Genomic DNA, 54,238 nt, shown 5'->3' with positions numbered 1-54,238 from the left:
GCGCGCGCGCGACAGGCTGACGAGCTTGCCCGTCACTTCGGCCCGATCATCTGCTCGGGGCGCACGACGCGGTCGAACGTCTCCTCGTCCACGAATCCGAGGCGCACGGCCTCTTCGCGAAGCGTGGTGCCGTTCCTGTGCGCGGTCTTGGCGACCTTGGTTGCGTTGTCGTAGCCGATCGTCGGCGCCAGCGCGGTGACGAGCATCAGGCTTTCGCGCATCAGCTTCTCGATCCGCTCCACGTTGGCCTCGGTGCCCGCCAGCATCCGCTCGGTGAAGCTGTCGGCGGCGTTGCCCAGAAGGGTCATGGATTGCAGCAGGTTGTAGGCCATCATCGGATTGTAGACGTTGAGCTCGAAATGGCCCTGGCTGCCTGCGAAGGCGATGGCCGCGTCGTTGCCGAGGATATGGGCGCAGACCTGCGTCATCGCCTCGGCCTGCGTCGGGTTGACCTTGCCCGGCATGATCGAGGATCCGGGCTCGTTCTCCGGCAGGATCAGCTCGCCCAGTCCCGAGCGCGGCCCCGAGCCGAGAAAGCGCATGTCGTTGGCGATCTTGTAGCACGCCATGGCGGCAGTCTTGATCGCGCCCGACATGAAGACCATCGCGTCATGCGCGGCCAGCGCCTCGAACTTGTTGGGCGCGGTCACGAAGGGCAGGCCGGTGATCCCGGCAATGTGGGCGGCAACCGTGGTGTCCCAGCCCTTGTCGGTGTTCAGACCCGTGCCCACCGCCGTGCCGCCCTGTGCAAGCTCGTAGATGCCCGGAAGCGCCATCTTGATCCGCGCAATCCCGTTGCGGACCTGCATCGCGTAGCCCGAGAATTCCTGGCCCAGCGTCAGCGGCGTTGCGTCCTGGGTATGGGTCCGGCCGATCTTGATGATATCGCGGAACGCTTCTGCCTTCGTCTCGAGCCCCTCGGCCAGCTTCTCGAGCCCCGGGATCAGAACCTCGTGCGCCGTGACGGCCGAGGCGATGTGCATGGCGGTGGGAAAGGTGTCGTTCGACGACTGTCCCATGTTGCAGTGATCGTTGGGATGGACCGGGTCCTTCGACCCGATCTCGCCGCCGAGGATCTCGATGGCACGGTTCGCGATCACCTCGTTGGCGTTCATGTTCGACTGCGTGCCGGAACCGGTCTGCCAGACCACGAGGGGGAAGTTGTCGTCGAGCTTGCCGTCGATGACCTCCTGTGCGGCCTCGATCATGGCGTCGGCCAGCCGCGCGTCCAGCTTGCCCGACGCCTTGTTGGCCTCGGCGCAGGCGCGCTTGATGACGCCGAGCGCACGGACCACGGCCACGGGCTGCTTTTCCCAGCCGATGGGGAAGTTCATGATCGAGCGCTGCGTCTGCGCGCCCCAGTACTTGTCTGCAGGCACCTCGAGGGGGCCGAAACTGTCGGATTCGGTTCTGGTCGCGGTCATCTCTCGTCACTCCGGTATGCGCTTGCATACCGTTTAGCCATCGGGGTCGGCGCGCGCAATGCGCGGCAGTGCCTCATGCCTGCGCGGCGGGCCGGTGGAAGCGGTAGACGCGCGCGGGCGGCAGGTTCCACCATATGCGCCCGCTCACCCGCCAGTCGAGGTCCAGGTCCTCGCGGACGGGCCGGGCGACCGGGGGCTTGGGGCCGTAGGTGAACTGGACGAAGGTGCCGCCGGGACGCAGGCGCGCGAATCCGCCGCCGAGGATGGCGCGCTGCAGCTCGGGCGGCATCGACAGAAGCGGCAGGCCCGACACGACAGCCTGCGCGCGCGCGACAGGAAGGGAGCCCACGTCGCCCGCGCTCATGCAATGCACGTTGAGGCCGGGAAACCGGGCGCGGAGACGGTCGCAGAAATCCGGGTTCATCTCGATGGAATGAAGTTGTGCGGGCCGGACGCCGCGATCGAGGATCGCCTGCGTGATGTTGCCCGTGCCCGCGCCAAGCTCGATCACCGGGCCTGCCGTGGGGTCGATCCCGGCGGTCATCTCGGCGCAGAGAAACCGCGAGGAGGGCGCAAGGGCCACGACCTGGTGCGGCCTGCGCAGAAGCTGCCCAAGAAACAGCGATAGGTCCGATCTGGGCATCCGAAACGCCTGGCCGTTCTAGGGGAACATGGCCCGGACCGCGGCCATGACGGCACCCCGTGCGCAGGCCGCCGGCCAGCCGCGCTGCGACGGGGATCGGGCCGCTGGCATGGGGTCAGTGATTCCGGCGGAACGTGTCGAGGCTGACGACCTCGGCATCCTTGCCGCGACGCTCTCCATCGTCGGGCTCGTCGCCGCCGGTCGTGGGATCGTCGCCGGGACCATCTGGCGCCGGCGCCGTCTCGAAACGGAGGCCGAATTCCACCGAGGGATCGACGAAGGTGAGGATGGCGTCGAACGGCACGCGCAGGCGCTCGGGGCTGTCGCCGAAGTTGAGCGTGATCGCGAAGCCGTCGTCGTCGACCTCCAGCGCGTCATACCAGTGCTGGATGACGATCGTCATCTCCTCGGGATAGCGGTCCTGCAGCCACGAGGCGATCTCGACCCCCTCGTGGCGGGTGTCGAAGGTGATGAAGAAATGATGTTCGCCGGGCAGGCCGCCTTCGGCCACGTCGGTCAGAACCGTCTGGATCAGGCCCCGCATGGCGTGGTGCATGAGGCGGCCGTAGGCGATGGTGTCGGGGCGGTCGGACATGGGGGGGCAATACACCGGCGGTTGTTGCGCGATCACCATAGAAGATTCGCTACGATATGAAAGGTTGCGTGTCTTCGATCGGCGGCGAAGGTGCCACGCCGTTCAGAAGTTCGCGATCAGGAGCCACGAGGCCAGCGCCGCTTCGGATCCGAAAAAGGTCCAGGCCTGGCGCGACCCGGCGTTGTCGCGGAAGATCGACGTGACCCGGCCCACCGCGGCGCCGGCGTAGGCGATGCCCATGACGACCCAGCCCATAGGCTCGTTCAGGACCATCGCACCAAGGCCGAGGGCCACAAAGAGACAGCCGGAGACGGCCGAGATCTCGGTGTAGGCCATGTGCGAGGGTCCAGCGACCATGTCGAGCTGCTGCATCGTCCAGCGCGGCGCGAGCCAGCCCAGGAGGCCGAGGCCGATCGTCAGCAGCGCCACGGCCATGTTGATCAGGTCGACGAGCGTCATCGCGCCAAGCATGAAGGTCTCCACCGAATGGTTTACCCTTAAACGAGCGGGATCATCCGTTGGATCACTAGCACCTGTAAAAATATTCACGCGGACGTGATTGCGCGGGCGTGGGATTGAAATTGCGGCTGCCCGCGCCGCGCGGCTGTGCTGCGCGGGGGCGTGGTCGCGACGGGGAAGGGAAGTGCAGGCTTCTGTTGCCAGGTGCCTGCGAACCCCGCCTTACGTTGCTAGACGCAAGGGCTTAAGTTCGGCGACTTTGACAGCTTACGCTGCCGCAGCCATTGCCGGAGCACGGTTGTCATTTGCAACTGTACGTTTCGGACCGATAACGGTGGTACCTCACCGGGACAAAGCAAACCCCTTTAGACGTTCGTCGATCCTGTTTCGGCCCCATGTTCCGCAAATGACGGAGGTGTGGTGGAGCCGCCGGGTACCGCCCCCGGGTCCGATCCGCTTATTACGAGCGCGTTTATGTCCATAGTCCCGTTGCCGGAACACCGCATAGATACGCGTCCGGCGGGCCGTTTTCAAGGTCGCAGAGGCGGCGGCGCTACTCTTCGCGCTCGGTCGTGAAGGTCAGGGGAAAGCCCGCGTTTTCGCCCATGGCGTTGGCCCGCGCGGTCTTGGTCTCGGCGATCTCCAGGGTGAAGACCGCGACCACGCAGGCGCCCCGTTGATGCGCCGTCAGCATCACCGTGAACGCTTCGTCGCGGTCCATGCGGAAGACGGCCTTCAGCACCTTCACCACGAATTCGCGCGGGGTGAAGTCGTCGTTGAGCAAGATGACCTTGTAGAGCTTCGGCCGCTCCGTCTGGGGCCTCGCCCTCGGCCGCAGGGCCGTCGATGTGCCTGACATGGGCGCCTCGCACGATGCCGGTTCGGCGCAAGCATACCACATGGCGGCGGCGCGTGCAGGGCCGTGCGCGGCGGCGCGACGGCAAAAGGGGCGCCGTCTCGGGCGCCCCTTGTCGATCGTCGGTGGCGACGGGGATCAGAAGCCGGCCTTGATCCGCTCGAAGGCTTCGGCCTGCCGCTCGCGCTGCTCGTTGGAGATGGGCAGCTGCGCCAGCACCGGCACCGTGACCTCGCCGAGGCCCGCGGCCTCGAGCGCCTCGGGGCCCTGCGCCTGAAGCGCGGCGTCGTTGGCCGAGCCGAAACCGTTTTCAAGAAGCGGGCCGGCGGAGGCTTCGGACAGGAGCGCGTTGACGTAGTCGTAGGCAAGATCCTCCGAGCCTTCGCCCTCGGCCATGTTGACGTAGCCGCAAAGCCAGACCGAGGTGCCTTCCTCAGTGTTGCGCGCGAAGCCCGTGGGGAAGCCCTCGTCGGCGAGCGACACCGGCACTTCGTTCCAGGCCCAGGCGGCCAGAACCTGCCCCGAGGCCATGAGCTGCTGGATCTCGGCGGGATCGACCCAGTAGTTCACGAGGTTCGGGTGGATGCCGCGCAGCCACTCGGTCGCCGCCTCGAACTGGGCGTCGGTCACGTCGGACCAGTCGCTCACGCCGGTGGCGAGGTAGGCGAGCGCGTAGGCGTCATCGACGTTGTCGGGGATCGAGAGGCGGCCCGCATAGTCGGGATCGTTGAAGATCTCGAGCGACGCGACGTCCTCGGCGGGAACCTCGTCGCTGTTGTAGACCACGGCGGTGGAGCCGTAATCCGTCGGCAGGAAGTAAAGGTCTTCCGCGCCGGCGGCGACATCCTCGCCCACGAGGTCGCTGTTCAGGGTGGCGAAGGCGTCGATGCGCGAGGGGTCCCAGGGCTCGATGATGCCCGAGGCCTCCCAGCGCGGCACGGATCCGGCGCAGATATGCGTCACGTCGGACCGGAAGCCCGCGAGCAGCCGCTGGAATGCCTCGTCCTCGTCCCCGAAGAACACGAATTCCGGCGCCGTGCCGTGGGTGTCGATGTAGGGCTGGTGGAACTCGGGCGTCTCGAAGCCCGAATAGTCGAACACGAGGAGATCCTGCGCGTAGGCGGGCAGTCCGAGGGTGAGCGACAGCGCCGTGCCAAGCGCGATACGATGGGTCATGATGGCAGAAATCCCTGTTGGTTCCGTGTGAATTGCCGGTTCCGACGTTAGAAAACGGCCCCCTTTCCCGCAAGGGCAAACCGGGGCTTTCCCGCAAGCTGACACGGGGCGTGCGCAAAATGCGCCCAGAAAGTCGTCATTGGCCCGCCTCGGGCGACTTTGCGCGGCATTTTGGGCTGCGGCGCGCGCCCGGGGATGCTAGGCACCCTTCGAGATGGGGCGCGCGGGCAGGGCTTGTGGATGCGGAGCCGCCATCGGCCGAAAGAGGAGGACTGCGAGATGACGTTTCGGGCATTGCTGGTCGAGGAGAACGCCGAGGGCGCGAAAAGCGCTTCGGTCCGGACGCTGGAGGACGACCGTCTGCCCGCGGGGGATGTCACCGTCGCGGTCGAGTATTCGACGCTCAACTACAAGGACGGGCTTTGCCTCGGTTCTGGCGGCGGTCTTGTGCGCAGCTACCCGCATGTGCCTGGCATCGACTTCGCGGGGACGGTGGAGGCCAGCGAGGACGAACGCTACGCGCCCGGAGACAAGGTGGTCCTGACCGGCTGGCGCGTGGGCGAGGCGCACTGGGGCGGCTACGCCGAAAAGGCGCGGGTGAAGGCCGACTGGCTGGTGCCGCTGCCCCAGGGGCTGACGACGCGCCAGGCCATGGCCGTGGGCACGGCGGGGCTGACCGCGATGCTGGCGATCATGGCGCTTGAAGATCACGGCCTGCGGCCCGGCGGGGGAGAGGTTCTCGTGACAGGTGCGGCCGGCGGCGTGGGATCGGTCGCGACGGCGGCGCTCGCGAAGCTTGGCCATGACGTCGCCGCCGTGACCGGGCGGCCCGAACAGGAGGCCTACCTGAGGGATCTCGGCGCGGGGCGCATCGTGCCGCGCGCCGAACTGGCCGAGACGGTCAAGCGCCCGCTCGAGGCCGAGACATGGGCTGGGTGCGTCGACGCCGTTGGCGGCACGATGCTCGCGCGCGTGCTTGGCCAGATGAAATACGGCGCGAGCGTCGCCGCCGTGGGCCTCGCGGGCGGTGCGGCGCTCCCCGCGACCGTCATCCCTTTCCTTCTGAGGGGCGTGAACCTTCTGGGCATCGACAGCGTGATGCAGCCCTACGAGAATCGCGTGCGCGCCTGGGACCGGGTGGCGCGCGACGTGCCGCTCGACAAGCTGGACGCGATGGTGCAGCCCGCCACGCTCGAGGATCTGCCGAGGCTGGGCGCGGAGATCCTGAAGGGCGGCGTGCGCGGGCGCGTCGTGGTGGACGTGCAAGGCTGAGGCCCGCCCGGCCCGCGACCGGGCCCGACTTGACCCCGGCTCTGGCGGGGTTAATTCGCGCCGGGCGGCACGACGCGAGCGAAGAAGAACACGGGGCGCATGGACGACACTCCCATCCTCTACTGGGCAAGGCGGGATTTCCGGCTGGCCGACAACCCCGCGCTGTGCGCGGCGGCGGCCTCGGGGCGGCCGGTCATCCCGGTCTTCATCGTGGACGAGGTGGTCGAGGGGCACGGGGCCGCACCGAAATGGCGGCTCGGCCTCGGCGCGGAGACGTTCGGCGACGCGCTCGAGGGCGCGGGGTCGCGGCTGATCGTGCGGAGGGGACGCGCGCTCGACGTGCTGCGTGCCTTGATCGACGAGACTGGTGCGCGCGAGGTGCATTGGAACCGCCTCTACGATCCTGACGCGCGGGCGCGTGACGAGGGCGTGAAGTCCGCGCTGAAGGCCGACGGCGTGGAGGTCCAGAGCCACGCGGGACACATCCTGTTCGAGCCGTGGACGGTCGAGACGGGGACCGGCGGCTTCTACAAGGTCTACACACCGTTCTGGAAGGCCGTGCGCGGGCGCGATCCCGGCGCGCCGCTGCCTGTGCCCGACCTCGTCGCGCCCGCGTCCTGGCCGGACGGCGACGATCTCGCGCGGCACGGCCTCGGGGCCGCGATGGGCCGGGGCGCCGAGGTCGTGCGGCCGCACCTCGCGGTGGGCGAGCGGGCCGCGCAGGGCCGGCTCGGCGCGTTCATCGGGGGCGGCATCGACGACTACGCCGACGCACGCGACAACCTCGCCCGTGACGGCACATCCCACCTGTCGGAGAACCTGACCGTCGGCGAGATTTCGGCGCGCACCTGCTGGTGGGCGGGGCAGCGCGCAATGGCGGAGGGCAAGGCGGGGGCCGAGACCTTCCTCAAGGAGATCGTCTGGCGCGACTTCGCCTATCACCTCGTCTACCACACGCCCCATATCGTGGAGCGCAACTGGCGCGAGGAGTGGGAGGCGTTCGCGTGGAACGAGGACGCCGCGCGCGACGACGTCGTGGCGTGGCTGCGCGGGCGAACGGGCATGGCGATCGTCGACGCCGCGATGCGCGAGCTTTACGTGACGGGCCGGATGCACAACCGCGCGCGGATGCTGGTGGCGTCCTACCTCACGAAGCATCTGCTCACGCATTGGAAGATCGGCCTCGACTGGTTCGAGGAGCACCTCGTGGACTGGGACCCGGCCTCCAACGCGATGGGCTGGCAGTGGTCGGCGGGGTCCGGGCCGGATGCGACGCCCTATTTCAGGGTCTTCAACCCCGAAACGCAGGCCGAGAAGTTCGATCCGAACGGGCGCTACAGGCGGCGGTGGGTGGCCGAACTGTCCTCGGCGCCGCCCGAGACGGCCCTGAGCTACTTCGAGGCGGTGCCGGAGAGCTGGGGGCTTTCGCCGGACGACCGCTACCCGGAGCGTCCCGTGGTGGACGCGGGCGAGGGGCGCAAGCGGGCGCTGGAGGCCTACGAGAACAGGGGCTTCTGAGGGGCTGGCGATTGATGCCGGCACAGGGGTCCGCTAACGGGGACCGTCGGCGGGGTTCGACACGGGGACTTGCACATGGCCACCGCATCGGGATCAGATGCGGCGGTGTTGGGGAAAAAAAGAAGATGATAAAGACCACGACCCAGGGTGAAACGGGGCTGCCGCGCTATTTCCAGGCGGTGTTCGACCAGGCGCAGAAGATGGAACATGGGCGCCTCGACATGGTGCTGCCGGATGGCCGCGTGTTCCGCACCGAGGGTCCCAAGCCCGGCCCCGTGGCCGAGTTGCACATCCACAACACCGACATCTTCGCGCGCCTCATCCGCGAGGGCGACCTGGGATTTTGCGAGGCCTATCTCGACAACTGGTGGTCCACTCCCGACCTTCAGGCCTTCATGGACCTGATCCATGCCGACAACGAGGAGGTCTACGACGGCTTTCTCGGGATGGGGCTGATCCGCGCCTACGAGAAGTTCCGCTTCTGGCTCCAGTCGAACTCCAAGGCGCAGGCGCGCAGGAACATCTCCTACCACTACGACCTCGGCAACGAGTTCTACCGGCTCTGGCTGGACGACACGATGACCTATTCCTCGGCCAAGTTCGAGACCGGGCAGGAAAGCCTCGAGGCCGCGCAGATCGCGAAATACGCCTCGATGGTCGACCAGATGGACGCCCGCCCGGGCGATCATGTCCTGGAGATCGGCTGCGGCTGGGGCGGCTTTGCGGAGTATGCCGCGAAGGAGCGGGGCCTGCGCGTCACCGGCCTGACGATCTCCAAGGAGCAGCACGACTACGCGGTCGAGCGCATCGCGAAGGCGGGGCTTTCGGACCGGGTGGAGATCAAGCTGCAGGATTACCGCGACGAGCGCGGCATCTACGACGGCATCGCCTCGATCGAGATGTTCGAGGCCGTGGGCGAACGCTACTGGCCTGTCTATTTCGATACCGTGCGCGACCGGCTGAAGCCCGGCCGGCAGGCGACGCTTCAGATCATCACGGTGCAGGACCGGCGGTGGGACGTCTATCGGCGCGGCGTCGATTTCATCCAGAAATACGTCTTCCCCGGCGGGATGCTTCCGGCGCCGAGGATCCTGCGCGAGCAGGTGCGGCGCGCGGGCCTCGAGGTCGCCCATTCGATCGAGTTCGGCGAAAGCTACAGCCAGACGCTGCGCCGCTGGCACGACACGTTCAACGCCCGCTGGGACGAGGTCGCGGCCCTCGGATTCGACGATCGCTTCCGGCGGATGTGGAACTTCTACCTGTGTTCCTGCGCCGCCACGTTCCACTTCAGGAACACCGACGTGACGCAGATCACGATCCGGCGGCCGGCCTGAGGATTGATGCCCGCATGCGGCAAAATCCGCCGTCTCTGCGCGGTTTGGCCACAAATGGGCCCCAATCGGATGCTTCGGTGAGGACCATGCTGTTTCCGCCTCACACCCAGTCCGGCTCCTCGAAGATGGAGATGCCCACCGCGGCCAAGCTCTTCGCGGCGATCCTCTTTTTCGGGGTGGGATGGCAGGCCGCGACCTACACGCTCCTGACCTTTCCGCCCGAGATGCCGGCCGGTTATTTCCCGCTGACCATCGGCCTGATCGGCGCGTGGCAGGGGTGGATGGTGGCAGGAGGCCGGGCAGGGCGCGGCATCGGGCAGGCCTTCGCGAACGGTATCCGCACCTCGGTGCAGATCGCCTTCTTCGGCATCTTGCTGTTCTCGCTGAGGACGATGTTCATGCGATCGGCGAACCTGCGCTACGACTCGCCCGGCGAAGCGACCATCGCGACGCTGGAACTCGCGATCGAGTATTTCGTGCAGTCGGCGACGATCCCGGTCTGGACCACGCTGATCGTCGGCGGCGCGCTCTGCGGTCTGGTGGTCGAGGCGATCGGGCGCATCTGGCGCTGAGGATGGCCCCCACGCGGATCTTCCTGTTCGGGACCCTTCGGCACGCCCCGCTGCTTCGGCTGGTGGCGGGCCGTGATCTGCCGCTTGTTCCCGCCACGCTTCCCGGCGCGCGCTGCGAGCGTGCTCTCGGAGGGGACTGGCCCGTGCTGGTCGAGGATCCTGCCGCGCGGGCGGAGGGCGTGCTGGTCGAAGCCGACGCCGAGGCGCTGCGGCGTCTCGACTGGTACGAGGCGGTCTTCGGCTATGACCGCGCCCCCGTCGAGGTCGAGACCGAGGGCGGCCGTCTCGCGGCGCAGGTCTGGCGGCCGCGCCACGACGATCCGGGAAGCGGCGAGCACTGGAGCCTCACGGCCTGGGCCGAGGCCTGGGCGCCCCTGACCTGCGAGGCCGCGCCCGACATCCTGCGCCGGATCGGCCGGCAGGAGCCCGACGAGGTCGGCCGCATCGCGGGCATCGTCCGGGCGCGCGCCGATGCCGTCCTGCGCGCCTGCCAATGGCGCCGGCCGGGACGCGTCGGCGGTCGCTTCGGCCACGCAGACGCCGAGATCCTCGCGCGGCGCCACCCCTACGACGGCTTCTACGCGACCGAGGAGATCACCGCGCGCCACCGCCGCTTCGACGGCGCCGAGGAGCGCGAGGTCGTTCGCGCCATCTTCCGGGTGGGCGACGCCTCCACGGTGCTGCCCTACGATCCCGTCCGCGACCGCATCCTGCTTGTCGAGCAGATCCGCTTCGGGGCGCTGGTGCAGGGCGACCCGTCGCCATGGCTCCTGGAGCCGGTCGCGGGCCTGATCGACGCGGGCGAGACCCCCGAGGAGGCCGCGCGCCGGGAGGCGGCCGAGGAGGCGGGGCTGGCGCTCCAGGGGCTGCATTTCGTGGCCCGTTACTATCCCTCGCCGGGCGGGCTGGCGCATGTCCTGTTCTCCTATGTCGGAATTGCCGATCTGCCCGACGGAAGCGCTGGCCTCGGCGGCCACGAGGACGAGGGCGAGGACATCCAGGGCCATCTCGTCACCTTCGACGGGGCGATGGCGCTGATGGAGACGGGCGACCTCGTCAACGCCCCGGCCATCATCTCGCTGCAATGGCTCGCCGCGAACCGTGCGCGGCTGCGCGCCGAAGCGGGGATCGCGTCCGGCGCGGGTTGAGTTCGGGCGCGCCGAAGCCTATCCAGTTGGCGCCCAGACACCCCCGCGAAAGACCCGTCCAATGCAGATCCACAAAGACCTCGCCGCCGCCGTCGGGAACACGCCCCTCATCCGTCTGAGGAAGGCCAGCGAAATGACCGGCTGCGAGATCCTGGGCAAGGCGGAGTTCATGAACCCCGGCCAGTCCGTCAAGGACCGCGCCGCCCTCTACATCATCCGCGACGCCATCGCCCGCGGACTGCTTTCGCCCGGCGGCACGATCGTCGAGGGGACGGCCGGCAACACGGGCATCGGCCTTGCGCTGGTCGGAGCGTCGATGGGCTTCAGGACCGTCATCGTCATCCCCGAGACGCAGAGCCAGGAAAAGAAGGACATGCTGCGCCTCGCAGGCGCCGAACTGGTCGAGGTGCCCGCCGCGCCCTACCGCAACCCCAACAACTTCGTGCGCTATTCCGGCCGCCTCGCCGAGGCGCTGGCCGCCACCGAGCCCAATGGAGCGATCTGGGCCAACCAGTTCGACAACACCGCCAACCGGCAGGCCCACGTCGAGACGACGGGCCCCGAGATCTGGGAGCAGACCGGCGGCCGCGTCGACGGCTTCATCTGCGCCGTGGGTTCGGGCGGAACGCTTGCGGGCGTGGCGGAAGCGCTTCAGGCGCGCGGCGTGAAGATGGGCCTCGCCGACCCCGACGGGGCAGCGCTCTACAGCTACTACACCACGGGCGAGCTGAAGGCCGAGGGCTCCTCGATCACGGAAGGTATCGGGCAGGGCCGGATCACCGCCAACCTGGAGGGCTTCACCCCGGATTTCTCCTGCAACATCCATGACGCCGAGGCGCTGCCCTACGTCTTCGACCTCCTCTCGGAAGAAGGGCTCTGCCTCGGGGGATCGTCGGGGATCAACGTGGCCGGTGCGGTGCGCATGGCTCAGGAAATGGGGCCGGGCCACACGATCGTGACGATCCTCTGCGACTACGGCACGCGCTACCAGTCGCGCCTGTTCAACCCGGCGTTCCTGAAGGAGAAGGGCCTGCCGGTTCCCGCGTGGCTCGAGGGCCCCGGACGCGACATCCCCGACGTCCGCGAGGAATGATGCGGCGTCTCGCCACCCTTCTGCTGGTCCTGGCGCTATGCCTTTCGGCGGCGCTGCCCGCCGTGGCGCAGGAGGCCGAGACCGCCACCGCCCAGGAGAGCGCATCGCTCGACTACGCAAGCTGGGAAACGGAGGCGACGCGTGTCGAGAACCTGATCGCGGCGGGCACCGCCTCCACCGCCTTCTTCGAGAACATGCGACGCACGCTCGTGGAGTGGCGCACGCGCTTTCAGGGCGCACAGAGCGCCAATGCCACGAGGATCGCCACGATCCGGGCCCAGATCGACGCGCTGGGGCCGCCGCCGGGCGAAGGCGCGGCCGAGCCCGACGCCATCGCCGATCGCCGCGCGGGCCTCAACGAGCAGCTCTCGCGGCTGCAGGAGCCGCAGTTGAGCGCGGCCGCGGCCCTGACGCGCGCCGAGGGCCTCATCACCGAGATCGACGCGGTCCTGCGCGAACGCGAGCAGCAGCGCCTCCTGCAACTCGATCCCAGCCCCGCGAACCCGATCAACTGGACCACGGCGGCGTCGGACATCCTGGACGTGGTCGCATCGATCCGCACGCAGATCGCCGGGCGCCTGAGCGATACCGTGCGACGGAGCGAACTGGTCGACAACGCGCCGGGCATCGTGTTCCTGCTGCTCGTCGGGCTGCTCGCCATCTTGCGCGGGCGGCGCTGGACGACGCTGCTGACCGAGCGTCTGCAGGCGCGGGCGGTGACGCGCGGGCGCGTGGCCGTCGCCTTTCTCGTCTCGCTCCTGCAGATCACGGTCCCCTTCGTGGGCGTCCTCCTCATTCTGTCGGCATTCGTCGCGACCGGCATGGTCTCGTCCCAGGCGATGACGCTGCTCGAGGCCTTCGCGGCGGCCGCCGGGACGGTCTACATCTCGCTCTGGCTGGGCGGGCGGCTGTTCCGCTCGGACTCCGATGGGGCCTTCTCGCACCTGCGCTCGCAGCCCGGCAAGGCGGCTGCCGCGCGCTGGATTGTCGTCGCGATCGGCGTGACGGTCGGCTTCGCCATCGTGCTCGGGGCAGTCTCGGCCTTCGACGAGGTGTCGCCCGCGGCCCAAGGCGTCATCCAGACACCGGCGTTCCTGATCCTGGGCTACCTCTACATCGCCTCGGCCCGGCTTCTGCGCGCGGCCATCCCGTCGCTCGAGGTGCAGGAGGACGGCCTGGGATTCGCGCAGCGCGCGCTCGCCATCACGGCGACCGGGCTTGTCGCTCTTGGCGTCGTCGGGCCGCTTCTGGCGCTTGTGGGCTACGTCAATGCGACCGAGGCCATCATGGTGCCCGCCGCCCAGAGCCTCGGCCTCGTGGGGATCGTGATGGCGCTGCAGCCGGTCGTGCGCGACCTCTACGCGCTCGCCTTCCGCAAGACCCCGGGCGAGGCCTCGGCCGCGCTGATCCCGGTGCTGGTGAACTTCGTCCTCGTTTTCGCCATGCTGCCGTTCCTCGCGCTGACATGGGGGGTGCGGTCCGACCAGCTTCTCGACGTCTTGATCCGGTTCCGCGAGGGCGTCCAGCTTGGCGACGTGCGCATCACGCCCGGCAGCATCTTCGCGGTCGTCCTCGTCTTCGCGATGGGGCTGGTGGCGACGCGACTGCTGCAGGGCGCGCTGAAGTCCACCGTGCTGCCGCGCACTCAGATGGACGCGGGCGCGCGCACGGCGATCACCTCGGGCATCGGCTATGTCGGGATCGGGCTGGCGGCGGTCGTCGCGATCACCGCGGGCGGCATCGATCTCACCGCGCTCGGCGTGGTCATCGGCGCGCTTTCCGTCGGGATCGGCTTCGGCCTGCAGAACGTGGTGAACAACTTCGTCTCGGGCATCATCCTGCTGATCGAGCGTCCCATCTCGGAGGGCGACTGGATCGAGGTCAACGGCACCATGGGCATCGTCAAGGACATCTCCGTCCGCTCGACCCGGATCGAGACCTTCGACAAGACCGACGTGATCGTGCCCAACGCCGATTTCATCTCGGGCACGGTCGTGAACTGGACCCGCAGCAACACGATCGGCCGCGCCATCGTGAAGGTGGGCGTGGCCTACGGCACCGATACCCGCCGGGTGGAGCGCATCCTTCTCGAGATCGCGCGCGAGCATCCCGTCGTCGCGGCCTATCCCGAGCCGGGCGTCGATTTCCTGGGTTTCGGGGCCGACAGCCTCGACTTCCGCATCCGCGCCATCCTGCGCGACGTGAACCAGCTTCTGGACGTGCAGACCGAGATGCATCACCGGATCGCGGAACGCTTCGCCGAGGAGGGCATCGAGATCCCCTTCGCACAGCGCGACATCTGGCTCCGCAATCCCGAGGTCCTCGTGCGCGACGTGCCGGGACCACGCGGCGCCGAGCCCGCCGCGAGGGCGGTTTCCATCCCCGACAAGACCGGAGGCACCGCAGCGTGACCGAACCCCTCTACGCCACCGATCCCTACCGCAAGTCGGCGCCAGGCGTCGTGACCGCCCTGACCGACGAGGGCGGGATCGTCCTCGACCGGACGATCTTCTACCCCCGCGGCGGCGGACAGCCCGGCGATTCCGGAACCCTCGTCTGGTCGGGCGGCCGCATCGAGATCGCCACCGCCGTGAAGGGCGAGGGCAGCGCCATCGTTCTGGTCCCGGCCGAGCCCGGCGGCCTGCCGCCCGTGGGAACGCAGCTTGACCAGCGCCTCGACTGGGAGCGGCGCTTTGGCCACATGCGCATCCACACCGGGCTGCACCTGCTGTCGGTCGTCATCCCGCTTGCCGTCACCGGCGGCGCGATCAACTCCGAGAAGGGCAGGCTGGACTTCGACATGCCCGAGGCGCCGCATGGCCGCGAGATCCTCGAGGGGCAGCTGAACGCGCTGATCACGCGCGATCTGCCGGTGAGCGAGACCTGGATCAGCGAGGAGCATCTCGACGCCAACCCCGCGCTCGTCAAGACGCTGTCGGTGGCGCCGCCCCGCGGGGCCGGGCGCGTCCGGCTCGTGCGCATCGGGGAGGAGAGCGACACCGTCGACCTGCAGCCCTGCGGCGGCACCCATGTCGCGCGCACGGGCGAGATCGGCAAGCTGCGGATCGCCAGGATCGAGAAGAAGGGCCGCCAGAACCGCCGCGTCACCGTGGAGCTCTGCTGAACTCCTCCCACGCCGCGGCGGCACGGTCTCCGTCGCGTTCGCACGATCGCAGACTTGCCCCTTGCGCCCGCAGCCCCGGCTGCGCTATCGGGTCGTGCGCCGGAGAGGTGGCCGAGTGGTCGAAGGCGCACGCCTGGAACGCGTGTAGGCGGGAAACCGTCTCCAGGGTTCGAATCCCTGTCTCTCCGCCACTTGCCCCCGCGAAAGCGTTCTCCCGATCCGGCTGCGGCTGGATTTTTCCGTTGTTTTAGGGTCAGGATGCATTGATTGTCAGCGCTCTGCGTGGTTCACGGCCTGAAAAAACGGAGCGGTGACATGAGCGACCTGTACTGGCTGACCGACGCGCAGATTGCCAAACTTTCCCCTTTCTTCCCGAAGTCCCACGGCAAGCCTCGGGTCGACGACAGACGGGTCTTGAGCGGGATTATGTTCATCAATCGCAACGGCTTGCGCTGGCGGGATGCCCCTGCCGCCTATGGTCCCCACAAGACGCTCTACAGCCGGTGGAAGCGTTGGAGCGAGAAAGGCATCTTCGCACGGATGATGGCCGGGCTGGCTGCCGAGCACGGCGAGGAGAAGACCGTAATGATCGACGCGACGTATCTGAAAGCTCACCGCACAGCGACCAGCATGGCCGCGAAAAAAGGGGGCGTGGACGCCTGATCGGTCGCACCAAGGGCGGCATGAACACGAAGTTGCATGCCATCTGTGACAGCCAAGGCAGACCCCTCAACCTGTTCGTCACTGCAGGGCCGGTCAGCGATTACATCGGCGCGCGGGCGCTGCTCAGCAGCCTGCCAAAGGTCGACTCGCTGTTCGGTGACCGTGGCTATGACGCCGACTGGTTCCGAGAGGCGTTGAAAGACAAAGGGATACGCGCCTGCATCCCTGGCAGAAAGCAGCGTAAGAAGGCTGTCAAATACGACAAGCGCCGATACAAACGACGTAACCGCATCGAGATCATGTTCGGCAGGCTCAAGGACTGGCGGCGCGTGGCGACCAGATACGACCGCTGTCCAAAGGTCTTCCTCTCGGCCATCGCCCTCGCTGCGACCGTCATCTACTGGTTATGAGTCCTGACCCTAGCTGGGACAAATTCGAATTCGTCTGACAGCACCGTCAGGAGGACGCGGGGACGGATCTGCGGATCGGCAGCCAGACCCAGAAGCTGAGGAGGATGGCCGTCGCGGAGATCAGGGTCATCACCGTGCCGGGGAAGAAGTTCACGTAGCCCGGCAGATCGACGAACAGGAAATAGCCGACATCCGCCAGCCCCCCGACCATGGCCGTGACCCAGATCGCCGTCATGGTGCCGCGCCAGATGAAGATGGCGCCGACGATCGTAGCCAACCCGATCCACAGCAAGTTGAAGCCGTGCTGGTTCAGCACGCCGCCCACCGCCGGGTGATAGTCGGCCACGAGGAGTGCGGGGTCGACCGCGTCGGCGATGGCGGCAAAGCCCTCGGACGGGGCCTGGATGATCGTCATGACGCCGGCAAGCGTGTGGACAAGGCCCCAGATCACCCACAGGACAGCGGCGATCTTGAGTGCGGTAGTCTGTGTCTTGGTCATACGGAGATTCCTTCAGTTTCGATGCTCGGGAAGGGTGTGTGGTCCGTTACAGTTCGGTCACGCCGCCATCGACGAGGTATTCGGAGCCAGTCACGAAGCTCGCCTCGCCCGACAGCAGGAATGCCGCGACCGCCGCGGCTTCGTCCGCCGTGCCCCTGCGGCCGAGTGGCACCTTGGCCGCGATCTTCTCGCGAAAGCCCGCCTGTGCTTCGGCATCCATCCCGGTGCGCTCGGCGAAGTTCGTCTCGATCGGACCTGGGCTCAGCCCGGTTACGGTTATCCGGCGTGGCGCCAGTTCACGCGCCAGCACCCTGATCAGCGACCGCGTCGCCCCTTTAGCGGCGGCGTAGATCGCGGTGCCGGGTGCGCCCATCCGGTTGGCGGTCGAGGTGGTGATGACGACCGATGCCCCGTCGCGAAGGGTGGGAGCCAGCGCCTGGGCCTGTAGCAGCGGCGCCTTGACGAGGATCGCGAACTGGCGGTCGAATTCTTCGGATGTGATCTGCCCAAGCGGAGCAAAGGTTGCCTGGCCAGCGTTCAGGAACAGGCCGTCGATGCGCCTGTCGCTAATGGCGCTTGCAAGATCGGTCGCGGCGGGCCCGGGATCGCACAAATCGTTGAGGATGAATTCCGTGCCGGGCAACTCGGGCTCTGCGCGGCTGCGCGATGCCTCGCGGGAATGGGTCACGATGACGGTGGCGCCCTCGTCCAGCAGACGCCGGGCCGTCGCCAGACCGATGCCGGAGGTGCCGCCGGTGACGACGACGGTCTTGCCGTTGAACCTTTGGCGCTCAGTTCCGCTCATGCTGCTGCCGTCTTCGCGGGTGCTACGAGTTGGCCGAGCAGGGTGTCCAGCGCCCTTGTATCCTCGGGCCGCAGCAGCTGCTTGCCCTCGGCGTCCCAGGCCTCCGGCCACCTCCCGAGGCCGAGGCTGCCGCGCAGGTCGGCGCCGAAATGCGGTGCGAGCATCTCTTGGCTTGCCAGCACGTTGGCGCCCGCGCGAGGGCCAGGGGAGGCCGCCAGCATCGCCACCGGCTTGCCCTGCCAGACCTTCGCCTCGATCCGGCTCATCCAGTCGAAGACGTTCTTCCAGGCGGCGGTGACGAACCCGTTGTGCTCGGCGAAGGACACCAGGATCGCATCCGCGGCGCCGATCCGGTCGAAGAAGTCCTGCGCCGGAGCCGGGATACCGTCGGCCTTTTCCCGATCGATGGAATAGATCGGCATCTCGTAGTCGTTCAGGTCGAGCGTCTCGATCCGGACGTCGGGGACGATTTTCGCGAGCCGCATCGTGGCATGGCCGATCAGGGCGCGGTTGATGGAGTGGCGGCTGTTCGTGGCCGCGAAGGCGAGAATGGTCATCGGGAATCCTTTCGAATGGTCACGCGGATCGCTTGCCGAACCACATCCGGCGCAGAAGGCCGTCCTTCAGGACGATCTGGTGATAAAGCGCCGCCAAAAAGTGCAGGGCGATCAGCGCCAACAGCAGTGTCGCGATGAGCCCGTGCACCACGCGTGTCGGCATCGCTGCCAGTTCGGGCGGCAGCGTTTCGGCTGCGCCGCCATAGACGATGGGGAAAAGCCCCGCGCCGAGCGCCGTGGCGAGACCTGTCAGAACCATGCCCGCGATCAGGGCGTAGAAGCCCCAATGCGTCCAGCGCCCGATCCGGTCGAGCAGGGCATGTCCGGTCTCGGCATGGGGTGGGTGCACGCTGCGGGTGCGGGTGACGAGACGCAGGATCAGCAGCACACCTATCGCCATGCCGAAGATCATGTGCCCGCCGAGGCCCGAGACCTTGTCCGGGCTGTCGGGGGGCATGTTGGCGAGCACGAGGCCACCTGCGGCCAGCGCGACCAGGATCATCAACGCCATCAGCCAATGCAGCGCGACGAGGAGGGGGTGGTATCTTTGCATGGCCGGGAGCCTCATTCTTGATGCCTTCAAGAGACAGCGTGCCTTCGCGGATCTGTGCTCACCAGCCATCGATTTGCGCCCCTAGTGCGCGCTGGTGCGACATGACAGAGTTGGTTCAGCGGACCGCCGGTCCTGGCGACCAGGGAATCCTACGCGCCCAGCCCGTGTCGGGTGTGTCTATGGGCCGGTCAAACAGCCCGCCCGGGCGGTTGCCCGCGAGATCCTCCAGCCGCGCGTCGCTCACGAGGTAATGCGGCGCTCCGGTCCATGGCGCCGCGGGGGTGAACCGCCAGACGCGCTCGCCGTCGCCCAGGTCGATGTGCCCCGGCACCGGCTCGCCTGCCGCGTCCAGCACGCGCAGCCGGTAGACCAGCGACAGATGATCGTGCGAGGTGCCGAGATCGACCGCCAGAGGGGCCCGCGTACCCGCTGCGGGCCGATGCAGCGCCCAGGTGCCGGGCGTGGGTGGCTCAAGGTCCGGTGGCCCGGCCACGAAGTGCTGCACCGTCTCCGCCCCCAGTTTGCATCCTGCCGCGTCCTCGGCCGTCGCACGCACGACGAAGGCGTAGCGTCCGCCTTCTTCCAGCGCGCGGCCCATGGCATCATGCGCCGCAAGCCCGGTCTTGACCCGCCCTGGGTCAAGCAGAACGGTCAGCCGCGTGGCATCGGGCGACCAGAGATCATAGCGATTGTGGAGGAAGGCGCCCGTGACTTCACGTCCTGTATCATCGACAAGTATGATGTGGTCGAGGATGTCGCCACGACCCATGGAGCGCGGGAAATAGACGAAGAACCGCAACAGGTTGGCGGGCAATTCCATGGCGGTCGGATAAATCTCGACCGGCCCGTTCGCCGAGGGGGCCGGGCAGGCTGCGGCGCTGCCGGCCTCAAGGGCCACCAGCAGTGAGGCGATGGACATGCGCATCGCCGGGCCTCAGCGCACCTGGTCCGGAAAGCCTTCGTCGAGCTTCAGCATGTTCTGGAACATGCGCGCGCCGTCGGCATATTGCGTGTCGGCGTAGACGTAGTCGGGGAAGTTGTATTCGGCGACGAACTCGCTAAGGCGCAGATAGACGCCCTTGCGGTACGACACGAGGTCCATCGCGCCCGTGTCCATGTTCCGCCGCAGCGTCAGAAGGAATTGCGCGTCTTGGTCGGCGGCTTGGAACACGCCCGCCAACGGGATCGGCGTCGTGGCGACGCCGAGCGTGTCGCCGAGGGCCGCGACCGGCTCCGTGATCCCCAGGGCGGCGGCCGCAGCGGTCAGGTCGGCGAGTGAAATCAGGTCCGCATCCATCTCGCGGTTGTTCACGAGGACAAAGGTGGCGGCGTTGCCCTGCTGGTCCATAACCTCGAAATCGAGCACTTCCAGGGGTGTGTTCCCGTAGCCCAGCTCGGCGATGGTGCGACCCGTGACATTGGTCCCGTCCGCCAAGTCGTCGACCGGCACGGTGACCAGCGGCGTGCAAGTATAGGCGGCAACGACCGTGCTGATGCCACCCACGTCCATGACCGTCATCGCCCGGATCGGCGCACGGGTCTCGGTCTGGCCATGGGCGGCGTGGAACATCTCGACGCCCGTCGAACTGGCAGTGTCGGTGAAGGGAAACGGCACCCGGCGCAGCGTCGAGGCGAACTCACCCGTCGACAGGCCCGAGACGAAAAGCTCGCCCCCCGCGAAGTCGAGGTCGGTCACCGTGAAGGTGGCTGCCGGGATGTCGCGCCAGAACGTCACGCCGTCATCCGCCGGATCCTGAAGGGTGAGCGTGTTGGACGGCATCGCCGCAAGGTCGAGCCGCCGCACCGTGCCGTCTCGCGCCACGGTGACGATGACGGGTTGTTCCGCGTCATCGATCGTCGCGGTAAGCGAAACGTAGGCCTCCCGCGTCACGGGATGCACCGCCAGATCGTGATAGGTCATGCGTCGCGGATCGGCGCCGAGGGCGTCGGCCAAGAGGCCGTCGAGATCGAGCAGGTTGTAGGGGGCCGGCTCTGCGGGGGCCGCGACCGCCTCTGGCAGGCCGATCGCGTGGATCGCGCCGCCGGTGCTGTCGGCGACGAAAAGTGTGTCGGCGTCGGCGAATTCAAGAACCGTGGCGGATTGCAGGCCTTGTGCCTGCGCAACGCCGGCGGTCAGGGCCAGCACGGACAGGGACGTGGCGAAGGTTCGGACGGACATTCGGATTTCCTCTCTGTTGCCATTGGTGCGCCGCCGGAGCAGCGATCTTGGAAACGTCATGTCGGAGTCTGCGATGCGCCTTCTGACCGCACCACAGATCGAAATGCGCGCTGCCTGCGCGTTGCTGCGACATTGCGCCGGTGCTAGAAGTGCCGATGCACTACTGGACAGAACTCCGCACCGCGCTAATGGTCGCGCGTCTGGGCACGGTGAGCGCAGCGGCCGAAGCCCTCGGCGTGCACCGCGCAACGGTCAATCGTCATATCGAGACGCTGGAAGGCGCGTTCGGCGCGCCGCTTTTCCAGCGGCATGCGCGGGGTTATGCGCTGACCGACGCGGGCCGCGACATGCTGGAGGTCGCCGCCCGTGCTGACGAGATGTTCGCCGATCTGGCGGGGCGCGCCCGAGGCAAAGCGGGGCAACTGTCGGGATCGCTGATCGTGACGGCGCTGTCCGGCGTGGCGCCGCTGGTCATGCCCGCGATCCGAGATTTCCACCTTTCCCACCGGCAGATCGCGCTGGAATTCGTGGCGGGCGCCCAGCTTGCCCGGCTGGAGCATGGAGAGGCGCACGTCGCGATCCGCGCCGGCGCGAAACCGGGGATGCCCGACTATGTCGTGACGCTGTTCCGCCGCTTGCGCTTCGGCCTCTATGCCAGCCAAGGCTACATAGATCGCTCTGGATATCCGGACCCTGACCGGCTCGACGAGCACTGCTTCGTCGGTTCGGTCGCGGTACCGCGTCCGGTTCCCTACGCACACTGGATGAACGCCAAGGTCTCACCAGAGGCGCTGGCACTGCAGACGACCGACCAGCAGGTCCTGCACAGCGCCGTCTGTGAAGGGCTCGGCCTTGGGTTCCTAGCCGAACACGACGCCTGTGTCCGGCCCGACCTTGTTGAGATCATCCCGCCGGGCGATGCGTGGTCCACCGCACTCTGGATCGTGACCCATGTCGACCTGCACCGTACAGCCAAGGTGCAGGCGTTCCTCGAGCACCTTCGACCTCTGGGCGGGCAGCGAGCCTCTGATTAGGGTGGATTTTTGCAGTCGGACAAATGGGCGGGCAAGGTATGCTCCTTACTGGCGTATGTTAAAATCAAAGCATTACCTTGCGGAAGAGATCTGATGTCATGCTTGTCTCCTCCGCCAACGCGACCGGGAACCGATTTCACCGGACATGCAGGCCGGTCGCTCAGGAAGTGATGCGCAGTACAAGGAGTCTTCAGGGCTTCGGAGTTCTCGGGACTGCCGCGAAAAGCGCGACAACCCCTCGAACCGAACACTGCGGCAAGGCCGCTCAACATGCTTGGAGTTATCTTGTAGTCACTCGGCCAGCGCGACGTCGCGGGGGCCCGTGAAGTCGAGCAGGCCGATGCAGGGAACGTCGCTGTCGCAGCGGTCGGCATGCACAGCGCCGCCTTCGACCAGGGAATAGTCGCCGGGCAAGGTCGGGACTTCGGTGCCGTCCGCCTCGATATGCACCCATGTTCCCGCGATGCTGAGCCCCCAGTAATCATGGGTATGAGTGTGCATCGGCAGCGCGACGCCCGGATCCATCTTGAACAGCCAGGCCGCACCGGTGGCGTCGTCGCCCCAGGCCAGGGCCAGTTGCACTCCGGGGATGGGCGCATCGACCCACTCCACGTTCGCGAGGGCGACATGGTGATCGCCATGAGCGTGGTTCTCGGCAAATGCGGCCGTTGTCAGCAAGGCCGCCGTGGCGGCAGCGATCAGTGTCTTGAACATTGAATTGGTCCTTTCGGTTGCAGAAGTCTTTCAAAGTTGATGGTTGGTGATCAGGCGTCGGTGCCGCCGAGCACGCCGTCGAGCTGCATCTCCGCCAACAGTGCGTCCTGCCGCGGCTGGGTGAAGGCGTTCATCTCGTCGACGCCCCAAGTGATGCCGACGACCGTGCGCGTGGGGCGCTTGCCCGGCGCGGCCTCGGCGAGTGTGAGATAGGCGTCGACAACCAGTTGCGGGTCGGGGGCGGCTTCGCTGGCCAGCATGTCGGCGAAGCCTGCGATCATGGTGGCAGGCACGTCGCCAAGATCGCCATAGGACGACAGCACATCTGCGTGGGCGGGCGGCTTTCCAGCGGCAAGCAGGTTCGAGGGGAACGGGCCAGGCTCGACCAGCGCCACGTCGATGCCAAAGGCGGCCACCTCGTAGCGCAGGCTCTGGCTGTAGGCTTCCAGCGCGTGTTTCGTCGCGCAATAGGTTCCGAAGAAGGGCACCGAGACACGGCCAGCGATGGAGCTGGTGTTGACGATCAGGCCGCTGCCTGCCGCGCGCATCGCGGGCAGCACCGCCTGCATCGCGCGGATGGCCCCGAAATAGTTGGTGTCCATCTGTTCCGCGGCCTGCCCGACAGTGTAGGCCTCGGTCACGCCGATATACATGATGCCGGCGTTGTTGATCAGGATGTCGACGGGGCCCTCCGCGAGGATGCGGGCGAAGCCATCAGTCACCGAGGCGTCGCTGGTGACGTCCATCTCGGCGATGGCGATGCCGGGGGAGTAAGCCTCCAGCTCGGCTTTCCTGGCCGCGTTGCGTCCCTCGGCATCGCGCATCGTGCCCCAGACACGGTCACCCCGGTCGGCGAAGGCGCGCACCGCCGCTGCGCCGAAGCCGCTGCTGGCCCCCGTGATGACGACCGTTTTGCCTGTCCCTGTCATGGCTAGTGCTCCTGCTTGCATGCTGCGTTACCGACTGGTACGAATATCGGCGACTCTACGTCAAGATATAAAATACCGACCGGTACCAAAATGAGTGACAACGAGCCGAAACTCGCGCGCGGCAGACCGCGCACGATGAACGCGGACGAGGTGCGCGACGTCGCGATGACGGCGTATTGGCAGAGCGATCCGGCCGACGTGTCGGTCAACGCGATCTGCCAGAAGGCGGGCATATCCAAGCCGTCGCTCTATCGGGAGTTCGGAAGCGAGGACGGTCTGACGCGTGCCGTGCTCGACAGCTATGCCGAGCGGGTGCTCTCGGCCGTCTTCGCGATCCTGCACAGCGGAAAGGGCTTGCAGGCGACGCTTGCAGCCCTGATCGACTTCGCGAGCGTGGACCCGCGGATGGAAACCGGCTGCCTGTTCTACAAGATGCGCGCGGGCAAGCACCGGCTGGGGCCAAAAACGCGCGCGCGGGTGGAGGAGATCGATGCGGCGGCGCAGGAAGCCTACGTGGCGTTCCTGCAGTCTTGTCGCGACGCCGAGGGGTGGCCAGACGGACTGTTGGTAGAGGCCGGGGCGCAATACCTCGGCGAGCAGATCGCCCTCGCCATCACCCAACGCGCATCGGGCGAAGACCCCGCCCGCATCCGCGAGATGCTTACCCTCGCGCTGTCGGTATTCACCCGCCCGTGACGAGATCGCCGCGCGCCCTGACGCCTGAATAGGGACCCGACACTTGAAATTCGGCCACCAAACACACCCCCAGCTCTAACATTTAACCATTTTTTTTCAGTGCTTTGAGGTGGAGAATGTCCGATCCCGGTCCCGTTCCCTCCGCCACTATCAAAAAAACAAAATAAATTTAGGAGCTTGTGGGGTGCGCGCCGCTCGCCCCTCCCGCCTACCTGCCATCCTGATTGCACTTAATTGCAACATGTAGTCATTCTCCACCAATGCTTTAGCGAGAATGGAACGTGCGATATGCCAACGCAGGCCATCAAAGACATAGCGAGTGCAGTGCAGCGCCTCCAAAAACTCGGCGACGCGCTGAAGACAGTTGAGCAGCGCGAAGAACTCGTCGCTCTGAGGGAATTGCTGGTCAACGTGAGAAGCGATTTGCTCGGCAAAGATGAGGAGTTGCTTGCGCTGCAAGCCGAGCTTTCCGAACTTCGCAGACGCGTCGAGAAACAGCACAGCCTCGTCGAAGTGCAGGGCTTTAAGTATGAAGACGCCGGGGATGGCCGACCTATTGGCTTACCGTTCTGTCCGACATGCGAGGTGAAGGAAGACGGAAAACTTTACAGGCTAAAGCGTTTAAACGACGAACACTCGACCTGCCCTAACTGTGGTGTCGACTACAATGCTGCCGCCGAAGGGAGCGTTCACCGAAAAACGCCAATGCCCCCGTATCGACCAAGACGCAATGACGGATGGTAGCTAGCGGGGGCAAGAAGCCTCCGGCCCTATTTGCACTGCACGGGCCGCTGGCTCATGCATGGGTCGGCAGGGGCATCCTCAAGAGAGCGCCCGGCATCATCGGAGATGGCGTTCGCCCCCTTTTGAGAACGGGTATCTACCGGAGCAGTTCGCAGCAGGTAAATCGTTGGGAGTGGACATTCAGACCCGTCGCCTGAATGTCCACTCGACCTGCCTGGCAGTCCCTGCCGCAGCAGGGCAGAAACGTCCCGCGCGTCAGTCGTCCATGCAATAGTATTCGTAGGTGCCAGGTATGACGTTGCCGTTGGCATCCTCCAGCCAGGTTTCGATCCAGCCACCGTCACCGCAGGTGAGTTCAAGCTCTTCGTCCGTGATCGGGCCGCCCGCCGTGGTCGTGTTCCGTGTTCCTACGCGGCGGGTGTCTGCCATTGGCACACTGGGCGTCGCTTGCGATGCGCTGCTTCCACGGTCGTCGCCGCGCCCTGCGCGCCCTTCCTCGTCATCGCCGCCGCGCACTTCGGCGCCACCGCGGTCGCCGCCGCTCTGTTCATGCGTGGCGGCGCCACGCTCCTGCGCCAGGGCGGGCTGCGCCATTGCGATCGACAGTCCCAGCAGTCCCCACGTCATCATCCTGATTGCTTGCATTCAATTACATCCTTCCTTGATGGGCGCCACCATTGCGCCGGTTGTGAACGTGGGTCGGAGGACATCGCCGGTTCGTTCAAAAAAATTTGGAGGGCATGCATTGGGCATTGTCGGAGGAACTGGGCTTGAGGCGGGGCAGGGCGCCGACTTGCGTCCGCATGTGACCAAACGATCCCGTTCAAGGACATCAGGACGTCTGCTAGGATCGGCCCGCGCGGAGCACCGATCGCAATGCGTTCGGGGCCGTTGGACTGGCGTTGCCGCCGCCTCGACAGCGCTCGGCGTATCTTTCGCACAAGGCAATTGTGCAACTGGGCCAGGGCTGGCGTGAAACCGTCACAGGCGCGCCATCCCTCGTCACATGCCAGACGCATTTCGGTGGTAGCACGCCGAAATGGAGGTCTTGGGCCAACTACTCGGTGTCACTGTCATCGCCGTGGTCCTGGCCACTCTTGGCGGGGGGCTTGCCTTCTTGAACGCCTCCGCGGTTCGTCCACGGGGTGACCAAAGACGTTCGCTCCTTCCGCTCCTGCCCGTTGCCCTGCCTTCAGCGATCTGGGCAGGCTTCTCTGTCTACTTGATCGCGGAGATTTTGGCCGAACGCGGGGCCGCGAACCTCTGGCCTCTGACCATCGGGCTCATGACGTTCCTCTGGCTGTGCTGGATCGCCTTGGTGTGGCTGACGGCAGCACTGTTCCGAATGGTTTGGCGCCGCTGATCTCTGAAGACAGGAGACGCGCTGCTGAAGCGGCGGCAAGGATCCGCTGTCTGACGGTTGCCTCCAAGAAAATGGCCAGCCCGCGATCGTCTGGTCGCGGGCGCCGGCCAGGGTGGGGCCTGACGGGCGGTGAACGCCGCTGCGGGCTTCCAGTGAGACCATGGTGACGGCATTCACCTTGTCCACGCCCCAGGTGATGTCGTCGACGGTGCGCGTGAGGCGCACGCCGGGCGCGACATCGGCGAGCGCCAGACAGGCACCGTCGCTCGCGAGCATCTGGGAAAAGCCGTCGATCATTTTGGCGGGCACGCCGCCCGGTTCCTCATGGGACGACAGCACACCCGCGCGAGCGGGCTTCTCCGCCGGGCTAGCCGGCGGTCGCGGATGACCAGAATGGCCATGCGAACCATCGTGCCGGAAAAGGACAGCGCCGACCGGGAAGGCGAATGACGTCCGGTCGTTGGCGCGTCCCTTCCTGCAGCGTTCGCGCCCGTCGCGGAACGCGGCCATGACCCGCCCCAGGTGGATGGGGCGCGTCCTGGGGCGCGGTCTCCAAACCTCTCGTGTCCCCCTGACGGTGATTGTCCGACAGGCCGACGTCAGCTGCCCATCATGTCCTTGATGGCGCCTATGAACGCTGCGTCGTCCTTGACCTTTCGCTCGTCGAGCAAGTCATCGGCATCCTTTCCCGCACGAAAGCGGAGGCGGTTTCCGGTTTCGATGGCGGCCTGCCAGATCACCTCGGCGACGACCTCGGGGGGTGAGGGGTTGGCGGCCAGCTTGCCGAACAAGCGCCCCATGCCCTCGGCGGTCGGGGCATAGTCCGAAAGTGTCTCGTCCATCGCAAAGTCGAAGGAACGGCCTCCGAAATCCGTCCTGATCATGCCGGGCTCGACGATCCGCACCCGGATGCCGAGCGGCTCGAGTTCGTAGTGCAGCGCCTCGGACAGGCCTTCGACGGCGAACTTGGTGCCGTGGTAGAGCGTCCCGAGCGGAAACGTGATCTGCCCGCCGATGGACGAGATGTTCACGATGGTGCCCGCGCGGGTCGCCCGCATGTGCGGCAGCACCGCCTTCGTCACGTCCAGCAGCCCGATCACATTGGTGTCGAACTGGCGGCGGATGCGTTCGGTCGAGAAGGCCTCGAGCGGGCCGTAGGCGCCGTAGCCGGCGTTGTTCAGCAGCACGTCGATCCGGCCGAACCGCGACAGGCCGTCGGCCACCGCGGCGGCGATGGAGCCCGCATCGGTCACGTCGAGCCGGTTGACATGGACGTTGTCGAGCGCCGCGAGTTCGCCCGCGGCGGAGGGATCGCGCATCGTGGCGATGACGTTCCAGCCCTCGGACTGGAACCGCAGCGCCGTTGCCTTTCCGATGCCCGATGAGGCGCCGGTGATCAGGATGGTCTTCATGGGGCAGTTCCTCAGGCGTTCAGGTCGAGCATCCGCTCGATCCCGAAATTGGACAGGACATTGCGCGTCACGTCGTGGAGCACGTCGTTGTAGTGCTCGATCTGGGGGCCGACGCCGGTGTGATCGACGACCGTCCGGAAGGGTTTCCGCCCGAACGGCATCTCCAGCAGGGCGGCCACCGCCTCTGCGATCCGCTCGGGGCGCTGGTCGGGATTGGCGTCGAGCATCCGGGCAAGGCCCTCCGCCGAAATCGCGGGCACGCGCGCGAAATCTCCGTAGCCGGCTTCGCGGTCCGGGTCCTCCGGCGTGACCATGCCCTCGAAGAAGGCCGTCAGCATCGCGCCGGGCTCGATGATGCAGGACTCGATGCCGAAGCCGGACAACTCGGTGCGGTAGCATTCCACGATGGCTTCCAGCGCCCATTTGGACGCCGAATAGGTGCCGTAGAAAGGCGTGGCGATCCGGCCGATCAGGCTCGACGTGTACAGGACCGTGCCGCGTCCCTGCGCCCGCAGGTGGGGCAGGGCCGCGCGCATCACACGCTGAACGCCGGTCACGTTCACGTCGAAGACGCGGCCCATGTCCTCGGGCGACCTCAGTTCCTGGATGCCGTAGGATCCGATCCCGGCATTGTTGATCACCACGTCCAGACCGCCCAGCGCGGCGATGGCTTCGGACACGGTTGCCTTTGTGCCGTCGGTGTCCGTCACGTCCATCTCGACGATCCGCGCGCCCGCGGCCTCCAGCTCCGCCACCGCGCCGGCGCCACGCCCGTCGCGGCGGCGCACGCTGCCGGCGACTTCATGCCCGCGCTCCAGCAGCGCCAGCGCCGTAGGCTTGCCAAAGCCACCGGCAATACCCGTGATCAGGACCTTCGCCATGGTCGTTCTCCTCGTGCAAACGTCATTCGACCCTAGAGCGGCGACGGCGTTCATTCTTTCTCATTTGGCCGGAATTCTTGCCTGATCCTCCAAGGCTTGAAAATTTCGTGCAAGGGCGAGGAGTCCTCGTGCTAGACCGGGCGCAAGGAGAAAGCATGACCCGCTCAGCCCTTCTGGATCACGTAACGGCGTTGCTCGAACGAGAGGGACCGACGCAGGGCGCGCTTGCGCACGCCCCAAGCGGCCTGCATTTCCTGCGGTTCCCGGCCCCGACCTCGAAGGACGCGACCGTCTACCGCCCGCTTCTGTGCCTCGTGCTGCAAGGCGCCAAGGAGGTCGGCACGAGCACGAAGACCCTGCGCGTCGCCGACGGGCAATCGCTCGTCGTCAGCCACGCCCTGCCTGTCGTTTCGCGCGTCACCGAGGCCACGCCGGACCGTCCATACGTCGCGCTGGTCTTTCCGGTCGATCTGGATCTCCTGCGGGCGGTGGCCGCGGACGTGACGCCCGCCCGAGCCGCCAGCCGGCAAGACCCGTTCTCGATCTCGCTCTGCCAGACCGACCTGGAGATGGAGGGCGCGCTTCTGCGGTACCTCCGGCACTGCGATCACGACGAACCGCGCCGCCTGCTCGCTCCGATCACGGCGCGTGAAATCCATGCGCGGCTCCTGCTCGGTCCCCATGCCGAGCCGTTGCGCAAGCTGCTCTGGCACGAGACGACGGCCAGCCGCATCTTTCAGGTCACGAGAGAGATCCAGTCGGACCTCGCCCGTCCGCTCGTGGTCGCCGAACTCGCGGAGCGGGCGGGCATGAGCAGTTCCGCCTTCTTCGAGCACTTCAAGGCCGTCACGGGCACCTCGCCCCTGCAGTACCAGAAGGACCTGCGGCTTCTGCGCGCCCGCGATGCGTTGCGCAGCACAGGGCAAAAGGTCTCGAGGATCGCGTTCGGGGTCGGATACGAAAGCTCGGCCCAGTTCTCGCGGGAATACGCCCGCAAGTTCGGCTTTCCGCCCAGACAGGAGCGCGCCGCCCACGCTGCTGAGTAGCCGTCCGTCGTTCGCGACTGGAACCGGATGGCTGCGCGGGACCTGCCTGGGCCTCCTGAGTTGGAACAAGACGGAAGAGCGTCTTCGATCCGCGGCATGTCAGCGCCGTCGCGGCGCGCACGCCTCGCGCAGTTGCCGCCGGAACCGGCACCGTTCCGCATCCCGATTAATCGCACCTTAAGCACTATCGGCGAAGGCTTTCTCCCGGAACGCGGCGCTTGGGGCATGAGCCGGCGACGCAGGGGCATCGGGGCGATACCTTCATGAAGATACTCATTTCCATCGGCACCCGTCCGGAGGCGATCAAGCTTGCCCCGGTGATCGCCGCGATGAAGCCGCTGCCGGGCGTGGCCACGACCGTCTGCCTGACCGGGCAGCACCCAGACCTCGCGCGTTCGGCGCTGCGGGACTTCGGCATCGCCGAGGACCGGACGCTACCGGTGGCGGGCGGGCAGGGCACGCTCGCCGACCGGTTCGCGCATTTCCAGAGCGCGCTCGCATCGCTCCTGGCGAGCGAGCCGCACGACTGGATCGTCGTGCACGGCGATACGGCCTCGACCCTCGCGGGCGCGCTCGCGGCGTTCCACGCACGCGTGTCCGTCGCCCACGTTGAGGCCGGTCTTCGCACCGGCGACCTCGCGCAGCCCTGGCCCGAGGAGGGTTACCGCCAGATGACCGCCGTTGTGACGCGCGCGCATTTCGCGCCGACCCGGCGCGCGGCCGACAATCTCCTGGCCGAGGGCGTTCCCGCCGACAGGATCGAGATCACGGGCAACACCGTGGTGGATGCGCTGGTGCGCATGAGGGACCGGATGCTCGACGACGCGGAGGTGCGGGCCGACCTCGCGACATGGCTTCTCGCGCTCACGGGAGGGCGGCCGCATGTGCTCGTCACCGCCCACCGGCGCGAGAACCACGGCGCGCCGATGCGCAGGATCACGGCGGCGGTCGCCGATCTTGCGGGGCGGTTCCCGTCACGGACGTTCGTCGTGCCCGTCCATCCGCATCCCGAGGTGCGCAAGGCGATGCGGGCGGCCCTTTCGGGCCTGCCAAACGTCGAGCTTACGGGCCCGCTCGGCTACCGCGAGTTCCTCTACGCGATGATGAACGCCGATCTCGTCCTGAGCGACTCGGGCGGCGTCCAGGAAGAGGCCGCGACCTTCGGCGTGCCCCTTCTGGTGCTGCGCAACACCTCCGAGCGGCCCGAGGCGGTTGAGGCAGGGATGGCCGAACTCGTCGGCACCGACCGCGGCCTGATCGTGGCGCGCGCGACGCACGCGCTCGCGCGGGGCCGGGACGGGACCGGCGCGGCGCGGGGCGGCAATCCCTTTGGCGACGGCAACGCGGCGCGCCGGATCGCCGACCATTTCGCGCGACTGGCCGGTCACGGCCGGCCTGTGGGCAAATCTGCACCAGTGGTCCCGTTTGGCCGCCGGGCGCCCGCCGTCGCGCTTGACCTGGAGGGGAGGCGCGGTCAATTGAAAGGATAAAATGCGCAAGGCTTTTCGCCGGCGTTACAATGACATGATCGGAGTAGCAGTCGTCATGAGCATCAGACACGTTCCGGCAGCAGCCCTGTTCCTCGGCGTTTGCGCCGGCGCGGCAGCCGCGCAGGACAGCAGCCTTCAACTGACCTTCGGCCATCTCGACGTGGACAGCGGGCTTTCGGATCGTGACTACGCCAGCGCCTTCCTGCGCCACGGCGTGAGCTCCGGCACGGAGCTTCTGTTCGAGGTCGCGACGCAGTCCCGCGAGGAGGACGCTTCGTTCCTGTCCTTCGGCGCCGCGGTCGATATCGGCGGCGGGTCCTCGGTAAGCGTGTCGCTGGGCGGATCGGACTCCGACCTCGGGATCTATCCCGAATGGACGGTGGCGCTCGGCTACGAATTCGTCACGCCGCCCGCCACGGGTCTGGTCTACCGGGCGGGCCTTTCCTATGCGGATTACGCAAACGGCACGGAGTCCACGACGCTGAGCGGCGAGGCGGTGAAGTTCTTCCCGGCCTTCGCCGACGGCAGTTTCCTCGTGGGGCAGGTGGGCGGAAGCCTCGTCTCCTCCGAGCCCGGCTCCGAGACGGGGTGGTCCGCGACCGCCGCCGTGACCTACGTTCAGCCCGGCAGCTGGTCCGTGGGCCTGTCCGCCAGCACCGGCACGATCGGCTACGAGCCCTTCAACGCGTCGCCGGTGGAGAACGATTTCGTCGCCCTGCGCCCTTTCGTGAGCTTCAACGCCTCCGAGGCCACCGAGATCATCGTGAGCGCCGAATATGTCGACACCGAAACCTTCGACATCTCGGGTGTGGCGCTTGGCCTCAAGCTCGACTTCTGACGACATGACGATGCCGTGATCGTCGTCGAACTGGTCCTCGTCGCGACGTTCCTGCTGGTCGCGCTGGTCATGGTGCGGCAACTCGTGCTGACCATTGCGTTCTGGTTCACCACGCCGCGGCCGCCCGTGGACTGGGTCGAGGAGGACGCGCCGAGGGTCGCGATCCTGATCCCGGCGCACAACGAGGAACGCGTGATCGACGGCTGTCTCGAGGCGATGCGCCGGATCGACTACCCCGCCGACCGGACGCGGATCGTCGTGATCAACGACCGCTCGCGCGACGCCACCGGCGCGATCGCCGAGCGCCACGCCGCAGAGGACGCCCGGATCGAGGTGATCCACCGCACCGACGACATGCAGCCCGGCAAGCCGGCCGCGCTTGCAGGAACGATCGCGGCACTGTCCGACACCTGCGACGCCTTCATCTTCTTCGACGCCGACTACGTCCCGTCCCCACGCCTCGTCCGGCACCTCGTCGCGCCGTTCCGCGATCCCGCCGTCGGGGCGACGATGGGACGTGTCGTGCCCTACAACACCGACGCCAACCTGCTGACCAAGCTCATCGACCTCGAGCGGCGCGGGGGCTATGTCATCGACCAGGAGATGCGGCACAGGCTCGGCTTCTTGCCGCAGTTCGGCGGCACCTGCGGGGCCGTTCGCGCCTCGTCCCTGGCGGCCGTGGGGGGATGGAACACCACCGTTCTGGCCGAGGACACCGATCTGACCTACCGGCTGTTCATCGCGGGGTACCGGGTGGAATACCTGCTCGGGGCCGCCTGCTACGAGGAAAGCCCCGAGGACTGGCGCGTCCGCTTCCGGCAGGTCCGACGCTGGGCCTACGGGCACAACGACTGCCTGTTCCGCTACTTCCTGCCGGTGTTGCGCGCCTCGCATCATTCGATCTGGGCGCGCCTCGATGCGGCGGTGGTCCTTCTTTTCTACATCGTGCCGGTGCTTTCGCTGGTGTCGCTCGTGATCCTCATCCTGTCGCCCGCCCTTGGCGTGATCAGCGCCGCACCGCTCGTGGCGGTCGTGTCCTTCTTCGGCTATTCCGCCATCGGCAACTTCGCCCCCTATTTCCAGATCGCGGGCGGCTGCGTGCATGACCGCCAGACCGTTGCCATCCGCTCCATGCCGCTGATTTTCCTGTCATCCTTCATCAGCATGTTCGCGTCGTGCTCGGGCGTGATGAACCTTCTTCGCGACCGGGTCTCGGGGCTCGCGCCGCACTGGGACAAGACGTCGAGGTTCCGCAAGGGTGGCTCGCTTCCGATCGGCAGCGATGACGGCTGAGCATCTCGTCTTCGTCGCGTTCTTCGCAGGCGTGTCGGCCTGCTTCGCCTTACTGCGCAGGCACGCCATGTCGGTGTCGAGCGTCCTCGACATCGAGGGCCGGGACCGTCGGGCGGTGCGGTGCTCGGGGCGGGCGGTTGCGCGCGCACTGGTCCTGGCCGCGCTTCTGCCGGCCGTGGTCGCGCTGTCCGCCGTGGTCGCGGGCGAGGCGTTCGTTCCGCTTTTCGCCGCGGCCGGGATCGCGGTGCCGGTGGCCTTCACGCCCGGCGGCGTCGCGGTCTGGGCTGGCGCGATCCCCGACGATCCGTCCCTGCCGCCTGTCTTCGCGGCCTTGTGCCTCGCGCTGACGGGGGGCCTTGCGGCGGCACTCCGCAACAGCGCGGCCTTTGTGTTCCTCGCGTTCCACGCGGTGCTGGCGGCGCTGTGCCTGATCGTGGACCTCGTTTTTGGCGCGACGGTGCCTGACCGCGCGTCGGTCACGTCATGGGTGCTGAACACCGCCTTCTTCCTCGTGATGGCCAGCCAGTTCTTCTTCGCGTTCCTTACCGGCGGGACGTTCCGCCAGTGGATGGCGAGCCTGTTCTCCGCGGTGCTGTCGGGATCGGCCTTCGCTCTCGGCGCGAGCGTTCTGGCCATGCTGGCGGGCGTGGTGGACGGCACGTCCTACATGCTGATGGTCTACCTCGTGCTGGCCTACGGCATCGTGGCGGCTCATGTCGCCGCGCTGTCGCTGTCGCTGGGAACGCGCGCGGCCTGAGCGCGCGAAACCCCCGTCGCGGCACCCGATCCTTCCCGCTCCTGCCCGGTTTGCGGGCAATTGTCCCTGCGCGCGCCGCATTTTTCCACTGCGGCAAGCGCGGGGCGGACCCCGCCGCGATGGGTTTTGACACGACCGCAGGGGCGCGAGCATCGTCGGGATGCGCAGAGCATTTAGGGTTCCGCCCGGCCCGAAAGGTCCGGGGCCTGGTCCGAGAAATGCAGCCGGTCCGGCAAAATCCGGGGCGGTACACGGCGGGCCAAAATCCCGGGAGAGCACTGCGACACCAGTTCGGCCGCTCCCCTGACGCTTCCTTTTCCGGTCGGACGTTTCACAAGATCCGCACGGAGGGACAGAACATGACCAGACTTGCACTCGCCGCCACCACGGCCCTGGGGCTTGCCCTCGTGCCGGTTACCGCCAGCGCCCAGGAGCGCGACACGTTCCGGGTGGCTTGGTCGATCTACGTCGGCTGGATGCCGTGGGGCTATCTCGAAGAAAGCGGCATCATGGACGCCTGGGCCGAGCGCTATGGCATCGACGTCGAGATCGTGCAGATCAACGATTACGTGGAGTCGCTCAACCTCTACACCGCGGGCGAGTTCGACGGCGTGTCGGCGACCAACATGGATACGCTCTCCATCCCGGCGGGGTCGGGCGTGGACACCACGGCGCTGATCGTGGGCGACTTCTCGAACGGCAACGACGCCGTGATCCTGAAGGGCGAGGGATCGCTGGAGGATCTCGCGGGGATGCCGGTGAACCTCGTGGAGCTTTCGGTGTCGCACTACCTGCTCGCGCGCGGCCTCGACACTGTGGGGCTGGCCGAGCGTGACCTTGCCGGCGTCGTGAACACCTCGGACGCCGACATGATCGCGGCCTTCCAGACCGACGACGTGCAGGCCGTCGTGACGTGGAACCCGCTCGTGTCCACCATCGCGGAAGACCCGCAGGCCAACATCCTCTTCACCTCCGCCGACATCCCGGGCGAGATCATCGACATGATGGTCGTCAATACCGAGGTGCTTGCCGCCAATCCCGATTTCGGCCGCGCGCTTGTCGGGGCGTGGTACGAGCTGATGGCGATCATGTCCTCCGACACCGACGAGGGGATCGCCGCGCGCACCGCCATGGCCGAGGCGTCGGGCACGGACCTTGCTGGCTACGACGCGCAGCTCGCCTCGACCGAGATGTTCTGGGACCCCGCCGACGCCGTCGCCTTCGTGGAGAGCGCCGAGTTGCCCGAGACGATGGTGAACGTGGCCGAGTTCCTGTTCGAACGCGGGATCCTCGGCGAGGGCGCCCCGAGCGCGGATTTCGTCGGCATCGAATATCCCGGCGGCGTCACGACCGGCGATCAGGGCAACGTCAGGCTCCGCTTCGATCCTTCCTTCATGCAGATGGCCGCAGACGGCAGCCTCTGAGCCGTCGCGGGGGCGGGCGGGGCGATGCGCGTCATCAACCGCAAGGCGGGGCCGGCCAGCCGCGTGGCGCTGGCCTCGCTGCCCTTCGTGCTGGTCGCGCTGGCCTACGCGGCCGCCTCGGCGGCGCGGCTGGCCGAGAACCCGCAGGACCGCGTCCTGCCTTCGTTCGCCACGCTGGCCGAGACCGGGCTGCGCCTGATGACCGAGGCGGACCGCCGGTCCGGCCAGATCCTCCTTTGGAGCGACACGGCCTCGAGCCTCGGCCTTCTGTTCGCCGGGGTGGGGATCGCCGCGCTGATCGGGCTGTGCTTCGGCCTCGCGATCGGCCTGGTGCCGCTGGTTCGGACGACGTTGCAGGGCTTCGTCGCGGTGATTTCCATGATCCCGCCGCTGGCCATCCTTCCGATCCTGTTCATCACGCTCGGCGTCGGCGACGCGGCGAAGGTCGCGCTGATCGCCATCGGTATCACGCCCTTCCTGATCCGCGATCTCTCGGCGCGCACGGCCGAACTGCCGCAGGAGCAACTGGTCAAGGCGCAGACGCTCGGGGCCTCGTCGCTCGCCATTGCGCTCGCCGTCGCACTGCCGCAGATCATGCCGCGCCTGATCTCGGCAGTGCGCCTGTCGCTGGGGCCGGCGTGGCTGTTCCTGATCGCGGCCGAGGCCGTGGCCTCCGACAGCGGGCTCGGGTACCGCATCTTCCTTGTGCGCCGCTTCCTCGCGATGGACGTGATCCTGAACTACGTCGCGTGGATCACGTTCCTCGCCTTCGTCTTCGACTGGGCGCTGGGGCGTCTTTCGCGCCTTCTCTACCCTTGGGCCGAGGCGCGCGCATGAGCTTCGTCACCGTTGCCGACATCTTCCAGACCTATGGCAGGCGCCCGATCCTCGAGCGGGTGAACCTGAGCGCGCGCGAGGGCGAATTCGTCTCGATCGTGGGCGCGTCGGGCTGCGGCAAGTCCACGTTCCTGCGCCTTCTGCTGGACCAGGAGCGGCCGACGCGCGGCGAGATCCTCGTGGACGGCAAGCCCCTGAAGGGCGAGCCCGACCGCAGCCGGGGCATCGTCTTCCAGCGCTACTCGGTCTTCCCGCACCTGAGCGTGCGCGACAACATCGTGGCCGCCGAGGGCCTGTCGCGGCCGTTCGGGCGGCTGTTCGGCAAGGCGAAGCGGGCCGCGCGCGCGCGCGCCGACGCGGCGCTGGAACGTATCGGCCTGTCGCATGTCGCGGCCCAGTATCCCGCCGCCCTGTCGGGGGGCATGCAGCAGCGCCTCGCCATCGCGCAGGCTCTGGCGGCAAGGCCGCGCATCCTGCTTCTCGACGAGCCCTTCGGCGCGCTCGATCCCGGCACGCGCGAGCAGATGCACGGCTTCCTGCAGGATCTTCGCGCCGAGACCGCGATGACGGTATTCATGGTCACGCACGACCTGCCCGAGGCCTTCAAGCTCGGCGACCGCGTGATCGTTTTCGACAAGATCCGGTGGGACCCGCACGACCCAGCCGCCTTCGGCGCGACGATCACCTACGACTTCGATGCCCGCAACGGCGGCATCCCCTACCAACTGGAAGAGGACGCACATGGATTACCTCAGACCGCGGCGCAGCCGGTCGCATAGCCCGGCCGACGCGCCGCCGCGTGACAGGCGCGCCCATCATCCCGATCTCACGAAGCTGCAGGGCTGGAGGTCCATGAAGGCGGAGGCCGACATTCCCGAAGGCCGCTGGGACGAAGAGCGTCGCTGGGCGCTGCGCATGGGCCTGACCGGGGCGGAGTCGATCGAGGACAAGTCCATCCCGACCTTCGCGCGCGGCGAGCTTCCGCATTACGCGGGGATCAACACCTTCCTCAAGGCGCCCTACGCCGAGGACGTGACGGAGGTCGGCCATTACGACGCCACGGTGCTCGGCATCCCCTTCGACGGCGGAACCACCTACCGTCCCGGCACCCGCTTCGGGCCGCAGGGGCTGCGCAAGATCAGCGCGCTCTACACGCCCTACAACTACGAGCTGGCGGTCGATCTCCGCGAGCAGATGACGCTGTGCGACGCGGGCGACGTCTTCACGATCCCCGCGAATCTCGAAAAGAGCTTCGACCAGATCAGCCGCGCCGTCAGCCATGTCTTCTCCTCCGGCAGCTTCCCGGTGATGATCGGGGGCGACCATTCCATCGGCTTCCCCTGCGTGCGCGGCATCGCCGAGTGCACGTCGAAGAAGATCGGTATCGTGCATTTCGACCGCCACGCCGACATCCAGGAGAAGGATCTAGATGAACGCATGCACACAACACCCTGGTTTCACTCGACGAACCTCCCGAACGTTCCGGCGAGGAACCTCGTGCAGGTCGGCATCGGCGGCTGGCAGGTTCCGCGCGAGGCGGTGAAGGTCGCGCGCGAACGAGAGACCAACATCATCACCATGTCCGACATGGAGCGGATGGGCGTCGACAAGACCGCGGAGATGGCGCTGGAAATGGCGTGGGACGGCGCGGACATGGTCTACATGTCCTTCGACATCGACTCGATCGATTGCGGCTTCGTCCCCGGCACCGGCTGGCCCGAGCCCGGCGGCTTCCTGCCCCGCGAGGCGCTGGCGCTCGCGTCGAAGGTAGCGGCCGAGGGGCTGTGCGGCATGGAACTGGTCGAGGTCTCGCCGCCCTACGACACGTCCGACATCACGGCGCTGATGGGCACGCGCGTGATCGTGGACGTGCTTGGCGCGATGGTGTCGGCCGGCAAGCTGGGGGCGCACAAGCGCCATATCGACAAGCCCGTCACCATCCCGCACGGCGAGTTCGAAGGAAGGCGCTGGTCCAATGCCACATGATCACCCGCATCATCACCACCATCACAATCACCATAGCGCCGACCACCTCCATTCGCATCTCGCGCCCGAGGACGAGGCGGCCGAGCTGCAGGTTCTGACGGCGCAGTTCATCGACGGTTTCGTCAAGGCCGCCGACAAGGCCGCCTATCTCAGGCTCGCGGGCGTGCCCCTCGAACGGCCGGGGAAGGCGGGCCCGGCCGAGCTGAAGCTCGTCGACGTGGAACTCAGGACCGAATGGCAGGTGGGCACCGCCTCGCCTTCCTTCGGCACGCGCAAGCTTGGCTACATGCCGTTCCCGGGCGAGATGATCCGCGAGCGCACGAACATGTCGCTCGTCTACGTCTCGATGGACGAGAAGCGTCTGGTCGACATCCGCGACTTCCTCGCCGAGCGCGAGCGGCGCTGACCCGGCGCCTCGGGCGAGGACGAGTGCGTGAGCGCCGCCGCCTGCATCGGCAGGAAGGTCGAATTGTACCTATTTGTTCGGAGTGACCCGCCGGCCGCCTTAAATCAACAAGAAAATAGATGCTTGCGAGGCGCTCTTAACCTGGCGTGTGGGTGGGCTTCGGGCATGGCGAACTTCGTCTTCACGCAATCTTCAGGCTCTCGCGCCAGCGTTCAGCCCATCCCGATCAGGGACAGGTTCAGCTCGCAAAGAAGGGTCTTTCCATGCGCATGTACATCTTCGCCGTCATGGCGGCGCTCGCCGGCACGCCGGCTTTCGCCGACGAGTTCCAACCGGTCCTCGAGGCATTCCTCGACGCCGAAATCCGAAGCTGGAGCCAGTCAGGCGAGATCGTCTCGGCCATCCGCGCGCAAAACGCCGAAAACGCGAACATGAACCAGGACGACATTCTTCAGCTGGACGGCGCGTTGCGCTCCGAGATCGGTATGGCCGTGACGCCGACCATCGACCCGGTGCTCGGTCATGCGGCATCGGATTTCCTGCGCGCCCGCGTCGGCGCCTCGAACGGGCGCATCACCGAGGTCTTCATCATGGATGCGCACGGGCTGAACGTGGCGTCCTCTGGACTGACCTCGGACATGTGGCAGGGCGACGAGGCCAAGTTCACGGAAACCTTCGCGGCGGGCGCGGGCGCCGTACATTTCAGCGAGGTCCAACTCGACGAATCGACGCAGCGCTACCAGGCGCAGATCTCGGTCACGATCGTGGATCCCGATACCGGCGAGCCCATCGGGGCCATGACCGTGGGCGTCGACGCCGAAGCGCTTCTGTGAACCGCTGAACCCCGAAATCCTTCAGGAACGGACGTCATCCATGGCTATCGACCGCCTCAGCTTCGCCAATTCGTCGGTCTTCGTGAAGTGCATCGTGCTGATCGTGGGCGCGACGCTTCTGGTCGCCTCCGTGCTGTCGGCCCTCAGCATCCGCACCGTGAACGGCGCGATCGACGATGGCATCCGGACGCTCGGCGACGCGATCACCTCGTCGGCCGCGACTGCGAACGGCGCGGCGCTGCGGTTCGGGAACGCCGAGGCGGTGCAGGCGTCCCTGCAGACTACCGTGGTCGACTCCGATGCCGCGCTTATGGCCGTGGCCGTAAACGGGCAGGGCGAAGCGGTGACGAACGCGGGCGACGGCGCTCCTCGCGACGCTGAAACCCTCCGCGAACTTGCGCGGCGGGCCGTTTTGGAAGCTGCGCCGCAGGTCTCCGCGGACGGGATGTCGATTGCCTACCCCAGTTTCGTAGGCGGGGCGGGCGACGGCGTGGCCGGCGCCGTCGCGATCCTGTGGACGCCCGATGAAAGCCGCGCCAACGCGCGGACCAAGCAGATGCTGAACCTCGCCGTCTCGGGCCTTGTCCTGTTTCTGCTGGTCTTCGGCGCGTCCGTCCTGCTCAAGATGCTCGTGTCGCGGCCAATCACCGTCCTCGCCGAGGAGATCGCGACTCTGCGCAGCGGACGCTACGACGCCGAGATGCCGTTCGCCGACCGTGGTGACGAGATCGGCACCATCGCGCGCAACCTCGCCGAGTTGCAGCACCAGCTGGCCGAGGCGGCGCGGGCCACCGAGGATCGGGCGCGCATCGAGCGCACCCAGAAATCGGTGGTGGAGGAATTGACCGTGGGCCTCCAGACCGTCGCCAACGGCGACCTCACGCGGCGGATCGAGGTTGAATTCGCGCCGGAATACGAGACGCTCCGCCGGAACTTCAACGAGACGGTCGACACGATCGTCCGCGTGATCGAGCAGATCGCCCGCAATGCCGAAACCATCCGCCTGAGTGCGGACGGTATCGCCCAAAGCTCCGACGAGCTTTCCAAGCGCACCGAGAACCAGGCCGCCTCGCTTGAGGAGACAGCGGCGGCCCTCGACATGATCACGACCAACGTCGAGAACTCGGCCGGAAGCGCCAGGAACGTCGAGCGGATCGTCGTCGACGCGAAGTCGCGCGCCCAGCAGTCCAGCAGCGTCGTGCAGAAGACGGTCGACGCCATGGCGCAGATCGAGGAATCGTCGCGCCAGATCTCGAGAATCTCCACCGTGATCGACGAAATCGCGTTCCAGACGAACCTGCTGGCGCTCAACGCCGGCGTCGAAGCCGCACGCGCGGGCGATGCCGGGCGGGGATTTTCGGTCGTGGCCAACGAGGTGCGCGCTTTGGCGCAGCGCTCCTCGGATGCCGCCAACGAGATCAAGACGCTTATCGGATTGAGTTCGGGCTATGTCGAGCGCGGTGTGGAACTCGTGGGGAGCGCCGGCAACGAGCTCAACGAGATCACGCAAAGTGTCTCGACGATCTCGACCCATGTCGAGGGGATCAGCAAATCCGCCGGTGAACAATCGGCGAGCCTGGCCGAGGTCAATTCCGGTGTCGCGCAACTCGACCGCGTGACGCAGCAGAATGCGGCGATGGTAAGCCAGGCGAACGAATCCAGCCAGACCCTCAAGAACGAGGCCAAGGCGATGGCTGAAATCATTTCGGTCTTCAAGCTGCCGGGCCGGCAGGATTTTCCAGAAGCCGAGGGGCTTCCGAGGCTGGCCGGATAGACGAAACGCAGGGGGGACTTGTGGCCTTGCTCGTATCCGGCCCGGGCTGCGGAGACAAATCCAGAAGGGTTGACCACAGAGGTCGCGTGCCGGGTTTCGCGCGTCGAGGTCCATCTGCCTCGGTCATGCTCCCATGATCGATCTGCAGGCGTGACCTTCCGGGATCGAGTTTCCGGGCTCGTCCTGCCGAAGTCGACGCGCCCGATCTTGCGACCGGTTTTCCCAGCCACGCCCTGCCTGCGATCGCGCGCCCGCCAAGGACTGCCACCCAAGCCCGGTCGGCCCAGTCCGGTTCGTTCGGACCGGCTGCGTCCTGAAGCGCGGTCCCGCCGTCCAGATCCCGACATTCCGGTATGCGCCCAAGCGGCTTCGTTCAGTATCGGGCGCGTTCTGCATCACCCAGGCCAGGCATCGCTCTGGTTCGGAAAGGATCGCGCCCGACCTGGCCGCCTGCCAGAGCGGCGGGCCCTCGTTGCCACCGTCATGACCGCCCGCCAGGCAAGCGCGCGACCGTGGCGACCGGCTCCAGGCTCGGGCTGGTCCTGCCTTCGACGTTCCGCCGACGTGACCGGTGCAGCGACGCTGGGGGGGAACACGCGTACACCACACCACATGGCCGATCCCGGGCGTGGCGACTGAAAAATGGCGACGGGGCAGGGGTTTGCAACCAGCGATCCGGTTTCGAACTGCGCGTGGCAAACAAGCGGACGGCCCCCTCTTGCCAACGCGCATTTGAGCACGTCGACTATGGACGCCCTTCGTGTGCCCGTCAGACGCGTGTGCCCGCCAGACGCGTGTGCCCGCCAGACGCCCTCCCTCATCGAGCGCCCTTTGCCGCCGACGCGTGCCGGCTTTGTAACCAACCGGCACACGTGTCCGCCCGGCGGGTGGCGTCCAACTGACGCCCGCCGAACACGTGCCAACCGAAATGACCGTTGCGACGCGCATTCCCAGCGCTCGGCGGTGTGGCTGCGCGTCCTCATCTCTTGCTCTTCCGACACGCCCCGATCGCGCCGGTCAGTCGCGGCCCGTTCGGGACGCCGGACAAGACGGTCTGACACGACAATCGACACGACAATCTGACACGGGCCGCCAGCGCGGCTGCTTCACGAGAAATCCAGATGGCCACGCGTCATGTCGGCAGCCGACATGCCCGATCGTGATGTCCCCCCAACGCCGGCGGCTCGCATCGCGCCCATTCGACGCGCGCGCCCGTCATGGGGCCAGCCGAGGCGCCCGATCGGCATGTTCCAATCCGACGCAATCGAATGAAGTGCTGACGCCGTTCCAAATTGCCCATGCCCGAAACGGGCCTGCGCTCGCCTGAAGTCGGACCGAGTGGGCTTTCGACCCGTCCATCCGTCAGGACCCGAAGGCCGAATTCTGTCTGGGAGGCCGCCCCGTCCGGCGGCGCGGGCCTGCGATGAAGCGTTGCACCGACTCGCGAAATCGACTTTATTCGACCAATCGGTCGGGAATAGTGGGAGGCCGGATTTGCCCGAGGCCCTGATCATCGACGCGGTGCGCACGCCAATCGGCCGCTATGGCGGCGCGCTGTCCGCTGTCCGGACGGATGACCTCGCCGCGATTCCGATCCGTGCGCTCGTCGCGCGCAACCCGTCGCTCGACGTCTCCCGGATCGACGAGGTCGTGCTCGGCGACGCCAACCAGGCTGGCGAGGACAACCGCAACGTCGCGCGAATGGCCACGCTTCTGGCCGGGCTTCCGGTCGAGGTCCCGGCGATCACGCTCAACCGGCTCTGCGCCTCGGGCATGGACGCCGCAGGCTTCGCCGCCCGCGCCATAAGGGCCGGCGATTTCGACCTCGCCATCGCCGGCGGCGTCGAGAGCATGAGCCGTGCGCCCTTCGTCATGCCGAAGGCCGAGGCCGCGTTCTCTCGTGCCGCCGAGGTGCACGACACGACCATCGGCTGGCGGTTCGTCAATCCGGCGCTGAAGGCGGCATTTGGCACGCATTCCATGCCCGAGACCGCCGACATCGTCGCCGCGGAACACGGCATATCGCGCGAGGACCAGGACGGCTTCGCGCTGCGCAGCCAGGAGCGGTGGGCCCGCGCCGAGGCCACGGGCATCTTCGCCGAGGAAATCGTCCCGGTCGAGATCCCGCGGCGAAAGGGTCCGCCGATTGTGGTCGCGACGGACGAACACCCCCGGCCGGACACCACGGCAGAGGGCCTTGCCCGGTTGCGCGGGATCAACGGGCCGGACCTGAGCGTGACGGCGGGCAATGCCTCGGGGGTCAATGACGGGGCGGCGGCCATGCTGATCGCAAGCCGCGAGGCGGCCGGGGCGCATGGCCTCGCGCCGATCGCGCGCATCGTCGGCATGGCCTCGGCCGGGGTCGCGCCGCGCGTCATGGGGATCGGTCCGGTGGAGGCCACGCGCAAGCTTCTTGCGCGCACGGGCGTCGGCCTTGGCGAGATCGACGTCATCGAACTGAACGAGGCCTTCGCGGCACAGGCGCTTGCGACACTGCGCGCGCTGGGGATCGCCGACGACGCGCCGCATGTGAACCCCAACGGAGGTGCGATCGCGATGGGCCATCCGCTCGGCATGTCGGGGGCGCGACTGGTCATGGCCGCGGCCCGGCAGCTCCAGCGGACGGGGGGGCGATACGCGCTCTGCACGATGTGCGTGGGCGTGGGCCAGGGCACGGCAATGCTGATCGAGCGGGTCTGACATCAAGGGAGACAGGGGCGATGTATGCACAGATGGTTCAATCGACCGGCAAGGGCCTGAAGCCGCGCGAGGCGATGACCGAGGAAGAGCGCCGCTTCCAGGACCGGATCGACGCGGACGAGAAGATCGAGCCGAATGACTGGATGCCCGAGGGCTATCGTCGGACGCTGATCCGGCAGATCGGCCAGCACGCCCATTCCGAGATCGTGGGCCAGCTGCCCGAGGGCAACTGGATCACCCGCGCGCCCACGCTGGAGCGCAAGGCGATCCTGCTGGCCAAGGTGCAGGACGAGGCGGGTCATGGCCTCTACCTTTACTGCGCGGCCGAGACGCTGGGCGTGTCCCGCGACGAACTGACGGAGGATTTGTTAAGCGGGCGAATGAAATACAGCTCGATCTTCAATTATCCGACGCTGACCTGGGCGGACATGGGTGCGGTCGGCTGGCTGGTGGATGGAGCGGCCATCATGAACCAGGTGCCGCTGCAGCGCACGTCCTACGGACCCTATTCGAGGGCGATGATCCGCATCTGCAAAGAAGAGAGCTTTCACCAGCGGCAGGGCTTCGACATCATGATGAAGATGGCGCGAGGCACGCCCGCGCAGAAGCGCATGGCGCAGGATGCGCTCGACCGCTTCTGGTATCCCTCGCTGATGATGTTCGGCCCGTCGGACGCGGACAGCGTGCATTCCGCGCAGTCGATGGCGTGGAAGATCAAGATCAACACGAACGACGAGCTGCGCCAGAAGTTCGTCGACCAGACCGTGCCACAGGCCGAGTTCCTGGGCCTGACCGTTCCCGACCCGGACCTGAAGTGGAATGCGGAGCGGGGGCATTACGACTTCACAGAACCCGACTGGTCGGAGTTCTTCGCCGTGATCGCGGGCGGCGGGCCCTGCAACGCCGAGCGCATGGCCGCCCGGAGCAAGGCCTGGGACGACGGCGCGTGGGTCCGTGACGGCCTGATGGAACATGCGCGCAAGAAGGCGGCGCGCAAGGTCGCGGCGGAATGAAGCCCGCCGCGCCGCAACGGGAGACGCACCGATGAGCAGCACCGAATGGCCCCTGTGGGAAGTCTTCATCCGCGGCCAGCACGGCATCAGTCACCGCCACGTCGGATCGCTCCATGCGCCCGACGAGGACACGGCGATCCGCAACGCGCGCGACGTCTACACGCGCCGGAACGAGGGCGTGTCGATCTGGGTGGTCGAAGCGCGCCACATCGCGGCCTCCTCGCCCTCGGCGAAGGGCCCGCTCTACGAGCCGTCGCGCTCGAAGGTCTACCGCCACCCCAGCTTCTTCGACATCCCCGACGAGGCGGGGCACATGTGATGGCCAGAGACGACCACGCCGCCGCGCTTTTCCAGTTCCTGCTTCGGATGGGGGACAACACGCTGATCCTCGGGCATCGCGTCAGCGAGTGGTGCGGCCATGCTCCGGTGCTGGAGGAGGATATCGCGCTGGCCAACACGGCGCTCGACCTCATCGGGCAGACGCAGATGTGGCTCGGCCTCGCCGGACAGGTCGAGGGGCAGGGGCGCAGCGCCGACGACCTGGCATTCCACCGCGACGTCATGGATTTCCGAAACCTGCTGCTGGTCGAGCAGCCGAACGGCGATTTCGGCCGCACGATGCTGCGCCAGTTCCTGTTCGACGCGTGGCATGTCCCGATGCTGGAGGCCCTGGGCGCCAGTTCGGACGCGCGCGTTGCCGCCATCGCGGACAAGTCCGCGAAGGAGGCGGCATACCATCTCGAGCGTTCGGCCGAGACTGTGATCGGCCTCGGTGACGGCACCGCGGAAAGCCATGACCGGATGCAGGCCGCGCTCGACTGGCTTTGGCCCTATGCGGGCGAGGCTTTCGCGGGGGACGGCGTGGATGCGGCGGTGGCCGCGGCCGGGATCGCACCCGCCCCCGAGGCCCTGCGCGCACCGTTCATGGCGAAGATCGAGGCGGTGCTGGCCGAGGCGACGCTGTCGCTGCCCGAGGACCGCTTCACGCAGTTCGGAGGTCGGAGCGGGGTTCGCCACAGCGAGCACCTCGGCCACCTTCTGACCCAGATGCAATGGCTTCAGCGCGCCTATCCGGGGGCCACATGGTAGCCCCGCGACCCACGCCCGAGCGCGTCCGCGGCTGGCTCGAGGCCGTGCCCGACCCCGAGATCCCGGTGATCTCGGTGGTGGATCTGGGCATCGTGCGCGACATCGGTTGGGACGGCGAGACGCTGGTGGTCGCGGTCACGCCGACCTATTCGGGCTGCCCTGCCACCTCGGTCATCGCGATGGAGATCGAGACGGCGCTGCGTGCGCGTGGCATCGAGCGCCTCAGGCTCGAGACGCGCATCGCGCCGCCCTGGACGACCGACTGGATGAGCGAGAAGGGCCGCGAGAAGCTTCTGGACTACGGCATCGCTCCGCCGAGGGCCGCGGGAGGCCCCGACAGCTGCCCCCGCTGCGGCGCCGCCGACCTCGAGAGGGTCAGCCGGTTCGGCTCCACGCCGTGCAAGGCGCAGTGGCGCTGCCGCGACTGCCTCGAACCCTTCGAGTATTTCAAGTGCATCTGAGAGGCCGCCCTTGCCGCGTTTCCACGAGCTGACCGTCACGGCCATCGAACGCACCATCCGCGATGCGGTGGTCGTCACCCTGCGTCCGCCCGAGGGTGCCGATTTCACGTTCCGGCCCGGTCAGTACCTGACATTCCGGCGCGACTTCGACGGGCAGGAGATCCGGCGCACCTACTCGATCTGTTCCGGCCTCGACGACGGCCTCCTTCAGGTCGGCATCAAGCGCGTCGAGGGCGGCGCGTTCTCGACCTTCGCCAACGCGGATCTGCGCGTGGGCGACACGCTGCAGGCGATGCCGCCAATGGGCCGGTTCACGGTGGACATCGACCCCGCGGCGGCACATCGCTATCTCGCCTTCGCGGGCGGGTCCGGGATCACTCCGCTTCTGTCGCTGACGCGCAGCATCCTCGCGCGCGAGCCGGAAAGCCGCGTGACCCTCGTCTACGCGAACCGGTCGATCGCCTCGATCATGTTCCGCGAGGAGATCGAGGACCTCAAGAACCTGCACATGGGGCGGCTTCGGGTCATCCACGTCCTCGAACACGACGCGCAGGACATCGAGCTGTTCACGGGCCGCGTCACCGAGGAGAAATGCGCCGGGCTTTTCGCCTCGTGGATCGACGTGGGCGACGTCGACATGGCGCTGATCTGCGGCCCCGAGCCGATGATGCAGGGGGTCGCGCGCGCGCTCGAGGCGCATGGCCTCGACCGTGACCGCATCCGGTTCGAGCTGTTCTCCTCGGCCGCGCAGCAGGGGCGGCTGCCGCGCCCGGTGCCGACAAGTGCGGCGGCTTCGGCGGGGGGCGGCACGCTCCTGCACCTGACGCTCGACGGCGCGACGCGCGAGATCGTGATCCCGCCGGGCATGACCGTGCTGGAGGCCGCGCTCGCGCAGGACATAGAGGTGCCGTATTCGTGCCGCGCCGGCGTGTGCTCCACCTGCCGCTGCCGCGTGACGGAGGGCGAGGTGGAAATGGCGGCGAACCACGCGCTGGAGGATTACGAGGTGGCGCGCGGCTACGCGTTGTCGTGCCAGTCCTTTCCGCTGGGCGGCAGGCTGGCGGTCGATTACGACCAGTGACGCGCCCTTGGCGCTGGGGGGCGGCAAAACGGCTTCGGCGCAGACAGGGCATTCAAGGGGAGAGAGAGCCGGGATGACGATTTTCGAAGGGCAGGCGGCGGTCGTGACGGGCGGCGCGTCGGGGCTGGGCGAGGCGAGCGCGCGGGCGCTGGCGAAGGCGGGACTGAAGCCCTGCATCCTCGATCTGAACGCCGGGGCGGGCGAGGCGCTGGCGGCCGAGCTTGGGGGCATGTTCTGCGCCACCGACGTCACCGACCCCGCCGCGGTCTCGGCCGCGCTCGACCGCGTGACGGATGCCTTCGGGCCGCTGCGCGTCGCCGTGAACTGCGCCGGGGTCGCCCCCGGGGCCAAGACGGTGTCGCGCGGCGAGGCCCACGACCCCGAGGTCTTCGGCCGCACCATCGCCATCAACCTCGTGGGGACGTTCAACGTGGCCTCGCAAGCGGCCGCGCGCATGGTCGCGGCCGATCCCGTCGGGCCCGACGGGCAGCGCGGCGTGATCGTGAACACGGCCTCCGTCGCGGCTTATGACGGGCAGGTAGGGCAGGTGGCCTACGCCGCCTCCAAGGGGGGCGTCGTGGCGATGACGCTGCCCATGGCGCGCGACCTTGCCGACAAGGGCGTGCGGGTCTGCGCCATCGCCCCCGGCCTGTTCCTGACGCCCATGCTCAAGGGCCTTCCGCAGGAGGTGCAGGACAGCCTCGGCGCGCAGGTGCCGTTTCCCCCGCGCCTCGGCGATCCGTCAGAATACGCGGCTCTCATGTTGCATGTGGTGGAGAACCCGATGCTGAACGGCGAGGTGATCCGCCTCGACGGGGCGATCCGCATGGCGCCGCGCTAGTCGCGTGACGGGGGAGGCGGCCATGTCGAACGCGGAAGTCCTGATCGCGGGCGGAGGCATTGCGGGCCTGACGCTCGCGCTGACGCTGCACCAGATCGGCGTGCCGTGTCGCGTCTTCGAGAGCGCGCCCGAGGTGAAGCCGCTCGGCGTCGGCATCAACCTTCAGCCCAACGCGGTGCGCGAGTTGTTCGAGCTTGGCATCGGCCCCGAGGCGCTGGACGCGGTAGGCCTCCCGGCGCGGGAATGGGCGCTCGTGGGGCTGAACGGCAACGACATCCACGCCGAGCCGCGCGGCCGGGAGGCCGGATACGGCTGGCCGCAATACGCGGTCCATCGCGGCGCGTTCACCATGGCGCTCTACCGGGCGGTGATCGAGCGTCTTGGGGCCGGCGCCGTGGTGACCGGGGCGCGGGTGACGTCCTACGAGCAGGACGCGCGGGGGGTGATGGCGCGCATCGCGCTCGACGGCGGGGCAAGCACGAACGTGCGCGGCGCGCTTCTGATCGGGGCGGACGGCATCCGTTCGCTCTTGCGCGCCCGGATGCACCCGGAGGGCGGCGGCATCCAGTGGGGCGGCGCGCTCATGTGGCGTGGCACGGTCCGCGCGACGCCGATCCGCACGGGATCGTCCTTCGTCGGCCTCGGGACCAGCCGGCAGCGCATGGTCATCTACCCGATCTCGCGGCCAGGCGCGGACGGGCGCGCCCTGGTGAACTGGATCGCCGAGGTGACTGTGGACGGCACCGGCGGCTGGGCGGGCGACCGCTGGTTCGCGCCCGCGCGGATCAGCGACTTCGTCCACCACTTCGAGGCCTTCCGCTACCCGTGGCTCGACGTGCCCGAAATGCTGCGCGCGGCGGACGCGGCCTTCGTGAACCCGATGATCGACCGCGACCCCGTGCCCACATGGGTCGAGGGGCGTGTCGCGCTGATGGGGGATGCGGCCCATGCCATGTATCCCACCGGATCGAACGGGGCGAGCCAGGCCATCGTCGACGCCCGCGTGATCGGTGCGAAGATGCTGGCGCACGGCGTCACGCCCGAGGCGCTCGCGGCCTACGACGCGGAGCTTTGCGGCCCGGTCTCCGAGCTTGTGCTGCGCAATCGCGGGGCGGGGCCCTTCGGCCTCCTGGACATGGTGGATGTGCGCTGCGGCGGGGTCTTCGACGACATCGACACCGTCATTCCGCCCGCCGAGCGCGCGGAATTCCTGGCCGGATACAAGGCTGCAGCGGGATTTTCCGTCGAAAGACTGAACGCCGCGCCGCCCACGATCCCGCCCGGCGCGCGGATCGGCGCGGCGGGCCTGCCGCCGAACGTCGCGTAGGGCTGGCATCCGCCCGCAAAACGCGACACATCTGGACCGACGCGCGGCCGAAGCCGGCCTGCGCCCAGACGAGGACCGCATCCATGACCCGCCACAACTCCACCGCCGAAATCCGCGCCCTCGACGCCGCGCACCACATCCACCCCTTCACCAACACCCGCGAACTGAACGAGAAGGGCGCGCGCGTCATCACGAAGGCCGAGGGCGCCTGGCTGACCGACAGCGAGGGCAACCGCATCCTCGACGGCATGTCGGGCCTGTGGTGCACCGCCGTCGGCTACGGGCGGCAGGACATCGTCGAGGCGGTCGCGGCGCAGATGCGCGAGCTGCCGTTCTACAACACGTTCTTCCAGACCACGCACGCGCCGGTGGCCGAGCTGTCGCAGCTTCTGTCCGAGCTGACGCCGCCGCAGTTCAACCGCTTCTTCTACTGTTCCTCGGGGTCCGAGGCGAACGACACGATCTTCCGTCTCGTGACCTACTACTGGCACCTCAAGGGCGAGCCGCAGCGCAACGTCATCGTGTCGCGGCGCGGGGCCTACCACGGCTCGACCGTCGCGGCGGCGGCGGTGGGCGGCTTCGACCCGATGCACGCCCAGCCCGGACTGCCGGTGGGCAACGTCTTTCACGCGCCGCGGCCCGGCTGGTGGTCGGCGGGCGGCGATCTGTCGCCCGAGGCCTTCGGACGCAAGGTCGCGCAGGAGACGCTGCAACTGATCGACGGCATCGGTGCGGCGCGCGTGGCCGCCTTCATCGCCGAGCCGATCATGGGCGCGGGCGGCGTCATCATCCCGCCCGACAGCTACTGGCCCGAGCTGTGGGCCGGCCTGAAGGAGCGCGGGATCCTGCTGATCTCCGACGAGGTGATCTGCGGCTTCGGGCGCACCGGCAACTGGTTCGGATGCGAGACCTACGGCACCGAGCCCGATTTCATGACGATGGCCAAGGCGCTGACCTCGGGCTACGTGCCGATGGGTGCGGTCGCGGTGTCGGACAGGATCGCGGAGGTCCTGATGGAGAAGGGCGGCGAGTTCACCCACGGCTACACCTATTCCGGCCACCCCGCGGCGGCGGCGGCAGCCCTCGTCAACCTGCGCGTCCTGCGCGACGAGAAGCTGGTGGAGCGCGTCGCCGACGACATCGGACCCTACCTGCAGGAGCGCTGGCGCGCGTTGGCCGATCACCCGATCGTGGGCGAGGCGGTGATGACGGGGCTCGTGGGCGGGCTTCAGCTTTGCGCCGACAAGGACGCGCGCCGGGCCTTTCCCGACGGATCGGACGTGGGCATGACGTGCCGCGAGCATTCCTTCGCCGCCGGTCTGGTCATGCGCGCGGTCGGCGACCGGATGGTCGTGGCCCCGCCGCTGATCCTCAGCCGCGAGGAGGCGGACCTGCTGGTCGAGCGCGCGACGCAGGCGCTCGACCGGACGCAGGCCGACATGGCGCGAAGCGGCCTGTTCTAGCCGGGAGAGCCGGCATCCTCGGGCGCGGCCGGCGGCGGCGCCTCGCGGTGTTTCGCAAGCTTCTGTTCGAGGATCCGCCGGGCGCGCTTCTCGGCCAGCCGCACGCGCACGAAGGTGCGGAACAGCTCTTCCGTCGTGGGCGAGGAGTTCCCCAGCGCGCGGGCGATCTCGTCATAGAGGCGGTCGTCGTCCATCGCCTCGGCGGCCGCGATCACGTCCTGCGCGAGCTGGTCGGCGAGCTTCTCGGTGATCGCGCTCATGCGGCGGCCCTCAGCGCGTGCTCTCGGTGAGGCGGCGCTTCACGTAGTCCTGGACGCTCTGGATCATCGGGTCCATGTGCGGATCCTCGAAGAAATGCCCCGCGCCCTCGACCTCCTGGTGGGTGATCGTGATGCCCTTCTGCTCGTGGAGCTTGTCCACGAGGATGCGGGTGTCCTGCGGCTTGGCGAAGCGGTCGCTGGTGCCGTTGATGACGAGGCCCGAGGCCGGGCAGGGGGCAAGGAACGAGAAGTCGTACATGTTCGCGGGCGGCGCCACCGAGATGAAGCCTGTGATCTCTGGGCGCCGCATCAGAAGCTGCATCCCGATCCACGCCCCGAACGAGAAGCCCGCCACCCAGCAGTGCTTGGCGTTGGGGTTCATCGACTGCAGGTAGTCGAGCGCCGAGGCCGCATCGGACAATTCGCCGATGCCCTGGTCGTATTCGCCCTGGCTGCGCCCCACGCCGCGGAAGTTGAAGCGCAGCACGGTGAAGCCGATCTGGTGGAAGGCGTAGTGCAGGTTGTAGACGACGCGGTTGTTCATCGTGCCGCCGAACTGGGGGTGCGGATGCAGGATGATGGCGATCGGCGCGTCCTTGACCTTCTGCGGGTGATAGCGTCCTTCGAGCCGGCCTTCGGGGCCGGGGAAAATCACCTCGGGCATCAGGGTCTCCCTCGAGAGCAGGGGCGGGGCGGGGTTTCTTGACGCGCCGCCCTGCGCTCCTTAGTAAAATCCGATCCGGACGGCGCGGCCACCCGGAGTGGTTCGCAGTTAAGCGCCGCGGAGGCAAAGGTCAATTGGTCCGGGCGTTTCGGCGTCAGGCAGGGAGTGCGGCGCATGAAGCTGTCCACGAAGGGGCGCTACGCGATGGTGGCGATGGCCGACCTCGCGATGCTGAAACCCGGCGAGCTGAGCGCGCTGTCGGACGTGGCGAGGCGCCAGCAGATCTCCCTGCCTTACCTCGAGCAGCTGTTCGTGAAGCTGCGCCGCGCGGGCCTCGTGGAGTCGGTTCGCGGACCCGGTGGCGGCTACCGCCTGACGCGGCCGGCATCGGACATCCGCGTGGTCGACATCTTCGGGGCGGTGGACGAGACGGTGGACGCCATGCACAAGGGCGCGGGCGCGACCGGCGGGCTGTCGGGGAGCCGGGCGCAGAGCATGACGAACAGGCTGTGGGAAAGCCTGAGCGCGCATGTCTACGTGTTCCTTCACCAGACCCGGCTTTCGGACGTGGTGAAGAACGAACTGTCGCCCTGTCCCGCGGTGCCCACCCTCTTCGAGGTGGTCGACGAGGGATGAGGCGGGCGCGCGCCGCCCGAGGCGCGCCGCACGGACATCCTGCGGGCCCCGCGGGCCCGGCGCCTTCGGCGCGATGCGTATTTTTGGAAAGATGAAGGACGGGCCATGGCAGGTCGAACGCGGGTCTATCTCGATCACAACGCCACGATGCCGTTGAGGCGCGAGGCGCGGGAGGCGATGATCGCGGCGATGGACGTGGCGGGCAATCCGTCGTCGGTCCATGCGGAGGGCCGCGCGGCGAAGGCGCTGGTGGAGCGCGCGCGGGCGCAGGTGGCGCAGGCGGTGGGCGCGCAGGGCTCGGACGTCGTCTTCGTCTCGGGCGCCACGGAGGCTGCGGCGCTGGCGCTTGCGGGCCGCGGGCTGCACGGGGCGGCGATCGAGCACGAGGCGGTGCGCGCCTGGACCCGGGAGGACCTTGCGGTGGCGCCGGACGGCTCGGTGGCCATCGCCGATCCCGCCGCATCGACGTTGCAGGCGGCCAATTCCGAGACCGGGATCGTGCAGGATCTGCCCGAGGGCCTGGCGGTCAGCGACTGGACGCAGGCCTTCGGAAAGCTGCCGATGGCCTTCGACTGGTCCGGCGTGGGAATGGCCCTGATCTCGGCGCACAAGATTGGCGGGCCGAAGGGAATCGGGGCGCTGATCCTGCGCCGCGGGCTCGACGTGGAGGCGCGCATCCGGGGCGGCGGGCAGGAGATGGGCCGCCGGTCGGGGACGGAGAACCTTTTGGGCATTGCCGGATTTGGTGGTGCAGCGGAGGCCGCGCTGCAAGATCTTGAATCTGGTGTCTGGGATCGGGTGGAGAAACTTAGAAATATTCTAGAAAAGGCTCTGGAAGCCCGCGCGAAAGAGACTATTTTTGTCGGACAAGGCGGACCCCGGCTTCCCAACACGTCCTGCATCGTGACGCCGGGCTGGAAGGGCGAGACGCAGGTGATGCAGATGGATCTGGCCGGCTTCGCGATCTCCGCGGGATCGGCCTGTTCCTCGGGGAAGGTCCGGGCGAGCGAGGTGCTGACCGCGATGGGCCTCGACAGTCGGGCTGCGGCGAGCGCGATCCGCGTGTCGCTGGGGCCCGGGACGACAGAGGCGGAGGTCGAGGCCTTTGCCGAAGCCTGGGTGGCGGCCTACGACCGCTTCCGCGCGAAGGCGGCCTGATCCCGGACATGTCCGGGCGCGGGCGCGCCGCTGGACAGGACCGGGTGCGCGTCACCCGACAGGAAACGAAGCGGCCCGCAACGCCGCGTCAGATGGGTTCGGGGCAAATCGCCCTCCGCCCGTGGAGGTAGACATGACTGCACTCGATACCGAGGTCAAAGAAGGCGTCGAACGCGAAACCGTCGAGGCCGTGAAGGCGCTTGGCGGC

56 protein-coding genes, 1 tRNA gene, 1 other RNA gene and 1 riboswitch (1 of these 59 cut by a window edge) are annotated in these 54,238 nt (G+C 67.6%); of the genes, 36 read left to right on the top strand and 22 right to left on the bottom strand.

What is annotated here, in order from left to right:
• Window positions 1-32 precede the first annotated feature (32 nt).
• From fumC to P6F26_RS10910, 7 genes are all read right to left on the bottom strand, one after another.
• The gene (gene fumC / locus P6F26_RS10940) at window positions 33-1,424 is read right to left on the bottom strand and encodes a class II fumarate hydratase (RefSeq protein ID WP_278028721.1); all 1,392 of its coding nucleotides are present in this window, start codon (window positions 1,422-1,424) and stop codon (window positions 33-35) included.
• 73 nt (window positions 1,425-1,497) lie between these two features.
• Window positions 1,498-2,067, bottom strand: coding sequence for a class I SAM-dependent methyltransferase (locus P6F26_RS10935; protein ID WP_278028720.1), 570 nt, complete (start codon window positions 2,065-2,067; stop codon window positions 1,498-1,500).
• 115 nt (window positions 2,068-2,182) lie between these two features.
• Window positions 2,183-2,662: an SspB family protein gene (locus P6F26_RS10930; RefSeq protein ID WP_278028719.1), complete on the bottom strand. Its 480-nt coding sequence runs from the start codon at window positions 2,660-2,662 to the stop codon at window positions 2,183-2,185.
• Between the two features lie 102 nt (window positions 2,663-2,764).
• On the bottom strand, window positions 2,765-3,133 hold the full coding sequence (locus P6F26_RS10925; RefSeq protein WP_278028718.1) for a DUF4345 family protein: 369 nt from the start codon (window positions 3,131-3,133) through the stop codon (window positions 2,765-2,767).
• 171 nt (window positions 3,134-3,304) lie between these two features.
• Window positions 3,305-3,659: a transfer-messenger RNA gene (ssrA, locus tag P6F26_RS10920) on the bottom strand.
• 15 nt (window positions 3,660-3,674) lie between these two features.
• The gene (gene clpS / locus P6F26_RS10915) at window positions 3,675-3,980 is read right to left on the bottom strand and encodes an ATP-dependent Clp protease adapter ClpS (RefSeq protein WP_278028717.1); all 306 of its coding nucleotides are present in this window, start codon (window positions 3,978-3,980) and stop codon (window positions 3,675-3,677) included.
• Window positions 3,981-4,115: 135 nt separating this feature from the next.
• Window positions 4,116-5,153, bottom strand: coding sequence for an extracellular solute-binding protein (locus P6F26_RS10910; protein WP_278028716.1), 1,038 nt, complete (start codon window positions 5,151-5,153; stop codon window positions 4,116-4,118).
• A gap of 279 nt (window positions 5,154-5,432) precedes the next feature.
• Here P6F26_RS10910 and P6F26_RS10905 point away from each other — a divergent pair, with 279 nt between their 5' ends.
• The 10 genes from P6F26_RS10905 to P6F26_RS10860 all read left to right on the top strand — a co-directional run bounded on the left by P6F26_RS10905 (window position 5,433) and on the right by P6F26_RS10860 (window position 16,287).
• Complete coding sequence (locus P6F26_RS10905; protein WP_278028715.1) at window positions 5,433-6,425, top strand: MDR family oxidoreductase; 993 nt, start codon at window positions 5,433-5,435, stop codon at window positions 6,423-6,425.
• Between the two features lie 99 nt (window positions 6,426-6,524).
• The gene (locus tag P6F26_RS10900) at window positions 6,525-7,943 is read left to right on the top strand and encodes a cryptochrome/photolyase family protein (RefSeq protein WP_278028714.1); all 1,419 of its coding nucleotides are present in this window, start codon (window positions 6,525-6,527) and stop codon (window positions 7,941-7,943) included.
• 125 nt (window positions 7,944-8,068) lie between these two features.
• On the top strand, window positions 8,069-9,277 hold the full coding sequence (locus P6F26_RS10895; protein ID WP_278028713.1) for an SAM-dependent methyltransferase: 1,209 nt from the start codon (window positions 8,069-8,071) through the stop codon (window positions 9,275-9,277).
• Window positions 9,278-9,363: 86 nt separating this feature from the next.
• Window positions 9,364-9,849, top strand: a complete 486-nt coding sequence (locus P6F26_RS10890; RefSeq protein WP_278028712.1) for a TrgA family protein — start codon at window positions 9,364-9,366, stop codon at window positions 9,847-9,849.
• Window positions 9,850-9,851: 2 nt separating this feature from the next.
• Window positions 9,852-10,997, top strand: a complete 1,146-nt coding sequence (locus tag P6F26_RS10885; RefSeq protein ID WP_278028711.1) for a gamma-glutamylcyclotransferase — start codon at window positions 9,852-9,854, stop codon at window positions 10,995-10,997.
• Window positions 10,998-11,058: 61 nt separating this feature from the next.
• Window positions 11,059-12,090: a cysteine synthase A gene (locus P6F26_RS10880; RefSeq protein WP_278028710.1), complete on the top strand. Its 1,032-nt coding sequence runs from the start codon at window positions 11,059-11,061 to the stop codon at window positions 12,088-12,090.
• Window positions 12,087-14,501 carry a DUF3772 domain-containing protein gene (locus P6F26_RS10875; RefSeq protein WP_278028709.1) on the top strand — a complete coding sequence of 805 codons (2,415 nt, stop codon included), beginning with the start codon at window positions 12,087-12,089 and terminating at the stop codon, window positions 14,499-14,501. The genes P6F26_RS10880 and P6F26_RS10875 overlap by 4 nt, the downstream gene beginning before the upstream one ends.
• Window positions 14,498-15,214 carry an alanyl-tRNA editing protein gene (locus P6F26_RS10870; protein ID WP_278028708.1) on the top strand — a complete coding sequence of 239 codons (717 nt, stop codon included), beginning with the start codon at window positions 14,498-14,500 and terminating at the stop codon, window positions 15,212-15,214. Before P6F26_RS10875 ends, P6F26_RS10870 begins: the two co-directional genes overlap by 4 nt.
• Window positions 15,215-15,315: 101 nt before the next feature.
• Window positions 15,316-15,405: transfer RNA gene (locus P6F26_RS10865), tRNA-Ser, on the top strand.
• A gap of 124 nt (window positions 15,406-15,529) precedes the next feature.
• Window positions 15,530-16,287 (top strand): IS5 family transposase gene (locus P6F26_RS10860; RefSeq protein WP_278028707.1). Its coding sequence is split into 2 segments (ribosomal slippage): window positions 15,530-15,866 and window positions 15,866-16,287, totalling 759 coding nucleotides; the frame shifts between segments, so codons are not numbered across the junction.
• Between the two features lie 46 nt (window positions 16,288-16,333).
• Here the strand turns inward: P6F26_RS10860 and P6F26_RS10855 are convergent.
• From P6F26_RS10855 to P6F26_RS10830, 6 genes are all read right to left on the bottom strand, one after another.
• Window positions 16,334-16,786: a hypothetical protein gene (locus P6F26_RS10855; protein WP_278028706.1), complete on the bottom strand. Its 453-nt coding sequence runs from the start codon at window positions 16,784-16,786 to the stop codon at window positions 16,334-16,336.
• Between the two features lie 46 nt (window positions 16,787-16,832).
• Complete coding sequence (locus P6F26_RS10850) at window positions 16,833-17,591, bottom strand: SDR family oxidoreductase (protein ID WP_278028705.1); 759 nt, start codon at window positions 17,589-17,591, stop codon at window positions 16,833-16,835.
• A complete protein-coding gene (locus tag P6F26_RS10845) occupies window positions 17,588-18,148 on the bottom strand; it encodes an NADPH-dependent FMN reductase (protein ID WP_278028704.1) in 561 nt (186 codons plus the stop codon). The genes P6F26_RS10850 and P6F26_RS10845 overlap by 4 nt, the downstream gene beginning before the upstream one ends.
• Window positions 18,149-18,167: 19 nt before the next feature.
• Entirely contained in the window at window positions 18,168-18,701 is a 534-nt protein-coding gene (locus P6F26_RS10840; protein WP_278028703.1) for a cytochrome b, read from the bottom strand.
• 115 nt (window positions 18,702-18,816) lie between these two features.
• A complete protein-coding gene (locus P6F26_RS10835; RefSeq protein ID WP_278028702.1) occupies window positions 18,817-19,626 on the bottom strand; it encodes a hypothetical protein in 810 nt (269 codons plus the stop codon).
• 9 nt (window positions 19,627-19,635) lie between these two features.
• Window positions 19,636-20,880, bottom strand: a complete 1,245-nt coding sequence (locus P6F26_RS10830) for a hypothetical protein (protein WP_278028701.1) — start codon at window positions 20,878-20,880, stop codon at window positions 19,636-19,638.
• 155 nt (window positions 20,881-21,035) lie between these two features.
• Between P6F26_RS10830 and P6F26_RS10825 the strand changes: the two genes are divergently transcribed.
• A complete protein-coding gene (locus tag P6F26_RS10825; protein WP_278028700.1) occupies window positions 21,036-21,914 on the top strand; it encodes a LysR family transcriptional regulator in 879 nt (292 codons plus the stop codon).
• A gap of 291 nt (window positions 21,915-22,205) precedes the next feature.
• Here P6F26_RS10825 and P6F26_RS10820 read toward each other — a convergent pair whose 3' ends face one another.
• Window positions 22,206-22,628, bottom strand: a complete 423-nt coding sequence (locus P6F26_RS10820; protein ID WP_278028699.1) for a cupin domain-containing protein — start codon at window positions 22,626-22,628, stop codon at window positions 22,206-22,208.
• Between the two features lie 50 nt (window positions 22,629-22,678).
• Complete coding sequence (locus P6F26_RS10815) at window positions 22,679-23,557, bottom strand: SDR family oxidoreductase (RefSeq protein ID WP_278028698.1); 879 nt, start codon at window positions 23,555-23,557, stop codon at window positions 22,679-22,681.
• Window positions 23,558-23,692: 135 nt separating this feature from the next.
• Here P6F26_RS10815 and P6F26_RS10810 point away from each other — a divergent pair, with 135 nt between their 5' ends.
• Window positions 23,693-24,253, top strand: coding sequence for a TetR/AcrR family transcriptional regulator (locus P6F26_RS10810; RefSeq protein ID WP_278028697.1), 561 nt, complete (start codon window positions 23,693-23,695; stop codon window positions 24,251-24,253).
• 150 nt (window positions 24,254-24,403) lie between these two features.
• Here the strand turns inward: P6F26_RS10810 and P6F26_RS10805 are convergent, their stop codons facing one another.
• From P6F26_RS10805 to P6F26_RS10785, 5 genes are all read right to left on the bottom strand, one after another.
• Window positions 24,404-24,754, bottom strand: coding sequence for a hypothetical protein (locus P6F26_RS10805; RefSeq protein ID WP_278028696.1), 351 nt, complete (start codon window positions 24,752-24,754; stop codon window positions 24,404-24,406).
• Window positions 24,755-25,252: 498 nt separating this feature from the next.
• Window positions 25,253-25,642, bottom strand: coding sequence for a hypothetical protein (locus P6F26_RS10800; protein WP_278028695.1), 390 nt, complete (start codon window positions 25,640-25,642; stop codon window positions 25,253-25,255).
• A 547-nt stretch (window positions 25,643-26,189) separates the two neighbouring features.
• Complete coding sequence (locus tag P6F26_RS10795; RefSeq protein WP_278028694.1) at window positions 26,190-26,870, bottom strand: hypothetical protein; 681 nt, start codon at window positions 26,868-26,870, stop codon at window positions 26,190-26,192.
• A gap of 89 nt (window positions 26,871-26,959) precedes the next feature.
• Window positions 26,960-27,772: an SDR family oxidoreductase gene (locus P6F26_RS10790; RefSeq protein ID WP_278028693.1), complete on the bottom strand. Its 813-nt coding sequence runs from the start codon at window positions 27,770-27,772 to the stop codon at window positions 26,960-26,962.
• 11 nt (window positions 27,773-27,783) lie between these two features.
• Window positions 27,784-28,653: an SDR family NAD(P)-dependent oxidoreductase gene (locus P6F26_RS10785; protein WP_278028692.1), complete on the bottom strand. Its 870-nt coding sequence runs from the start codon at window positions 28,651-28,653 to the stop codon at window positions 27,784-27,786.
• Between the two features lie 155 nt (window positions 28,654-28,808).
• Here P6F26_RS10785 and P6F26_RS10780 point away from each other — a divergent pair, with 155 nt between their 5' ends.
• The 21 genes from P6F26_RS10780 to P6F26_RS10680 all read left to right on the top strand — a co-directional run bounded on the left by P6F26_RS10780 (window position 28,809) and on the right by P6F26_RS10680 (window position 51,312).
• Complete coding sequence (locus P6F26_RS10780; protein ID WP_278028691.1) at window positions 28,809-29,699, top strand: AraC family transcriptional regulator; 891 nt, start codon at window positions 28,809-28,811, stop codon at window positions 29,697-29,699.
• Window positions 29,700-29,962: 263 nt separating this feature from the next.
• A complete protein-coding gene (gene wecB, locus P6F26_RS10775; RefSeq protein WP_278028690.1) occupies window positions 29,963-31,189 on the top strand; it encodes a non-hydrolyzing UDP-N-acetylglucosamine 2-epimerase in 1,227 nt (408 codons plus the stop codon).
• Window positions 31,190-31,244: 55 nt separating this feature from the next.
• Complete coding sequence (locus P6F26_RS10770) at window positions 31,245-32,027, top strand: YaiO family outer membrane beta-barrel protein (protein ID WP_278028689.1); 783 nt, start codon at window positions 31,245-31,247, stop codon at window positions 32,025-32,027.
• Window positions 32,028-32,042: 15 nt separating this feature from the next.
• On the top strand, window positions 32,043-33,320 hold the full coding sequence (locus P6F26_RS10765; RefSeq protein ID WP_278028688.1) for a glycosyltransferase family 2 protein: 1,278 nt from the start codon (window positions 32,043-32,045) through the stop codon (window positions 33,318-33,320).
• Window positions 33,310-34,077, top strand: a complete 768-nt coding sequence (locus P6F26_RS10760; RefSeq protein ID WP_278028687.1) for a hypothetical protein — start codon at window positions 33,310-33,312, stop codon at window positions 34,075-34,077. The genes P6F26_RS10765 and P6F26_RS10760 overlap by 11 nt, the downstream gene beginning before the upstream one ends.
• Window positions 34,078-34,239: 162 nt before the next feature.
• Window positions 34,240-34,353: riboswitch (guanidine-I (ykkC/yxkD leader) on the top strand.
• A gap of 83 nt (window positions 34,354-34,436) precedes the next feature.
• Complete coding sequence (locus tag P6F26_RS10755; RefSeq protein ID WP_278028686.1) at window positions 34,437-35,501, top strand: putative urea ABC transporter substrate-binding protein; 1,065 nt, start codon at window positions 34,437-34,439, stop codon at window positions 35,499-35,501.
• A gap of 24 nt (window positions 35,502-35,525) precedes the next feature.
• Entirely contained in the window at window positions 35,526-36,338 is an 813-nt protein-coding gene (locus P6F26_RS10750; RefSeq protein WP_278028685.1) for an ABC transporter permease, read from the top strand.
• The gene (locus P6F26_RS10745; RefSeq protein WP_278028684.1) at window positions 36,335-37,117 is read left to right on the top strand and encodes an ABC transporter ATP-binding protein; all 783 of its coding nucleotides are present in this window, start codon (window positions 36,335-36,337) and stop codon (window positions 37,115-37,117) included. Before P6F26_RS10750 ends, P6F26_RS10745 begins: the two co-directional genes overlap by 4 nt.
• Window positions 37,080-38,324 (top strand): agmatinase family protein, encoded by a 1,245-nt coding sequence (locus tag P6F26_RS10740; protein ID WP_278028683.1) that lies wholly within the window; start codon window positions 37,080-37,082, stop codon window positions 38,322-38,324. Before P6F26_RS10745 ends, P6F26_RS10740 begins: the two co-directional genes overlap by 38 nt.
• Window positions 38,314-38,730 (top strand): hypothetical protein, encoded by a 417-nt coding sequence (locus tag P6F26_RS10735; protein ID WP_278028682.1) that lies wholly within the window; start codon window positions 38,314-38,316, stop codon window positions 38,728-38,730. The genes P6F26_RS10740 and P6F26_RS10735 overlap by 11 nt, the downstream gene beginning before the upstream one ends.
• Before the next feature lie 263 nt (window positions 38,731-38,993).
• Entirely contained in the window at window positions 38,994-39,563 is a 570-nt protein-coding gene (locus P6F26_RS10730; protein WP_347403042.1) for a PDC sensor domain-containing protein, read from the top strand.
• Window positions 39,564-39,603: 40 nt separating this feature from the next.
• A complete protein-coding gene (locus P6F26_RS10725) occupies window positions 39,604-41,337 on the top strand; it encodes a methyl-accepting chemotaxis protein (RefSeq protein ID WP_278028681.1) in 1,734 nt (577 codons plus the stop codon).
• Window positions 41,338-42,831: 1,494 nt separating this feature from the next.
• A complete protein-coding gene (gene pcaF, locus P6F26_RS10720; RefSeq protein WP_278028680.1) occupies window positions 42,832-44,037 on the top strand; it encodes a 3-oxoadipyl-CoA thiolase in 1,206 nt (401 codons plus the stop codon).
• 20 nt (window positions 44,038-44,057) lie between these two features.
• Window positions 44,058-45,050, top strand: coding sequence for a 1,2-phenylacetyl-CoA epoxidase subunit PaaA (paaA, locus tag P6F26_RS10715; RefSeq protein WP_278028679.1), 993 nt, complete (start codon window positions 44,058-44,060; stop codon window positions 45,048-45,050).
• A 31-nt stretch (window positions 45,051-45,081) separates the two neighbouring features.
• A complete protein-coding gene (gene paaB, locus P6F26_RS10710) occupies window positions 45,082-45,369 on the top strand; it encodes a 1,2-phenylacetyl-CoA epoxidase subunit PaaB (protein WP_278028678.1) in 288 nt (95 codons plus the stop codon).
• Window positions 45,369-46,139 (top strand): 1,2-phenylacetyl-CoA epoxidase subunit PaaC, encoded by a 771-nt coding sequence (gene paaC / locus P6F26_RS10705; RefSeq protein WP_278028677.1) that lies wholly within the window; start codon window positions 45,369-45,371, stop codon window positions 46,137-46,139. Before paaB ends, paaC begins: the two co-directional genes overlap by 1 nt.
• A complete protein-coding gene (paaD, locus tag P6F26_RS10700; RefSeq protein ID WP_278028676.1) occupies window positions 46,133-46,600 on the top strand; it encodes a 1,2-phenylacetyl-CoA epoxidase subunit PaaD in 468 nt (155 codons plus the stop codon). Before paaC ends, paaD begins: the two co-directional genes overlap by 7 nt.
• Before the next feature lie 10 nt (window positions 46,601-46,610).
• On the top strand, window positions 46,611-47,681 hold the full coding sequence (locus tag P6F26_RS10695; protein ID WP_278028675.1) for a 2Fe-2S iron-sulfur cluster-binding protein: 1,071 nt from the start codon (window positions 46,611-46,613) through the stop codon (window positions 47,679-47,681).
• 73 nt (window positions 47,682-47,754) lie between these two features.
• The gene (locus tag P6F26_RS10690; protein WP_278028674.1) at window positions 47,755-48,522 is read left to right on the top strand and encodes an SDR family NAD(P)-dependent oxidoreductase; all 768 of its coding nucleotides are present in this window, start codon (window positions 47,755-47,757) and stop codon (window positions 48,520-48,522) included.
• 22 nt (window positions 48,523-48,544) lie between these two features.
• A complete protein-coding gene (locus P6F26_RS10685; protein WP_278028673.1) occupies window positions 48,545-49,849 on the top strand; it encodes a flavin-dependent oxidoreductase in 1,305 nt (434 codons plus the stop codon).
• Between the two features lie 83 nt (window positions 49,850-49,932).
• Window positions 49,933-51,312 (top strand): aspartate aminotransferase family protein, encoded by a 1,380-nt coding sequence (locus tag P6F26_RS10680; RefSeq protein WP_278028672.1) that lies wholly within the window; start codon window positions 49,933-49,935, stop codon window positions 51,310-51,312.
• Here the strand turns inward: P6F26_RS10680 and P6F26_RS10675 are convergent.
• Window positions 51,309-51,572, bottom strand: a complete 264-nt coding sequence (locus tag P6F26_RS10675; RefSeq protein ID WP_278028671.1) for a hypothetical protein — start codon at window positions 51,570-51,572, stop codon at window positions 51,309-51,311. The genes P6F26_RS10680 and P6F26_RS10675 overlap by 4 nt on opposite strands.
• Window positions 51,573-51,582: 10 nt before the next feature.
• Complete coding sequence (locus P6F26_RS10670) at window positions 51,583-52,236, bottom strand: alpha/beta hydrolase (RefSeq protein ID WP_278028670.1); 654 nt, start codon at window positions 52,234-52,236, stop codon at window positions 51,583-51,585.
• A gap of 174 nt (window positions 52,237-52,410) precedes the next feature.
• Between P6F26_RS10670 and iscR the strand changes: the two genes are divergently transcribed.
• From iscR to sufB, 3 genes are all read left to right on the top strand, one after another.
• Entirely contained in the window at window positions 52,411-52,872 is a 462-nt protein-coding gene (iscR, locus tag P6F26_RS10665) for a Fe-S cluster assembly transcriptional regulator IscR (RefSeq protein ID WP_278028669.1), read from the top strand.
• Between the two features lie 105 nt (window positions 52,873-52,977).
• Window positions 52,978-54,030, top strand: coding sequence for a cysteine desulfurase family protein (locus tag P6F26_RS10660; protein WP_278028668.1), 1,053 nt, complete (start codon window positions 52,978-52,980; stop codon window positions 54,028-54,030).
• Between the two features lie 133 nt (window positions 54,031-54,163).
• A protein-coding gene (gene sufB / locus P6F26_RS10655) for a Fe-S cluster assembly protein SufB (protein WP_278028667.1) crosses the window boundary here: on the top strand, window positions 54,164-54,238 show its start. Its footprint extends 1,446 nt past the window's final position; only the first 75 of its 1,521 coding nucleotides appear in the window; its start codon is at window positions 54,164-54,166; its stop codon lies beyond the right edge, outside the window.

Source organism: Roseicyclus salinarum (assembly GCF_029624655.1).
In the GTDB taxonomy this organism is placed as follows: Bacteria; Pseudomonadota; Alphaproteobacteria; order Rhodobacterales; family Rhodobacteraceae; genus Roseibacterium; species Roseibacterium salinarum.
Note: the sequence above shows the minus strand (reverse complement) of the source record. Positions and strands in the feature narration are given on the sequence as shown.

Excerpts from the sequence above, each read along its gene's own strand:
- fumC (WP_278028721.1), bottom strand. The coding sequence starts at position 1,424 with ATGACCGCGACCAGAACCGAATCCGACAGTTTCGGCCCCCTCGAGGTG.
- P6F26_RS10935 (WP_278028720.1), bottom strand. The coding sequence starts at position 2,067 with ATGCCCAGATCGGACCTATCGCTGTTTCTTGGGCAGCTTCTGCGCAGG.
- P6F26_RS10930 (WP_278028719.1), bottom strand. The coding sequence starts at position 2,662 with ATGTCCGACCGCCCCGACACCATCGCCTACGGCCGCCTCATGCACCAC.
- P6F26_RS10925 (WP_278028718.1), bottom strand. The coding sequence starts at position 3,133 with ATGCTTGGCGCGATGACGCTCGTCGACCTGATCAACATGGCCGTGGCG.
- clpS (WP_278028717.1), bottom strand. The coding sequence starts at position 3,980 with ATGTCAGGCACATCGACGGCCCTGCGGCCGAGGGCGAGGCCCCAGACG.
- P6F26_RS10910 (WP_278028716.1), bottom strand. The coding sequence starts at position 5,153 with ATGACCCATCGTATCGCGCTTGGCACGGCGCTGTCGCTCACCCTCGGA.
- P6F26_RS10905 (WP_278028715.1), top strand. The coding sequence starts at position 5,433 with ATGACGTTTCGGGCATTGCTGGTCGAGGAGAACGCCGAGGGCGCGAAA.
- P6F26_RS10900 (WP_278028714.1), top strand. The coding sequence starts at position 6,525 with ATGGACGACACTCCCATCCTCTACTGGGCAAGGCGGGATTTCCGGCTG.
- P6F26_RS10895 (WP_278028713.1), top strand. The coding sequence starts at position 8,069 with ATGATAAAGACCACGACCCAGGGTGAAACGGGGCTGCCGCGCTATTTC.
- P6F26_RS10890 (WP_278028712.1), top strand. The coding sequence starts at position 9,364 with ATGCTGTTTCCGCCTCACACCCAGTCCGGCTCCTCGAAGATGGAGATG.
- P6F26_RS10885 (WP_278028711.1), top strand. The coding sequence starts at position 9,852 with ATGGCCCCCACGCGGATCTTCCTGTTCGGGACCCTTCGGCACGCCCCG.
- P6F26_RS10880 (WP_278028710.1), top strand. The coding sequence starts at position 11,059 with ATGCAGATCCACAAAGACCTCGCCGCCGCCGTCGGGAACACGCCCCTC.
- P6F26_RS10875 (WP_278028709.1), top strand. The coding sequence starts at position 12,087 with ATGATGCGGCGTCTCGCCACCCTTCTGCTGGTCCTGGCGCTATGCCTT.
- P6F26_RS10855 (WP_278028706.1), bottom strand. The coding sequence starts at position 16,786 with ATGACCAAGACACAGACTACCGCACTCAAGATCGCCGCTGTCCTGTGG.
- P6F26_RS10850 (WP_278028705.1), bottom strand. The coding sequence starts at position 17,591 with ATGAGCGGAACTGAGCGCCAAAGGTTCAACGGCAAGACCGTCGTCGTC.
- P6F26_RS10845 (WP_278028704.1), bottom strand. The coding sequence starts at position 18,148 with ATGACCATTCTCGCCTTCGCGGCCACGAACAGCCGCCACTCCATCAAC.
- P6F26_RS10840 (WP_278028703.1), bottom strand. The coding sequence starts at position 18,701 with ATGCAAAGATACCACCCCCTCCTCGTCGCGCTGCATTGGCTGATGGCG.
- P6F26_RS10835 (WP_278028702.1), bottom strand. The coding sequence starts at position 19,626 with ATGCGCATGTCCATCGCCTCACTGCTGGTGGCCCTTGAGGCCGGCAGC.
- P6F26_RS10830 (WP_278028701.1), bottom strand. The coding sequence starts at position 20,880 with ATGTCCGTCCGAACCTTCGCCACGTCCCTGTCCGTGCTGGCCCTGACC.
- P6F26_RS10825 (WP_278028700.1), top strand. The coding sequence starts at position 21,036 with ATGCACTACTGGACAGAACTCCGCACCGCGCTAATGGTCGCGCGTCTG.
- P6F26_RS10820 (WP_278028699.1), bottom strand. The coding sequence starts at position 22,628 with ATGTTCAAGACACTGATCGCTGCCGCCACGGCGGCCTTGCTGACAACG.
- P6F26_RS10815 (WP_278028698.1), bottom strand. The coding sequence starts at position 23,557 with ATGACAGGGACAGGCAAAACGGTCGTCATCACGGGGGCCAGCAGCGGC.
- P6F26_RS10810 (WP_278028697.1), top strand. The coding sequence starts at position 23,693 with ATGAACGCGGACGAGGTGCGCGACGTCGCGATGACGGCGTATTGGCAG.
- P6F26_RS10800 (WP_278028695.1), bottom strand. The coding sequence starts at position 25,642 with ATGCAAGCAATCAGGATGATGACGTGGGGACTGCTGGGACTGTCGATC.
- P6F26_RS10795 (WP_278028694.1), bottom strand. The coding sequence starts at position 26,870 with ATGGCCGCGTTCCGCGACGGGCGCGAACGCTGCAGGAAGGGACGCGCC.
- P6F26_RS10790 (WP_278028693.1), bottom strand. The coding sequence starts at position 27,772 with ATGAAGACCATCCTGATCACCGGCGCCTCATCGGGCATCGGAAAGGCA.
- P6F26_RS10785 (WP_278028692.1), bottom strand. The coding sequence starts at position 28,653 with ATGGCGAAGGTCCTGATCACGGGTATTGCCGGTGGCTTTGGCAAGCCT.
- P6F26_RS10780 (WP_278028691.1), top strand. The coding sequence starts at position 28,809 with ATGACCCGCTCAGCCCTTCTGGATCACGTAACGGCGTTGCTCGAACGA.
- wecB (WP_278028690.1), top strand. The coding sequence starts at position 29,963 with ATGAAGATACTCATTTCCATCGGCACCCGTCCGGAGGCGATCAAGCTT.
- P6F26_RS10770 (WP_278028689.1), top strand. The coding sequence starts at position 31,245 with ATGAGCATCAGACACGTTCCGGCAGCAGCCCTGTTCCTCGGCGTTTGC.
- P6F26_RS10760 (WP_278028687.1), top strand. The coding sequence starts at position 33,310 with ATGACGGCTGAGCATCTCGTCTTCGTCGCGTTCTTCGCAGGCGTGTCG.
- P6F26_RS10755 (WP_278028686.1), top strand. The coding sequence starts at position 34,437 with ATGACCAGACTTGCACTCGCCGCCACCACGGCCCTGGGGCTTGCCCTC.
- P6F26_RS10750 (WP_278028685.1), top strand. The coding sequence starts at position 35,526 with ATGCGCGTCATCAACCGCAAGGCGGGGCCGGCCAGCCGCGTGGCGCTG.
- P6F26_RS10745 (WP_278028684.1), top strand. The coding sequence starts at position 36,335 with ATGAGCTTCGTCACCGTTGCCGACATCTTCCAGACCTATGGCAGGCGC.
- P6F26_RS10740 (WP_278028683.1), top strand. The coding sequence starts at position 37,080 with ATGGATTACCTCAGACCGCGGCGCAGCCGGTCGCATAGCCCGGCCGAC.
- P6F26_RS10735 (WP_278028682.1), top strand. The coding sequence starts at position 38,314 with ATGCCACATGATCACCCGCATCATCACCACCATCACAATCACCATAGC.
- P6F26_RS10730 (WP_347403042.1), top strand. The coding sequence starts at position 38,994 with ATGCGCATGTACATCTTCGCCGTCATGGCGGCGCTCGCCGGCACGCCG.
- P6F26_RS10725 (WP_278028681.1), top strand. The coding sequence starts at position 39,604 with ATGGCTATCGACCGCCTCAGCTTCGCCAATTCGTCGGTCTTCGTGAAG.
- paaA (WP_278028679.1), top strand. The coding sequence starts at position 44,058 with ATGTATGCACAGATGGTTCAATCGACCGGCAAGGGCCTGAAGCCGCGC.
- paaB (WP_278028678.1), top strand. The coding sequence starts at position 45,082 with ATGAGCAGCACCGAATGGCCCCTGTGGGAAGTCTTCATCCGCGGCCAG.
- paaC (WP_278028677.1), top strand. The coding sequence starts at position 45,369 with ATGGCCAGAGACGACCACGCCGCCGCGCTTTTCCAGTTCCTGCTTCGG.
- paaD (WP_278028676.1), top strand. The coding sequence starts at position 46,133 with ATGGTAGCCCCGCGACCCACGCCCGAGCGCGTCCGCGGCTGGCTCGAG.
- P6F26_RS10690 (WP_278028674.1), top strand. The coding sequence starts at position 47,755 with ATGACGATTTTCGAAGGGCAGGCGGCGGTCGTGACGGGCGGCGCGTCG.
- P6F26_RS10685 (WP_278028673.1), top strand. The coding sequence starts at position 48,545 with ATGTCGAACGCGGAAGTCCTGATCGCGGGCGGAGGCATTGCGGGCCTG.
- P6F26_RS10680 (WP_278028672.1), top strand. The coding sequence starts at position 49,933 with ATGACCCGCCACAACTCCACCGCCGAAATCCGCGCCCTCGACGCCGCG.
- P6F26_RS10675 (WP_278028671.1), bottom strand. The coding sequence starts at position 51,572 with ATGAGCGCGATCACCGAGAAGCTCGCCGACCAGCTCGCGCAGGACGTG.
- P6F26_RS10670 (WP_278028670.1), bottom strand. The coding sequence starts at position 52,236 with ATGCCCGAGGTGATTTTCCCCGGCCCCGAAGGCCGGCTCGAAGGACGC.
- iscR (WP_278028669.1), top strand. The coding sequence starts at position 52,411 with ATGAAGCTGTCCACGAAGGGGCGCTACGCGATGGTGGCGATGGCCGAC.
- P6F26_RS10660 (WP_278028668.1), top strand. The coding sequence starts at position 52,978 with ATGGCAGGTCGAACGCGGGTCTATCTCGATCACAACGCCACGATGCCG.